We start from the raw sequence: 57,671 nt of genomic DNA, 5'->3' as shown, positions 1-57,671 counted from the left end.
AAAGAATGGTGTAGGGCGGATACAGGGTACGACCCACGGACTCCTGCACCAGAAAGGCCAGCAGGCTGACGGTGCCCACCAGTAGGAAAACCACGGCACACTGTTGCAGCGAGGTGAATACCCGCATGCGCTTGTAGGCAGCTAGCATCACAAAGGCGCCCAGGGCATAGGCCAGCCCCCACTGCCCCAGCGTGGTCCCCACCAACACATCGTGATACAGGCCGACAAAGAAGCCCCACAACACACCGACACGATTGGGCAATTCCAGCACCCAGTAAACCAGCACCAACAGCATCCACTCGGGGCGCACCCAGTTGACGCTCTCGGGAAGGGGCACCACTTCCAGCAATGCGGCGATCAGCAAGGTAACGACTATGACGCCGGTGCCGGCAGGACGATCATGAATCATTGGCGGCCTCCGGGTCGGGCACCGGAATCAGGGGCTTATCAGTGGACTGCACCAAGAGCACGTGACTGGCACGGTCCACTCTGGCAGTAGGCCGGGCAGCGATTTCCGCGAAAGGCGCACCGGACTGATGGCGTACAGCGATTACCGTTGCCACCGGATAGCCCCGCGGGTAACGCTGGCCCAAACCGGTGCTCACCAGCAGATCCCCTTCGTTGATATCCGCCGTGTCCGGCACGTAGAGGAGTTTCAAGCCATCGGACTGACCGGTACCTGCCAGAATCGCACGCACCCCGTTGCGATTCACCTGCACGCTCATGGCATGACTGGCATCAGTGACCAGCAATACCCGGGAACTAAGCGGCCCCGCATCCACCACCTGACCGATCAGACCCTGGGCATCCAGCACGGCTTGCCCGCGCAAGACCTTATCACCCCTGCCCTTGTTGATGACCAGCTCTTGGCGGTTCGGATCCGGATCCACACCAATAATCTCGGCCACCAGCACATTGGCATCCAGATCCGCCGAGGAGTTGAGCAACTCACGCAGACGCACGTTTTCCGCTTCCAGCACTGCCAGCCGCTCAACCTTCTGCTCGAGAATCAACGCCTGACGCTGCAGGCGCCGGTTTTCATCAATCAGGGAACCACGGCTCTGGGTCTGCTCGGACAACCACTCACCGGAATCCACCGGCAGGTGGGCCAGATAATGGATCGGAGCAGTAAGATAGCCAAGCACATGCCGCACGGGCGCAGCCCAGGGCGTGCGCTGGTCCAGCACCATCATGACGATGGCGAGAACCAGCGCAATCAGCAGTCGGTAGGTAGGATTGGCAGGTGCCGTCATGATCTAGCCCGGAAACCCGGCCTAGCCCATGGCCAGCATATCGAAACCCTGGCTGTCCATCAGCTCCAGCGCCTTGCCGCCACCACGGGCCACACAGGTCAGCGGATCATCGGCGACAATCACCGGCAAGCCGGTTTCTTCACTGATCAGCCGGTCGATATCACGCAGCAGGGCGCCACCACCGGTGATCACCAGGCCACGCTCAGCGATATCGGAGGCCAGTTCCGGCGGAGAGGCTTCCAGCGCATTTTTCACCGCATTGACGATGGCCGCCAGCGGCTCTTTCAGCGCTTCCAGGATTTCCTCGGAATTGAGGGTGAAACTGCGCGGCACGCCTTCAGCCAGGTTGCGGCCACGCACGTCGATCTCGCGGATCTCGGAACCGGGATAGGCAGTACCGATTTCATGCTTGATACGCTCGGCAGTGGATTCGCCGATCAGCGAACCGTATTCCTTGCGCACAAAAGCCACAATGGCTTCGTCGAAACGGTCGCCACCGATACGTACGGATTCGGAATAGACCACGCCATTCAGGGAAATCAGGGCAATCTCGGTGGTACCGCCACCGATATCCACCACCATGGAACCGCGAGCTTCTTCCACCGGCAGACCGGCACCGATGGCGGCGGCCATAGGTTCTTCAATCAGATAGACATCGCGGGCACCGGCTCCATAAGCGGAATCCTGGATGGCCCGGCGTTCCACCTGGGTGGATTTGCAAGGCACACAGACCAGCACCCGTGGCGCCGGCGGGAAGAACCCGGTGTCATGGACCTTCTTGATAAAGTACTGGAGCATCTTCTCGGTGACATCGAAGTCAGCGATCACCCCATCCTTCATGGGACGGATGGCGGTAATGTTGCCGGGAGTACGGCCCAGCATGCGCTTGGCGTCGGCCCCCACGGCAGCCACACTCTTCTGGGCGCCATGGTGACGAATAGCCACCACAGACGGCTCGTCCAGGACGATGCCGCGGCCACGTACATATATAAGGGTGTTGGCGGTCCCCAAATCGATGGACAAATCGGTGGAGAACATCCCCCGAATACGCTTGATCATGGACATCTCTGGCGTGTTTCCTGAAATTTTCGCGAAAATACGACACCGGGCGGGAAAAAACCGGGCATCTCACAAGATGGCGCAACTCTAGCAATGGCAGGGGCATTGGGCAAGCTGACACTACCGCTTTTACACTGGCGGGCAGTGGCCCCGGACAGGCGGTCTATGGTACTTTTTGCGGCTTTCCAGACCCGCATTAGCTTATCTCTGCCCGCCGCAGAGAATCCCAACGGAGAGAATCATGGCCATTGATTCCAAGGTGGTAGCCCAGGTGGCCCATCTGGCGCGCCTGAAAGTGGACGAGGCAGACAGCGCCGCCCTGTCTGACCGCCTCAATGACATTCTTGCCATGGTGGACCAACTACAGCAGGCCGATGTGGCTGATGTGGCGCCCATGGCCCACCCGCTGGACGTGACCCAGCCCCTGCGTGAAGACGAAGTCAGCGAGCCCAACGTGCGAGACAAGGCGCTGGACATCGCCCCCGCTGCCGAAGACGGCTGTTTCCTGGTTCCCCGGGTGATTGAGTAAACAGGTGATGAGCAACGCCATGCACAACAAGACACTGACAGAACTCAAGGCCGGTCTGGCTGCCGGGGATTTCTCCTCCCGGGAGCTCACCGAGCACTTCCTGGCCCGCATCCAGCAACACGACGGCGAGCTCAACAGCTTTATTACCGTGACCGCTGAACAGGCATTGGCCCAGGCCGACGCCGCCGATGCGGCCATCGCGGCTGGCAACGGCGGCCTGCTCACCGGCCTGCCCATCGCTCACAAGGACATATTCTGCACCGAGGGCGTACGTACCAGTTGCGGCTCGAAGATGCTGGACTCCTTTATTGCCCCTTACACCGCCACAGTGGTGGAAAAGATGGCCGCCGAAGGTGCGATAATGCTGGGCAAGACCAACATGGACGAGTTCGCCATGGGCTCCTCCAACGAAACCAGCTACTACGGCCCGGTGAAGAACCCCTGGGATCTGGAGCGGGTACCCGGTGGCTCTTCCGGCGGTGCGGCGGCCTGCCTGGGTGCACGCCTGGCCCCCGGCGCCACCGGCACCGACACCGGCGGCTCCATCCGTCAGCCGGCTGCCCTAAATAACATTACCGGGCTCAAGCCCACCTATGGTCGTGTCTCCCGCTGGGGCATGATCGCCTTCGCCTCCAGCCTGGATCAGGCCGGCCCCATGGCCCAGAGCGCGGAAGACTGCGCCCTGATGCTGCAGGCCATGGCCGGTCACGATCATCGTGACTCCACCAGTCTCAACGAAAAGGTGGACGACTATCTGGGCGCCCTGAACAACGATATCAGCGGCCTGACCATCGGCATCCCGGAAGAATTCTTTCCGGACACCCTGGACGGCGCCATCGCCGACAACAGCCGCGCGGCCATTCGCGAACTGGAAAAACTGGGCGCCAAGGTGGTGTCCGTGTCCCTGCCCAGCGTCAAGCTGTCGGTACCGGCTTATTATGTAATCGCCCCGGCGGAAGCCAGCTCCAATTTAAGCCGCTTCGACGGCGTGCGTTTCGGTCATCGCTGCGACGATCCGAAAGACCTGGAAGACCTGTACAAACGCTCCCGCTCTGAAGGTTTCGGTGATGAAGTGAAGCGCCGCATTCTGGTGGGTGCCTACGCCCTGTCCGCCGGTTACTACGACGCCTACTACCGTCGCGCCCAGCAGGTCCGTCGCCTGATCCGCGATGACTTTGTCCGCGCCTTCGAAAAGGTGGACGTGTTGATGGGCCCCACCGCCCCGGAAACTGCCTTCAAACTGGGAGCCAAGAAAGACGACCCGGTAAGCATGTACATGGCCGACGTCTTCACCATCGGGGTTAACCTGGCCGGCCTGCCGGCTCTGTCCATGCCCACTGGCTTTATCAACGGCCTGCCCACGGGCACACAGATCATCGGCAACTATTTCCGGGAAGGGCAAATTCTCAACGTGGCCCACAAGTATCAGCAAGCCACCGACTGGCATAAACAGGCACCCGCATTTGGAGGTGACCAATGAGTTGGGAAGTCGTGATCGGTCTGGAAATTCATGTCCAGCTCAACACCGTCAGCAAACTGTTTTCCGGCAGCAAACTGTCCACCGGTGCCGAGCCGAACACTCAAGCGTCGCTGGTGGATCTGGGCATGCCAGGCACCCTGCCGGTGGTAAACAAGGAAGCGGTGCGCAAAGCCGCGCTTTTTGGTTTGGCCATCAATGCCGACATCTGTCGCCACAGTGTGTTTGAACGAAAAAATTATTTTTATCCGGACCTGCCAAAAGGCTATCAAACCACCCAGCTGGCCGAACCCATCGTGGGTGCCGGCGAAGTCGAAATCCAGCTGGAAAGCGGCGAGAAAAAAACCGTTCGCATTCATCACGCGCATCTTGAAGAAGACGCGGGTAAATCCCTGCACGAAGACTTCCACGGCATGACCGGGATTGATCTTAACCGCGCCGGCACGCCGCTGATTGAAGTGGTCACCGAACCGGACATGGCCAACGCCGAAGAAGCCGTGGCCTTTGCCCGCAAACTGCATGCGATTGTGACTTCCATCGGCATCTGCGATGGCGACATGTCCCAGGGCAACATGCGGTTCGATGTAAACGTGTCCATCCGCAAACCCGGCGAGCCACTGGGTACCCGCACGGAAACCAAGAACCTGAACTCCTTCCGTTTTATGGAACGCGCCATCAAGCTGGAAGTGGAACGGCAAATTGATGTGCTGGAAGACGGCGGCGAGATTGTGCAGGAAACCCGTTTGTACAACGGCGACACCCACACCGCCCGCTCCATGCGCAGCAAGGAAGACGCCAACGACTACCGCTATTTCCCGTGCCCGGATCTGCTGCCGGTGGCCATCACCGATGCGGACCTGGAAGCATTGAAAGCGGCCATGCCGGAACTGCCCAATGCGCGCAAGGCACGGTTCATGGACGACTACCAGCTGTCCGAGTACGACGCGGATCTGCTGTCCGGCTCTATCGCCACCTCGGCGTTTTTTGAAGGCGTCGCCAACGCCGGCGGCGATGCCAAACTGGCAGCCAACTGGGTCATGGGCGAACTGACCGCCAAGCTGAACGCGGAAGAAAAAGACATTAGCGCCAGCCCGGTCAGTGCGGAACAGTTGGGCCAACTGATTGCCCGCCTCAAGGATGGCACCATCAGCTCCAAGATCGCCAAGCAGGTATTCGAAGCCTGCTGGGCCGGTGAAGGCGACCCGGATGGCATCATTGAGGCCAAGGGCCTCAAGCAGATGAGCGACAGCGGCGAACTGGAAAAAATCGTCGATGACATCATCGCCAACAACGCCCCCCAGGTTGAGGATTACCGCAACTCTGATGACGCCAAGAAAAAGAAAAAAATCGGTTTCTTTGTAGGCCAGGCAATGAAGGCAACGCAGGGCAAGGCGAACCCACAGCAACTGAATCAGTTGCTCAAGGAAAAGCTGGGGTAAATGATTAAGGGTCAGACGTCTGAGGTCGGATGTCTGACGCGTAAAAAAACAACCCGCACGGCAGCACCGCTTTCACTGCAAGCCTTGCCGCGCCGGATTTTGACTTTGCGTCCGACGTCAGACTTCTGACGTCCGACCCCTAACAGGACCCGACCATGACCACCACCTTCCAAAATCGCGTCACACTGGAAAAGAAAAACGACATTGCCTATGTCACTCTGAACCGCGCCGACAAGTACAACGGCCTGGATTTCGCCATGATGGAAGGCCTGGTGGAAGCTGCCAAAGCCGTGCGCAAAGACAAGAGCCTGCGCGTGGTGATCATGCAGGGCGAAGGCAAGGCCTTCTGTGCCGGGCTGGATTTCGGCACCGTCATGAAGCAGCCGCTCAAATTACTGAAAGGTTTCACCAAATACGGCGTCAAGAAAACCAACCTGTTCCAGGAAGTCTGCTGGTGCTGGCGTGAACTGCCGATCCCGGTTATCACGGTACTGCACGGTTACTGCTACGGCGGCGGCATGCAGATTGCCCTGGCGGCGGATTTCCGTATCAGCACCCCGGACTGCGAAATGTCGATCATGGAAATCAAATGGGGCCTGATCCCGGACATGACCGGCAGCGTCACCCTGCGCGAACTGGTCCCCATGGATGTAGCCAAGGAACTGACCATGACCGGCCGCCTGTTCAAGGGCGACGAAGCCAAGGCCATGAACCTGGTCACCCGGGTGGCCAGTGATCCGCTGGCGGAGGCGGAGCAACTGGCTGAGGCCATCAAGAGCCGCTCACCAGATGGCATCAGTGCCGCCAAAAGTCTGTTCCAGCAGACCTGGAATGTACCGGAAGCCCAGGCTTTCGATGCCGAAAGTAAATTGCAGTTCAAGCTGCTGCGCGGCAAGAATTATCGCCGTGCCCTGCAAGCCGGCCAGAAAAAGGAAAAGCCGCAATTCGGCCCCCGCGAACGGGATTACTGATCGGACGTCGGACGTCGGACGTCGGACGTCGGACGTCAATGATGAAATCGTAGGGCGGATCCCCGCCGCCCTTTTGACTTTTTTGCGCTCAGCTCCTGACGGCAGCCAGCCATTCCCCCAGACTGCCAACTCACCCCTGTTTCGTAGCCGTATCTTGCTGCATACTCAGGCAAAAATCTGAGTTTGTTGAGGCACTGCATGATTTCCGTGGCCGAAGCCAGCGGCGGTTTCTCCGCCCTGACCCGCATGTACAAACGTCTGGTTGATGAATTTATCAGCCAGCTCCCGCTGCAACCCCAGTCCTTTCCCCTGGCACCCACCGACAATGCCTTTCAGCAGGGCATGTGTGCCGATACCACCTATGTGGTCAAGGGCGGCATGCTGGGCATGCGCTGTCAGGAGCGCAAATTGTTCACCTGGGACGAGGGGGACATGATCCTGCCCGACGCGGGCAGCGACGAGGTCACCTACTACGCGGAAAGCGCCGTGCTGCTGGCTGCCTACCCCACCGTCAGACTGGTGGAAGCGGTCCTTGCCGATGAACAGCTGGCACGCCTGTGGACCCGTATCCTCACTATTCAGCAGGCCATGCTGGTGCGTCTGCTGGCAGCCTATGTACCGGAAGAAAGCCATACCACCCCGGGCTTTGCCTACTTCGAGCCCGGCGATGTGATCATCCGCCAGGGCGAGCCGGCGGATTATGTATTCAGCCTGTTCGAAGGTCAGGCGGATGTGCTGGTGGATGACGTGGTCGTGGGCCACGTCAGTGAAGGCGAGGTGCTCGGCGCCATTGCCCTGCTCACCCACTCCCCGCGCAGCGCCACGGTGAGAGCAAAACAACGCTGCTCCGTGGTCAAGGTGCCCAAGCACCAGTTCAAGGACCTGATCCGCACCAACCCGGGCATGATTCACAGCCTGCTTTCCGACATGGCCCGACAGATCACTGACCTCAACAATCAGGTGGTTCAGTTGTCCGCCTGAGCCCGGGCTTCCCTGACATTGTCCCTCCCGGCAAAGGGGCCTATATTGGAGACACAGAGGTTGACCTTTGCAACTTCTCGCAAGGTTGACCTTCGTCCTCAGCCAGGGAGGTCACGACCATGCGCCATATTCTTTCCATCGCCATCATTATCTGTCTGTTGATTCTGGTGGCCGTCTATTTCCTGTCTGACTCGGAGCCCGAGATCACCGAACCCGGCTTCAATCTGACACCGGAGCAGCAAACCACCACCCCACCGGAAAGTCCGCCCATCCGTCAGGACAATGATGGTGAAACGCAAGCACCCGCAGAGTAACAGCGACAACAGTGATTCCGGCCCCCTGGCCGACACGCTGGGCTGCCCGCCGACCACCCTGGCGGAATTGAGCTCGCTGGACAGGAAACGTCAGCAACAGCTGGCGACCCTGATTGAAGGCTGCCTGCAACGGCAACATCAGGCCCAGGAGCAGGCTCTGCGTGCAGCCCTACCACGCTTGCTGCGCCCGCTACTGGGTTCTGCTCCCGGCCGGGAGAGCTGAGCATGCTGGCCAGCCAGATCGAGGTGCGCAAACTGTCAGCCCTGCTGGACCAGCCAGCATCGTCACTGGCCGACTTGACGGTCTACCCGCCGGAAGCCCTGCGTCAGCTCCGCCACCTTTGTGAGGAAACGTGCTTTGCCGCTGATCGGGACCGGTTCCGCCGCTGGGCGCAATGGACCTCGCTGGTACCGTCACCTCTGATGGCTGCCCTGGCCCGCCGGGCCGGGCCATTGCTCACCGCCCGCATCGCCACGGAAATGCCGTCCCATCGAGGCGCAGCCATTGCCCAACGCCTCCCTGCCTCTTTTCTGGCCCGGGTTTGCCAGCATCTTGATCCCCAGCGCAGCCGCGAACTGATTCGCCAACTGCCTGCGGCCCTGCTGGTGGACACCGCCCTGACCCTGATTGATGAGGGCGCCTTCATGCTGCTCGGCCGGGTAGCCGACGCCCTGGACGACGACGCCACCCGGGCCGTCATGGACGCGGTGGAGGACGATGGCCACCTGTTACGCATTGCCCTGTTCATGGAATCACGTACCCGGCTGGACCACCTGGTGCGGCTACTTCCCCGGGAGCGGCTGCTCCAGGCTGTTTTACTGGCCACAGACCCGCACAATGATCTGATGCTGGAAGTAATCGCCCTGCTCGGCAACCTGGGCTACGAGCTCAAACACCAGCTCGGCGACCTGGCCGCCAGCCAGCCCGCCACCGTACTGGAGCGGATCATTCAGGTGGCTGAAGAGCATCAACTATGGCCGGACCTGATACCGGTGATTGCCGAGCTGTCACCCGCCACCCAGCAACGGCTGCTGGAACTGCCAGCCCTGCAACAGCAACCGGAGATTCTCGGCCATATCATCACCGCCGCCGACCAGTATGGGTTGTGGAGCAGGCTGCTGCCACTGGTGGCGATGATGGGGCCGGCACTGCTTCGGGAAGTGGGTAATCAGGCAGCCATACTGGACCGCAATGCCATCGCCAGGGCCATGGAAGCGGCGTTGACCACGGAGCAATGGCCCGCCCTGGTGCGGGTGGCTAAACACCTGCCCGAACCGCGCCAACAGGACATCGCCCACATCATTAATGACTACGGCAAGGTGGACCCGGCGCTACGACAACGGCTGGTAACGCTGGCTGAAAACAATGACCTGCAGGCACTATTCGCCTGACACCACCAAGACGCTCTATTCTGCGTCGGGTGCACTGAGCGCACCATCTAATTGATAACGGTGCGATCAACGCCGTGACGGTTTCAAGGCTCAAAGACCGCGTCCATAGCCTGGGCGCGATCTCATGCCTTTGACGACTGAGGACCGGATTCCGCGCGTTATCAATTATCAATTGCTTTTCTCAGCTCTCTCCCAGCAACTCGTCCCGCAGCGGCTCCAGTACCTGCAAGGCATGCTGATAGCCCCGCTCCGCCAGCGCATCCAGGGCTTTCCAATCGAACATATTCACATCTGTCACCGGCATATGCAGACACACATCGGAGCGCGCCACCGAGGCAGGATAGACCACGGTGTCGCTGTTGAGCGTAGCGGTACGCAAGAGAATCTCGCCGAAGCCGGGCCAGCTGGCACCACGCTGGCGACGCAGCAGCGCCCCGGGATCCGGCTGGCTGGATTTCATCTCTTCCAGGGCAATATCGCTCTGGGCACTGACACTGGAGGCGATAATGGCACCGCGCTCCATGGCCTGCATCACGTCCGTGGGCAGGTTATCCACCACCCCGCCATCGCACAGCAACTCACCTTCAAAGAGCACCGGCGGCGCCACCCCGGGCACACACATGCTGGTGCCGACCCAGGTGGCCAGACTACCGAACTCATGCACCACCGCTTCACCGCTGGACAGGTTGCTGGAGACACAGAAATAGCTGCGCCACAGGGATTCGATGGTGCGCTCGCCAAACACCGATTGCAGACGCTGATGGAATTTGCGGCCACGGATCAGGGACACCCGAGGCAAGGTATAGTCATTGAGGTAGTTGCGGCTAACGAAGGTATCCCTTGCCACCTGCATCATTTCCACCGCACTGAACCCGCAGGCCAACAGGGCCGAGACAAAGGCCCCCATGCTGGTACCTCCCATCACGTCCACCGGCATTTGCAGCTGCTCCAGCGCCCGGATCAGGCCGATATGGGCAAAGCCGCGGGCGCCACCACCCCCCAGCACCAGCCCCAGACCACGGCCGGTGATCTGCCGGGCAAGAGCGTCCAGATCCGGCCCGTACCAGGGCTGGACGTAATAATGGCTACGCGCTTTCAGTTGCTCCCGCCAGGCACGGGTATACGGAGAACCGTCGCCACGGGCACACAACAACACCAGCTCCAGCGGCGCCAGCAACGGCCCCGGTAACCGGGCAAGGGCCGGTACCGGCCGGGGCTCGGCGCCGGCTTCCACCAGCATCAACACCCGGTCGCCATGGCGCAGGCAACGCTCGGCCCAGATGCCTTGCCCCTGATCGGCCACATAGACCAGATGGGGATGAGCCGCCTCCAGACGATGCAGATAGGTTTCCAGCTTCTGTTCGCTATCATCATCCCCGGCAAGACTGTCCTGCCCCAGCTCCGCCAATACATGGGCCTCGGTGACCATACGCGCCCGAGGCCAGCCGCCTAGCCGCCCCACCAGCTCCTCCCCCAGAGTGGCTGCCGGCACCCCCGGGCTGGCCGGCACCAGAGACAGAGTCCCCTGGCGGGCCACATGGCCGGGTCGGGGTGTTTCCCGCTGACGTAACAGGTAGCGACTCAGTGCCAAAAGCACCGGCGGATGCTCCAGAAGAAAAGGCTCCAGGGCCTCGGCAGGAAAACGCAGCAACTGGCTGTCACGCAGAACCAGAATGTCCTGTGCAAAGGGATGATTTCCGAGCAACTCACCGGCACCGATCAAGGCACCGGGATTGATCGGCACGGTCGAATCAGCCACCGTTTGTTGCAACCGCCCGCTCACCAGCACGAACAGCCAGCGCGGGGTCCGCCCGGCTCGGCACACCACCTCTCCCACAGGCAGGGAGACAGGCTCCGCCAGATCCGCGAGGGCGGCGACAGCGGCATCGGGAAGATCCGAAAACAGGGGCAGGGACGCCAGTCGGGCTCGTGTCTCGCTCACCTCAGCCTCCACAGTAGACTACTTTCAAGCCTACGCCCGGGCAGAGAGGGGAAACAGTGTCGCTGTGTAAGTGGCAGCTTTTAGCTTCGAGGAGGGAGGAGCGAAACCTGGGGCGTCGAGGGAGGGCCTTTTGAGGCTCACTTCTCGCAATTCACCCCTGTTCTGCAACTATCGCCGGGAGCAGACCGGGCAGGCCGGATCCTTGTGGAAACGCATTTCCCGCCAGGACAAGGTGCGGCCGTCGAACAGCCGCAGAGTTTCTGGCAAGGGCTTACCCAGCAGTACCTGTATGGCGGCGAGCGCCTGCAGGGTGCCGACGATACCCACCACCGGGCCGACAATACCTGCCTGACTGCAAGCCAGGTCGCCGTCGGTGCCGTCACCATAGACACAGGCGTAGCAGGCGCTATCCGGCTGGCGCAGATCGAATACCGCCAACTGCCCGTCCATGCGGATGGCGGCGCCGCTGACCAGCGGCACCCGGTGAGTCACACAGGCCTGATTGATACTCTGCCGGGTAGCGAAATTATCGGTGCAGTCCAGCACCACAGTGGCCGACGCCACTTCCCGGTCCAGCCAGTCCGCATCCACCCGCACTGTGTGCGCCTGCACCGACACGTCCGGGTTCAGCGCCTGCAATTGCGCCTTCAGGGCCTCGGCCTTGGACTGGCCCACATCCTTGCCCCGGAAAGCCACCTGCCGATGCAGATTACTCAGCTCCACCGCATCATCATCCGCCAGCAGCAGCTCGCCAACCCCGGCACCGGCCAGGTACAACGCCGCCGGATTGGCCAGCCCGCCACAGCCCACCACCAACACCCGCGCCCCGGCCAGGGCTTCCTGCCCGGCCAGATCAAATTCCTCCACCATCAACTGGCGGCTGTAGCGAAGTAGCTGGTCGTCGTTAAGCATGATTCTCTCGCAGGCCCGCAAGCGCGTTATAAAAAATCATTTACCACAGAGAACACAAAGAACACAGAGAACACAGAGTTCACTGAGGAAATACCCGGTCTCCACCCTACGGTTCGGCTTTTGGGGTTTTCGCTGTTAACTATTCACTATTAACTGTTAACTGCCCCAACGTCACCCGCTCATTCCCCCCCAAATCCCGCTCTGTACGCACCGCGTCAAAACCCTCCGCCTCCATCAGCGCACGCACCTCGCCACCCTGTTGGTAACCATGTTCCAGCAGCAACCAGCCGCCGGCAACCAGCCGGGTGGAGGCCTGAGTGATGATGAAGGCCAGGTCCGCCAGGCCCCGCTGATCTGCCACTAACGCAGAACGCGGCTCGAAGCGCACATCGCCTTCTTCAAGATGGTGATCCGTCGGGTCGATATAGGGCGGGTTGCTGACGATCAGGTCAAAGGGGCCATCGCAACCTTGCAGCCAGCTGCCCTGCTGCAGGGTAACGCGAGCGCCCAGCTGACGGGCATTGCTCTCTGCCACGGACAGGGCGGCTGCACTCAGGTCAGTCAGCGTTACCTGCCACTGGGGACGCTCCAGGGCCAGAGACAGGCCAATGGCACCGGTGCCAGTACCCAGGTCCACCACCCGGGCCGGGCCCGCAGGCCCCAGCTGCAGAGCCAGCTCCACCAGAGTTTCTGTGTCCGGGCGCGGGATCAGGGTATCGGCGGTCACCAGAAAATTGTGCCCGAAGAATTCCCGCTGGCCGGTCAGGTGGGCCACCGGCTCGCCCGCCTCACGACGAGTAAGCAGTGATTCGAAGCGCTGCCGTTGTTCCTCGTTCAGCGCCCGCTCGGGCCAGGTAAACAGGTAGCTACGAGGACGGTCCAGCACATGGCAGAGCAGTATCTGGGCATCCAGATCCGCACTGGGGGAAGCTGCCAGCCGCTCACGGGCCTGACGCAGCGCGGTGTCGATGCGCATCTCAGCTGTCGCCCAGTGTCGCCAGCAGATCCGCCTGGTGTTCGGACATTAGCGCACCCAGCAGCTCATCCAGGTCCCCTTCCATGATTTCACCGAGCCGGTAGAGCGTCAGGTTAATGCGATGATCGCTGACCCGGCCCTGGGGATAGTTATAAGTGCGAATACGCTCGGAACGGTCGCCGGAGCCTACCAGGGATTTACGCTCGGCCGCCTGTTCCGCATGGGCCGCATTCTGCTGGGCATCATACAGTTTGGCGCTGAGCAGACTCATGGCCTTGGCCTTGTTCTTGTGCTGGCTACGCTCGTCCTGGCATTCCACTACCACACCAGTGGGCAAGTGGGTAATGCGCACGGCGGAGTCGGTGGTATTCACGTGCTGGCCACCGGCACCGGAGGAACGGTAGGTATCTATACGCAGGTCCTCGTTGCGAATCTGGATATCGCCGAGATCTTCCGCTTCCGCCATGATCGCAACGGTACAGGCGGAGGTATGAATACGCCCCTGGGATTCCGTAGCGGGAACCCGCTGCACCCGATGGGCGCCGGACTCAAACTTGAAGCGGGAATAGACACCCTCGCCAATAACCCGCGCGATCACTTCCTTGAAGCCGCCATGCTCACCTTCGCTGGCACTGACCAGCTCCACTTTCCAGCCGTTCTGCTCGGCATATTTGCTGTACATGCGAAACAGATCGCCGGCAAAAATGGCGGCTTCATCACCACCGGTACCGGCGCGCACTTCCAGAAACACATTAGCGCCATCGCGGGGATCCTTGGGCAACATCAGCTTCTGCAGTTCGTCGGCCAGGGCGTCCATCTTTGCCGTCGCGTCACGGGCCTCTTCCTGGCCCATTTCGCGCATTTCCGGATCACTGTCATCCTGCATTGCCCTGGCCGCGTCCAGATTGGCAGCCGCTTTCAGATAATCCTGATAGCACTTCACCACCGGGTCGATTTCTGAATATTCCCGGGACAGATCACGAAACTTTTTCTGGTTGCCGATAATGTCCGGGTCCGACAACAGGGCAGACAATTCTTCAAAACGGTCAGCCAGCTTTTCCAGCTTGCCTTGCAAAGACGCTTTCATAGAGTCCTCAGAGCCTCTTCAGGAAACCCGTGGCGGGGATTATTTCGGTTCGGACGAGTTATCCGGGTCGTCAAGCAACAGTTCGCGGGCCAGCAACAATGACTCCGCCCGGCCCTCCGCCGCCATCTTGCGCAGGGTCACACTGGGCGTGTGTAGCCACTTGTTGACCAGGGAGTGTTGAAACTTGCGCAGCACCTGCTCCGGATCACCACCGTTATGCAATTGCTGCAGGGCCTTTTCCAGCTCGCTCTCAGCCAGGGCGGTACGCTGTTGCCGATACTCGCGTAACACGCTCACCGCATCCTGCTCACGGCGCTGGCGACGGTGACGCACGATGGCATCACGGATCAGCTCGGCCGCCTCCTGGGCCGCCTGCTGGCGGGCTCGGACATTTTCCTGAATGGCTTCCTGCAGGTGATCCACCGTATACAGATAGACGTCATCCAGATCTCCCACCTCCGGTTCGATATCCCGGGGCACGGCAATATCCACCATGAACATGGGTTTGTGACGACGTTTCTTCAACGCCCGCTCCACCATGCCCTTGCCCAGGATAGGTAGCGGCGCCGCCGTACAGGAAATCAGGATATCTGCCCGTTCCAGGGCCACCGGTAGCTCTTCCAGGCTGATTCCTCGCCCACCCACACTGGCGGCCAGCTCCGCGGCACGCTGCTGGGTGCGGTTGGCAATGATGATTTCGCTGACCTGCTGCTCACTCAGATGGCGGGCCACCAGTTCGATCATTTCACCGGCCCCGATCAACAGGGCCCGGCTCTTTTTCAGATCGGCAAAGATATGGCGGGCAAAGGACACCGCTGCGTAGGCTACGGATACCGGATTGGCACCGATTCCGGTTTCTGTCCGGATGCGCTTGGCCACTGAAAACACTTCCTGGAACAGCCTCGACAACTCGCCGTCCAACAACCCCGCCTCATGGGCACGGGCGTAGGCTTCGCGCATCTGGCCCAGAATCTGCGGCTCACCCAGCACCAGCGAATCCAGCCCACCAGCCACCCGCATCATGTGTTCGAGAGCCTGCTCACCCTGATGCTGGTAGAGTACGGACACCAGTTTATCTACCGGCAAATGGCGACTTTGCGCCAACCAGGCGGCAAAATCCGGCACCGTCTCGTCAACCAGACAATATAGCTCGGTGCGGTTACAGGTGGAGAGCAGGGCCGCCTCGCGCACCCCGGGCATGTCTCGCAAGCTGGCCAGCGCCACTTCCGCCTGCTGCGTGGAGAACGCCAGACGTTCACGCAACTCCACATCCGCGGTGGTGTGATTTACGCCAACAGCGACTAGATTCATAGATTCTCGTGCCCGCAGCAGACCCGGGCCACTTTCCTCACCGGTTTACACGCGTATTGGCAGCTCATGGAACTCTCTGACTGCCAATCCCGTCAGAAGGCAATAGCCCGGTGAAAACAGGCCACGCAAGGGTCACGCATTTTGCGTGAAAGCGCCCCCCAAAACAATGATGGCCCGCCGAATCAACGGCATAGGAAGGACTTATGACACCCGAGTTTGGGCAATCCCGGATCGCTGTGCCATGATACCCGGACCATAAAACAGGCATACCTCCTTTAATGACGCGATTCCTTTTTTTGCCACTTTGCGGCGCCCTGTTGCTTAACGGCTGCGCCAGCAAGACACCGGCCCCAACAGCCGCTGAGTCCGAGCCCCCTGCAGCCACCCGGGCCGCCCCGAGCTATGACAGCGAGACCCTTTCCGATCTGCTGGTGGCGGAAGTGGCCGCCCAACGTCAATCTCTTGGCGTGACCCTGGCCTATTACAGCCAGGCAGCCCGTAACACTGGTGACCCACAAGTGATCAGCCAGGCGGCCCAGCTGGCCCATTATCTGGAAGACCATCAACAGGCCCTGGCACTGAGCGAGCTATGGCTGGAACAGGAACCCGCTGAGGAAGAGGCCCTGCAACTGGCCATTCTTTCGGAAATCCGGCTGGGCAATATTGACGCCGCAAGCCGTTACCTGGACACCCTGCTTGGCGAACACGGCGGTGAAGCTCTGGGTCGCCTGGTCGGCCAGGCACGCGGACTGGATGCCCAGGGCAACAGGCAACTGGTCCAGGCACTGGCACAACTCTCCGACCGTTATCCGGATCAGGCACCGCTGTGGTACGCCCGCGCGCTTTGGCTTGAACAGGAAGGCGATTATGCCGGCGCCCTGGAGGCAGACGAACGGGCACTGGATCTGATGCCTCGGCACGAAGATGCGCTGCTACTCAAGGCTCAGTTACTGCACAAACTCGGCGAAGAAAAAAAAGCGCTTCGCCACCTGAAAAAACTGGTGCGTAAATACCCGGATGCGCGGCGCCCCCGCATTACCTATATCCGCATGCTGCTGGCCACCGGCGCCACAGGAAACGCAGAAAAGCAGCTGTCCATATTGGCCGAACAGCACCCTCAGGATCTGGATTTGCGTTTCTCCCTGGCCCTGCTGGCGCTGGAAGCCGGCGCCACCAACTCGGCCCGTCAGGAACTCCAGGCCCTGCTTTCTGAAAACTATCGCCCCGATGACATGCACCTTTACCTGGGTCAGGCCGCCGAACAGGCGCAAGATCTGAATGAGGCAGTGGATCACTACCTGAAAGTCCAGGGCGGTCAAGCCGTTCGAGCCAACGTTCAGGCCGCTCGCCTGCTTTACCAGCTGAACAATCAGGATCAAGCCAGCGCCCTGATGGCCAGCCTCGCCGGGAAGCACCCGGAACTGAGCACCAGCCTGACCATTACTGAAGCGGAAATGCGTAGTAACACCGGCAACCCTCAGGGAGCTCTGGCTCTGCTGGACCGGGCGGTCAAGGCAGAACCCGACAATACCGAGCTGCTCTACAGCCGGGCGATGGTCGCGGAATCCATCGGCGATCTGACCAAAATGGAAAGCGACCTTCGGCACGTGTTATCAATCAACCCCGACGATGCCAGCGCCCTCAACGCCCTGGGTTATACCCTGGCCAACCGCACCCAGCGCCTGGATGAAGCCTTCGACTATATCTCCCGGGCTCTGGAGTTGCGCCCGGATGACCCGGCGATCCTGGATTCCATGGGCTGGGTTCTCTACAAGCGCGGCGAGCCGGAAGCCGCCCGCGAGTATTTACGCCGGGCCTATGAAAAATTCCCCGACCCGGAAGTGGCCGCCCATTACGGTGAAGTCCTCTGGGTATTGGGCGCCCAGAACCAGGCCCGCCAGGTATGGCGCGACACCCTGGAAAGCAATCCGGACGCCCCCCATATCCGCGAAGTCATGGAAAAACTCGGAGCCCGCCTGTGACCCTGAGCCCCACCCGTATTATCACCCTGACGTTGCTGGCCCTGGCTCTGAGCGCCTGTCAGTCGCGCCCCACCGCCACTGGCACCTTCGAGCATCCCAACCAGATCGACCGCTGGGCAATGAGCGGCAAGCTCGGCTACCGCACCGCCAATGACGGCGGCAGTGCGTCCTTCGACTGGACCCAGAAACCCAACCGTGGCCAGATCCGCTTTTCCGGTCCCCTGGGATTCGGCAGCGCTGATTTGCGCTGGGACAGTGGCCGGGCGGAACTGATTACCGCCAAAGAGCAGTATCAGGCACGCAGTCCGGGGGAGCTGGCCTGGCACCTGACCGGCTTCTGGCTGCCGGTCTCCGCCCTGCAATACTGGGCCCGGGGGCTGCCCTGGCCCGGCGCCCGTGGCGAGGCTGACTATGACGAAAGCGGCCATCTGCAAACCCTGCAGCAACTGGGCTGGAGCCTGGAATTCGACCGTTATCAGCCCGTGGCCGGGGTCACCCTGCCCTATCGCATCAAGGCACGACAGAACGGCAACCGTTTCACCCTGTTGATCAAGGACTGGCAGCCCGGTGCCGAAAAATGACCATGCTCACCCTTCCGGCCCCCGGCAAACTGAACCTTTTCCTGCATATCACCGGACGTCGTCCGGACGGCTACCATGAGCTGCAGACCCTGTTTGCCCTGCTCGACCAGGGCGACACCCTGCACTTTGCACCGGCCGACACCCTGACCCTGGAGTGCGACCAGGCTGAGGTACCCACAGACGACAGCAACCTGATCCTGCGCGCTGGCCACTTGCTACAAGCCCATACCGGCTGCCGCAAAGGGGCACGCATCCGTCTGGAAAAGCACTTGCCCATGGGCGGCGGTGTAGGAGGCGGCTCCTCGGATGCGGCCACTACCCTGCTGGGGCTCAATGCACTGTGGGAGCTGAATCTCTCCGAGGACACCCTGGCAGAACTGGGGCTATCGCTGGGGGCAGATGTGCCGGTCTTCGTGCGCGGCAAAAGTGCCTGGGCAGAAGGTGTTGGCGAGCAAATTACCCCCGTTTCTCTGCCGAATGCTGATTTTTTGGTCGTTCATCCGGGAATTCATGTATCAACTGCTCGAATTTTCGGCGACCGGCAATTGACAAGGGATACCCCCGTCAGTAAATTACCGGCCTCGCTTGAGGTGGTGCTGACCCGCGACTTTCGCAACGACTGTGAAGCGGCAGCAATCCGGCATTTTCCGGAAATCGGAGAATTGCTCCACTGGCTCAGGCATCATACGGGTAACGCCCGTATGACCGGCACCGGCGCTTGTTGTTTTGCGCGCCTCACCGGAAAGCAACAGGGGCAGCATTTGCTGCAACAGTTGCCACAACACTGGACAGGTTTCGTTGCTCGAAGCTGTAATACTTCTCCTCTCCACCAGATACTGGGAGAGACACTGGCGAAGTTTTGAGCGACACAGAATTCAGGTAAATCTGCACAAATAGGCAAATAGTGCAGACCTGAAACCGAGTGTTGGGGTATAGCCAAGTTGGTAAGGCAACGGGTTTTGATCCCGTCATTCCCAGGTTCGAGTCCTGGTACCCCAGCCATTTTCTTGCCCGGAGCCCTCCCCCCTTTCCTCGGAGGCTCCCGAAATTCACGACTCAAGAGGGACGCCAGTGTCCAAACTCGTCGTTTTCACCGGTAACGCTAATCCCGAACTGGCCCAGGCCATGGTTCAACATCTGAACCTGCCCATTGGCAACGCCGATGTGGGCACCTTCAGCGATGGCGAAGTCGCCGTGGAAATCCAGGAAAACGTGCGCGGCAAAGACGTCTTTATCGTGCAATCCACCTGCAACCCCACCAACAACAACATCATGGAGTTGCTGGTGATGGCCGACGCCCTGCGTCGCTCCTCTGCAGGCCGGATCACCGCCGTGATGCCCTATTTCGGTTACGCCCGCCAGGATCGCCGGGTGCGCTCCGCCCGGGTTCCGATCACCGCCAAGGTGGTTGCCGACATGATCACTGCCGTGGGCATCGACCGTGTTGTTACCGTTGACCTGCACGCCGATCAGATTCAGGGCTTCTTCGACATTCCGGTGGACAACGTCTACGCCACCCCACTGATCGTGGCGGACATCGAGCGTCAGAACCACGATGACCTGATGGTGGTATCCCCGGATGTGGGCGGCGTGGTTCGCGCCCGCGCCCTGGCCAAGCAACTCAACGATGCCGACCTGGCCATCATCGACAAGCGCCGCCCCAAGGCCAATGTATCCCAGGTGATGCACATCATCGGTGAAGTGGAAGGCCGCACCTGTATCCTGGTCGACGACATGGTCGATACCGCCGGCACCCTGTGCAAGGCCGCCCAGGCCCTGAAAGACCACGGCGCCGCCAAGGTCTACGCCTACATTACCCACCCAGTACTGTCCGGCCCGGCCATCGACAACATCGCCAACAGCGCTCTGGACCAGCTGGTAGTCACCGACACCATCCCGCTGTCCGAAGCCGGCCGCGCCTGCGCCAACATCCGCGTACTCAGCCTGGCGCCCATGCTGGCCGAAACGATCCGCCGGGTGAACAACGAAGAATCCCTGAGCGCCATGTTCGACCGGCTGGAGCTGGTGTAAATCAGCGGCAAGCATCAAGCTACAAGCTTCAACACGACATGAATTGTTGCCAGATTGAAGCCCCTGAGGCCGCGCACAGCTCCTGTGCGCGGCCTCTTTCATTCTAGGCCGCCCCAATCCCAAACCGTGTTGCAGCTTGTAGCTTGTGGCTTGAAGCCCTTTCCGCTGGCACGCAGCGCCTTTTTCCTGCATAATCGCGCCCCCGCGGAATCCTCCGTGGTTATATCAACCTCTCTGGCCGACCTGGTCGCGGGAAGCCCGAGAGCTAAATGGAGACATATCATGTCCAATGAATTCCAGCTATTCGCTGAAAGCCGCAGCGACATGGGGAAAGGTGCGAGCCGCCGCCTGCGTCGTCTGCAAGAACGTGTTCCCGGCATCATTTACGGTGGCGACGCCGAACCGCAGATGATCAGCGTGGAACTGCGTGAACTGAAAAAGGCCCTGGAAACCGAAGCCTTCTACAGCCACGTGCTGACCCTGAAACTGGACGGCGCCGAGGTGCAGGCCGTATTGCGTGACATGCAGCGTCACCCGGCCAAAGGTCACCCGATGCACGTAGATTTCCTGCGTGTGGACAAGACCCACAAGATCACCATGAACGTGCCCCTGCACTTCATCAATGAAGAAAGCTCCATTGGTGTGAAGAAACAGGGCGGCGAGATCCAACACAACATCGCCGAGGTGGAAGTCAGCTGTCTACCGCAGGACCTGCCTGAGTTCATCGAAGTGGACATGGCAGCAGCCGAGCTGGACAGCATTGTTCACCTGTCTGACCTGAAACTGCCGAAAGGCGTGGAACTGACCCAGCTCGCACTGGGCGACGACCACGACCAGCCGGTAGCCGCGATTCACGCGCCGAAAGTCCGTGCTTCTGCTGACGACGAAGACGGCGAAGGCGAAGAAGCCGCTGGCGAGGAATAAGACGCACTGTGGCTGTGGCGGAACCGGTTCGACTGATCGTAGGCCTGGGTAACCCGGGTCGCGAATACGAGGACACCCGCCACAATGCCGGCGTCTGGTATGTGGACGCCCTGGCCCGTCGCCAGGGCGTTTTCCTTTCCGAAGACAAGAAATACTTCGGCCTTACCGGCACCTTTACCTTCGAAGGCGAAACCATTCGCCTGTTGGTCCCCACCACCTTCATGAACCGCAGTGGTCAGGCCACCGCCGCTCTGGCGAACTTCTTCAAAATTCCTGTCACGCAGATGCTCGTCGCCCATGACGAACTGGATCTGCCTCCCGGTTGTGCCCGCTTCAAACAAGGCGGCGGCCATGGCGGCCATAACGGTCTGCGCGACATCATCAGCAAGCATGGCAACAGCCGCGATTTCTACCGGCTACGCATCGGCATCGGCCACCCCGGCTCCGCCGACCGCGTCACCCCCCATGTTCTCAACAAGCCCTCCCAAGCCGACCGCGACCTGATCGACCGCGCCATCGACGAAGCGGCCTATCACACCGCCGATATGCTGCGCGGGGATTTGAACGGGGCGATGAATCGGTTGAACGGATTCAAAGCCTGACGGTAGCTTCTAGCTTCTAGCTTTGATCGTCCTGCGGACGATGCCGTGCTTCGCACGGTTCGCCATGCAAGCATGGGCTCCCACAGGGGGCTTCGTAGAAATACCGAGGTCTTGGGAACTTTCCAGACCTCCCCTTTCCGATCGAGCGTAGCTCGTAGCTCGTAGCTCGTAGCTCGTAGCTCGTAGCTCGTAGCTCGTAGCTCGTAGCTCGTAGCTCGTAGCTCGTAGCTAAATTCTTACCTATCTTCTGCGTACCTCGCCAACACCCATTCCCCCGCCGGCCGGGCGCGCCATTTTTCGATCTGTTTGCGTAATGCCGGTGACAGCGTCGTTTCATCGAACAGATCCCAGGGGGACCCCTTCGGGCTGAGCAATGGCGCCAGCATGCTGGCGGCGGTGATGTCTGCCAGGCTGAAACGATCACCCACCAGATACCGCCCCTCGCCTTTCTCCAGCTCGCTTTCCAGCAACACCAGGGCCTCTTCCACCCGCTGCTCGGACCGCATCACCAATTGCGGATTGATGGCGTACCCTCGGCGTATTGCCTCGCGAACCAGCGGCTTCGCCAACCGCTCCAGGGGGCCGGGCAAGCCGCAATCGCCCACCAGGGCCGTCATGACCTCTGGACGATCAAGGATCTGCCCATACACCCAGCGCCGCACATGCACGCCGTAGCGGTCAAACTGCTGTTCCAGTTCGATAACCTTGGCTCGTGCATCACTGTTCTTGGGCAATAACCCCCGCTCGGGATAATATTTTTCCAGATAGTAGGCAATCCGGGTGGAATCGCTCACCCGCCGCTTGTCGTCACGTAGCAACGGCACCGTATTTGCCCGTGCCAGCCACTGGGTCCGCAACCGGTGCGCCACCGGCAGAAGATTGACCGTACGGTACGCCAGGCCTTTGTGGTCCAGCTGCCAGCGGGATTTCTCGCAATAATGGGAGATGGGGAACTGGTAAAGAATGCGCTCGGCCATGATGACTCTTGTTAAGAAAGGATTCCCCAGCAGTCTAGCCCCGGGCCGCTCCGTCTTTATCGGCAACAGCGCCTGACACGTCCGTCCCGCCAGCAACCTGCCCGTTCACCGCGAAATGCCCGGCGGAGGTCGCTTTTTCAACCCGCCTTGAGTAGCATTGCGCCCTCGAAAAACGGAGGTCTGTCATGGGTTTCAAATGCGGTATCGTCGGTCTGCCCAACGTGGGTAAATCCACCCTGTTCAACGCGCTGACCAAGGCGGGGATTGATGCCGAGAACTTCCCGTTCTGCACCATTGAGCCCAATACCGGCGTGGTACCGGTGCCGGACCCGCGCCTGGACAAGCTGTCCGCCATCGTCAGCCCGGAACGGGTAATGCCCGCCACCATGGAATTCGTGGATATCGCCGGCCTGGTGGCCGGAGCATCCAAGGGTGAAGGCCTGGGCAACAAGTTTCTGGCCAACATCCGCGAAACCGATGCCATCGCCCACGTGGTGCGCTGCTTCGATGACGAGAATGTGATCCACGTGTCCGGCAAGGTGTCACCACTGGACGATATCTCGGTAATCAACACCGAGCTGGCCCTGGCCGACCTGGATACGGTGGAGAAAGCCCACCTGCGCGCCACCAAGGCTGCCAAGGGGCAGGACAAGGACGCCAAAGGCCTGCTGCCGGTACTGGACAAGGTACTGCCCGCCCTCAATGAAGGCGAACCGGCGCGATCCGTGGATCTGACCGATGATGAGCGCAAGGCCATCAAGAGCCTGAACCTGCTGACCCTGAAGCCGACCATGTACATCGCCAACGTGGACGAGAGTGGCTTTGAGGACAACGCCCTGCTGGACGCCGTGCGCGAACTGGCCGAGAAGGAAAACTCCTCCGTGGTGCCCATCTGCGCCAAAATCGAATCGGAAATTGCCGAGCTGGACGACGAAGAGAAAGCCGACTTCCTGGCCGACCTGGGCATGGAAGAGCCGGGCCTCAATCGGGTCATCCGCGCCGGTTTTAACCTGCTGGGCCTGCAGACCTATTTCACCGCCGGTAAGAAAGAAGTGCGCGCCTGGACCGTCAAGGTCGGTGCCACCGCCCCCCAGGCCGCCGGTGTCATCCACACGGATTTCGAGAAAGGCTTCATCCGCGCCGAAGTGACCGCCTACGAAGACTACATCGAATTCAACGGCGAAGCCGGCGCCAAGGATGCCGGCAAATGGCGCCTGGAAGGCAAGGAATACATCGTCAAGGACGGGGATGTAGTGCACTTCCGCTTTAACGTTTAAGCGCCCCCGGAATAAAAAAAGCCGCGCCCTCCCAGGCGCGGCTTTTTTGGTTTTCGCTGTTAACTATTCACTGTTAACTGTTAACTGCTTTTCAATCCGTGCCGCCGGCGTTGACCGGTTCGAAATCCTCGTCTTTCAACTCCGGCAACTTCTCGTCGCAACCCTGAATGCCCTGCTTCTTGAGATTATTGCAGACACGGTCCAGCTTGTTGTCCACTGCGTGCATGTGATCCAGCAGAAGATGGATGGCTTCAGCCACCGGATCGGGCATGTCGTTGCTGACACCATAGGCTTGAAAGCCGATCTTTTCTGCCATTTCCTGACGGTTCTTTTCCGTCTCGGTAATCGGCTTACTGACCACCCGCCCGGGGATACCTATCACCGTTGCCCCTTCGGGGACTTCCTTGGTGACCACCGAGTTGGAACCGATCTTGGCGTTCTTGTGCACGGTGAACGGGCCCAGCACCTTGGCACCGGCCCCGACCACCACACCGTCTTCCAGGGTCGGGTGGCGCTTGCCCTTGTTCCAGCTGGTGCCCCCCAGGGTGACGCCGTGATAGAGCGTCACGTCATCACCGATTTCCGCGGTTTCGCCAATCACCACGCCCATGCCATGGTCGATAAAGAAACGTCGACCGATCTTGGCGCCCGGATGAATCTCGATACCGGTCAACCAACGGGCGAAGGTGGAAACGAATCGCGCCAACTGTTTGAAGTTGCGCGTCCACAAACCATGGGCGAGGCGATGAAACAGCACGGCGTGCAGGCCCGGGTAGTTCAACAACACTTCCAGCGTGTTACGCGCCGCCGGGTCCCGGTGGAATACCGACGCGATGTCCTCGCGTACTCGATCAAACATAGATACCTCGTCTCAGGTATAGCCGGTTGGATAACAACGGGGAGCGTTTGCTACTTCCCGTCATTGCGCGGCATTTTTCTTTCCAGCGCCACCAGCACACCACGCAGAATACTCATTTCCATTTTGTCCGGTCGCGCGCGCATAAACAAACGGCGCATGCGCGTCATCACCTGGCCTGGCTGCTGCGGATTCAGAAAACCGCTCTGCGCCATGACCTTTTCCAGGTGATCCAGAAAACCGGCGACGGCCTCGTTACTGGCCAGCGGCTCATCCCAGAACATCTCCGGCAACGGCATGGCCTCGCGGCGGGAGCGCGCTTCCTTCAGATCGAAATCGTCCCCCAGCAGAGCCATACGCAGCTCGTAACTGATTAATTGGACCGCTGACGCCACATTCAAGACCCCGTACTCGGGATTGGTGGGCACACTCACATGCAGATTGCAGCGGCGCAGCTCATCATTGGTAAGCCCGCGATCCTCACGGCCGAACAACACTGCAATACGGGTGTCATCGGGCTCGTGGGACAATTGCGCCGCCAGCTGCCGGGGTGTCAGGCACGGCCAGGGAATACGGCGCTGGCGGGCGCTGGTGCCGATTACCAGGGTGGCGCCTTCCAGGGCCTCGTCCAGGGTCTGGCAGACCTGCGCAGCTTCCAGCACATCCCCGGCCCCGGAGGCCCGGGCAGTGGCTTCCACGGACGGATAATCCCGCGGCTGTATCAGCCTCAGGTCCGACAGCCCCATGGTTTTCATGGCCCGGGCTGCGGCACCGATGTTGCCGGGATGAGTGGTTTCCACCATCACAATACGCACATTTTCTAGCATGTAAGGTACCTGTACACGGGTCTGGCCGGAAAAGGCGGCAATGTTATCATGAGAAACAGCCAATTATCCCTTGCCTGAGTGGCCCTGGTGGCCGGGAAAGGGAATTAAGCGGTTTCCAACGCTGCCCTGAACGCACCGGCTCTGCTACAATCCGCGCCCCGGCAAGGCACCCTGCCCGCCGGCGCTCTTTGACAACTTTTTTGAGGACAGATGCATGCATGCGCCGCAAGTGAATATTGCCCTGCGAGCCGCCCGTCAGGCGGGTAACCTGATTCGTCGTGCCGCCGAAAGCAATGACCCGTTATCTGTCAGCAAGAAAGGGATGAACGACTTCGTCACCGAAGTGGACCGGGCTGCGGAGCAACGCATCATTGAGGTCATCCTCAAGGCCTACCCGGATCACAGCATTCTCGCCGAGGAGTCCGGAGAAATCCGCGGCAAGGGTGACGGGGCAGACTTCCAGTGGGTGATCGACCCACTGGACGGCACTACCAACTTCATCCATGGCTTCCCCCAGTACTGCGTCTCCATCGCCCTGAAACACAAAGGAAAACTGGAACACGCAGTGATCTATGATCCCAACCGGGATGAAGAATTCACCGCCAGCCGCGGCCGTGGCGCCGCCCTCAACGGCCGTCGTATCCGCTGTACCAACCGCCCCGGTCTGGAAGGCTGTCTGATCGGCACCGGTTTCCCGTTCCGCAAGGACCAGGCGCCGCACATGGACGCCTATCTGGGCATGTTTGCCGACATCGCCGCCTCCACCGCCGGCCTGCGCCGTCCAGGCTCTGCTGCGCTGGATCTAGCCTGGCTGGCCGCTGGCCGCCTGGACGGCTTCTTCGAATTCGGCCTGTCCGAGTGGGACCTGGCCGCCGGCGCCCTGCTGATCACCGAAGCTGGTGGGCTGGTAGGCGATCTGAGCGGTGGCCACAAATTCCTGGAAAGCGGCGGCATCGTCGCCGGCAGCCCGAAAGTCTTCAAAGGCCTGCTGCAGAAGATCAAACCGCACCTGAACGAGGGGTTGCGTCGATAAACCCAGCTACGAGCTACAAGCAACTAGCTGCTAGCTACGACGCGGTTCAAGTCCGGTGCCAATCGACATCCCTTGAGCCGCGCCGCAGCATTTAACACGCCTGCTCCTTGTCCGAATCCCGGCGCCATGCCGACTAGTTTCCCGCCAATTCCTTTCCTTCTCGCAGCTAGAAGCTCGTTGCTCGCAGCTGATCTTTTCCTTAGACCCCGAACCGATTTTTCCCTTCTGGCATGGACATCTGCCCTTGCTTTGCTAGCGTAATACGCAACACGGTGCAAAAAGCTCGGGAGATGTACGATGACGGTTACCCTCACTGACAACGCCCTGTTTCGCCAGCAGTGCTATATCAATGGCCGATGGTGCGATGCGGATGATGGCGCCACCTTCACCGTGAGCAACCCGGCCACCGATGACAGCCTGGGCACCGCTCCGCGTATGGGCGAAGCGGAAACCCGCCAGGCCATCGACGCCGCCCACGGGGCTTTTCCCGCCTGGCGGGATCTCCCCGCTGCACAGCGGGCCACACGTCTGGAGGCCTGGCATGATCTGATGATGGAACATCAGGACGACCTGGGCCGGCTGATGACCCTGGAGCAGGGCAAGCCCCTAGCCGAGGCCAAAGGCGAAATCGCCTACGCCGCCTCCTTCCTGAAATGGTTTGCCGAAGAGGCCCGGCGCGCCTATGGCGACACCATCCCGGCCCCCAAACCCGGCCAGCGGATTGTGGTGATCAAGCAGCCCATCGGCGTCACCGCCGCCATCACCCCGTGGAACTTCCCCTCCTCCATGATTACCCGCAAGGCCGGGGCCGCCCTGGCCGCGGGCTGCACCATGGTGGTCAAACCCGCCAGTGCCACCCCCTACTCCGCCCTGGCACTGGCCGAACTGGCCGAGCGCGCAGGGATTCCTGCCGGGGTGTTCAACGTGATTACCGGCAGCGCCGGGGCCATTTCCACAGCCCTGACCGACTCGCCCATTGTCCGCAAGCTTAGCTTCACCGGCTCCACGGAAGTGGGCTCCAAGTTGATGGCCCAGTGCGCCAAGCACATCCAGAAAGTCTCTCTGGAACTGGGTGGCAACGCGCCCTTTATCGTCTTTGACGATGCCAACCTGGACAAGGCAGTGGAAGGCGCCATGGCCAGCAAGTTCCGCAACACCGGCCAGACCTGCGTCTGTGTGAACCGCTTTCTGGTGCAGGACAGCATCCACGATGCCTTCGTGGAAAAACTGAAAACTGCCATCGAGGCCATGAAGGTGGGTGACGGCATGGAAGAGGGTGTCAGCCAGGCGGCCCTGATCAACCGCGATGCCGCCGACAAGGTCATGGAGCATCTGGAAGATGCCCTGGGCAAGGGCGCCAAGGTGGTCACCGGCGGTCAGCGCCACCAACGGGGTGGCAGCTTTGTGCAGCCCACTCTGATCACCGGGGTCACCACCGATGCCCAGCTCTGTCAGGAAGAAACCTTCGGCCCACTGGCGGCAGTGATCCCGTTCCGCACGGAAGAGGATGCCATCCGCATTGCCAACGACACCCCCTACGGCCTGGCCGCCTATTTCTACAGCGACAATATCCACCGCTGCTGGCGCGTGGCCGAAGCGCTGGAAAGTGGCATGGTGGGCGTCAACGAGGGGCTGATTTCCAACGCGGCGGCACCGTTCGGTGGCGTTAAGGAATCCGGCCTCGGCCGTGAAGGCTCCCACCAGGGCATGGATGAGTACCTGGAAGACAAGTATCTGTGTATGGGTAGCTGAAAGCAGCTTCGAGCTTTTAGCTGCGAGCTGCTAGACAGACTTCGGGTTGAATCAGAGGCAAACCCGACCTCCGCACTAAAACCGGAAAAGATCCGGCAGCGCGGTTGAAACATGGGTTCTCAAACTCGTGGCTAGAAGCTCGTAGCTCTAACAGGAGTTATGGATGACGCAAACGCTGAATATTGCCCTGCTCCCCGGTGACGGCATCGGCCCGGAAGTCATGGACGTGGCAGAAGCCGTGCTGGATCAGCTGATCCAGCGCTACCAGTTGCCGCTGAACCATACCCGTTTTGACTGGCCTTCTCACGCCTGGCATCAGGCCCATGGGGAGATGATGCCAGGCGACGGGGTCGCACAGCTGCGGAAATTTGATGCCATGCTGCTTGGTGCTCTGGGGGACCCGGGGCCACTGGATGAACCGTCCCGCTTTGTACTTTCCGACAGCGTCTCCCTGGCTCCCTTGCTGGCCCTGCGCAAGCAACTGGAGCTGTGGGCCTGCGAGCGGCCGGCTCGCTGGCTGCCCGGCGCCCCCCAATATCTGGCCGATCCCCGTGCCCGGGAGGTGGATATGCTGGTGATTCGCGAAAACAGTGAAGGCGAATACAGCGGCCAAGGGGGCCGACTGGCCCCGGGCACCGCCCAGGAAGTGGCCACCCAGGTGGAAGTGTTCACCGCCCGCGCCACCGAACGATTGATCCGTCATGCTTTCCACCGGGCACGCCAACGGGCCACCCAGCGGGAAACACCACGTCAGTTCAAGGACGGTAAAAGCGCGCAGGTGTGTCTGATTACCAAGCGCAATGCCCAGCCCTTCTGGGGCGATCTGTATACCGATACCTTCCACCGAATTGCCGCCGAATTTCCCGAGGTGGACACTCACCACGAGCTGGTGGATGCGGCCTGCATGAAGTTCGTGCAGTGCCCCTGGCGCTTTGACGTGGTGGTCGCCAGCAACCTGCACGGCGACATTCTCACCGATCTGGCGGCGGTATTGTGCGGTGGCCCGGGGCTGGCCCCATCCGCCAACCTGAACCCGGACGAACCCATCTTGCCGGCCCTGTTCGAACCGGTGCACGGCAGTGCCCCGGACATTGCCGGCCAGAACCTGGCCGACCCCCGAGCCACCCTGATGAGCCTGGCCATGCTGCTGGACAACCTGGCCCACCATCACCCGGCCATCGGCAGTGCGGCACAACATCTGCATGACCTGATCAAGGCGGACCTGGCCCGTGAGGCCAACGGCGAGGCTTTTTCGGGGACTCGGGAAACCGGACAGCGACTATGCCAGTGGCTGGCTGCGTAAACCACTAACTGGCAAGCCAACAACAGGAAGGAGGCGTCATGAGTCATTTGTCCCCCCTGCTGGTGCAATCCAGCGGTATTTGTGCGGAGCGCGGCGAAGGAAGCTGGCTCTACGACCAGGACGGCAATCGCTGGCTGGATTTCACCTCCGGCATCGGGGTGACCTCCACCGGCCACTGTCACCCCAAGGTAGTGGCCGCCGCCCAGGCCCAGGTGGCAAAACTGGTCCATGCCCAGTACGCCACCGTCACCCACCCCAATATGCTCACGCTTACCGACCGGCTCTATGAGCACCTGCCCAAAGGCCTGGATGCGGTGGCCTTTTCCAACTCCGGCAGTGAATCCGTGGAAGCCGCCGTGCGCCTGGCCCGCCAGGCCACCGGACGCCCCAATCTGATTGCCTTTCGCGGTGGCTTCCATGGCCGCACCCTGGCGGCGGCCTCGCTGACCACCTCCACCAGCAAGGTGCGTACCGGCTGGCAGCCGTTGATGGCCGGGGTCAGCATCGCCCCCTTCCCCCATGCCTACCGTTACAAGCAGGACATGGACACCTGTGTGGCTGACTGCCTCCACGAGCTGGACCATATCTTTGCCACCGAGTGCAATCCGGCGGACACCGCCGCCATGATCATCGAACCGGTACAGGGCGAATACGGCTACTACCCGGCCGGCCAGGCCTTTATGCAGGGGCTGCGCGAGCGCTGCGACAAGCATGGCATCCTGCTGATCGCCGACGAGATCCAGGCCGGTTACGGGCGCACCGGCAAGTTCTGGAGCCACGAACATTTTGCGGTGAAACCGGACATGATCATCACCGCCAAGGGTCTGGCCAGCGGCTACCCACTGTCCGCCATCGCCGCCAGCAAGGCCCTGATGAACCACGGCTACCCGGGCTCCCAGGGCGGCACCTACGGCGCCAATGCGGTGGCCTGCGCGGCGGCACTGGCAACGCTGGATGTGATCGAGAACGAACAACTGGTAAGCCGCGCCGACACCCTTGGTAGCAAGTTGCGCCAGCAACTGGAAGCCCTGCAAAAGCAGCATGACTGCATTGACGAGATTCGCGGCATGGGCCTGATGCTGGGGCTGGAAATCGTCAGCGCCCCACACACACCGGACGGCGACCGCGCCGCCAGGCTGATCAAGCACTGCGAAACTAACGGCATGCTGATGCTGCGCTGCGGCAGCCAGGGCCAGGTGGTCCGCTGGCTACCACCGCTCACCGTCAGCGAAGCAGAAATCGACAAGGCGGTAGAACTGTTCGCCGCTGCACTGAAAGAAACGTGAAAAAAAGCTTCGAGCTGCTAGCGACAACGCGTTTCGATGCAGTGGCCGCATCAAGGCTTGCGCCGCGCACCATTCTTGCCAGCGCAGGCGCTGTAGCTAGAAGCTAATAGCTAGCCGCTCGTAGCTGAACTTAAGGAGACCCGATGACCGACACCACCATCACTGTACTACTGGCCGAAGACGAGCCGGCGCTGCCGGGGCTGGACACCCTCACCGGCCACGCCCGGGTGCAAGAGGTGCGTACGCCTGATGAACTGCGAGCCGCGCTGCCAGACACCCAGGTGCTGGTGGTAACCGATTTCCGTACCGGCTTGCTGGAAGAGGTGTGGCCGGACAACTGCCCGGTGCGCTGGGTGCATGCCACCAGCGCCGGTGTCGATGCGCTGATGATCGACCCGATCAAGAACAGCGATATCGTGGTCACCAATGCCCGCGGAATTTTCGACCGTGGCATTGCCGAATACGTGCTCGGCGCCCTGTTGCTGTTCGCCAAGGACACCCTCACAAATCTGGCCCTGCAGGCAGAAAATCGCTGGCAGCATCGGGAAACCCGGCTACTGAAAGGCAGCCGGGCACTGATCGTGGGCGCCGGCTCCATCGGTCGGGAAGTGGCCACGGTGCTGCGAGCCATGGGCATGGAGGTGATCGGCACCGCCCGGCGCGCTCGCCAGGACAGCGCCTTTGACCGGGTCCATCGCCAACAGGACCTGCCCGCCCTGCTCGGCGATGCGGACTATGTAGTGATTACCGCACCGCTGACCCCAGACACCGAAGGCCTGTTTGATGCCGCCCAGTTCCGGCGCATGAAACCCGGCGCTGTGTTGGTCAATGTGGGCCGCGGCGCCATCGTCAGCACCGACGCCCTGTTCCAGGCCCTGCAGACCGGTCGCCTGGGCGGCGCCGCCCTGGATGTGTTCGAACAGGAACCCCTGCCCGCCGACCACCCCCTGTGGGACCAGCCCAATGTGATGCTCTCCGCACACATGGCCGGGGATTTCATCGGCTGGCGGGCGGCCCTGGGACAGCAGTTTGTCGACAACTTTCACCGCTGGCGCCGAAACCAGCCGCTGATCAACCCGGTGAACAAGGAATACGGCTATGTAAGCAGTAGCTAAGTCCGACTGTGGAGGAAGAGCTTGATGAGCAAGGAAGTATTGACCATGAGCGCCCTGGCGCTGAAAACCGCCTACCAGACCGGCGCCCTGTCCCCGGTGGAGGTATGCAATACCCTGCTGGATCATGTGGAGCAACATGACCAGGCGCTCAACGCCTGGTGCCTGATTGATCGGGATACCACCCTGCAATGGGCCCGCGAGTCCGAGCAACGCTATCTCGATGGCAATAGCAAAGGCCTGCTGGATGGCGTGCCGGTGGGCGTAAAGGATGTCTTCCTGACCCCCATGTGGCCAACGTTGAAAGGGTCTCGCACCATCGACCCGGCCTCCACCCTGGAAAAGCGCTCTCCCGCCGTGGCGGCGCTGGAACGCAACGGCTATGTGCCTCTGGGCAAGACCACTACCCCGGAATTCGGCTGGAAAGGGGTCACCGACAGCCCCCTGTGCGGTCCCACCAATAATCCCTGGAACCCGGCCAAGACTCCCGGCGGCAGCAGTGGCGGCAGCGCCGCGGCGGTCTCGGCGTGCATGGCACCGATGGCCCTGGGTACCGATGCCGGTGGCTCCATCCGTATTCCTGCGGCGTTTTGCGGCATCGTCGGCCACAAGCCCACCTTCAGCGAAGTCCCCCACTGGCCGGCCAGCCCCTTCGGCACCCTGGCCCACGCCGGCCCCATGACCCGCACCGTGGCCGACGCAGCCTTGATGATGCAGGTGCTTACCGAAGCGGATCCCCGCGACAGCCTTGCAGCCCCGCGCCGCAACACCGACTATCTGGCCGCGCTGCACCAGCCCATGAAAGGGCTGCGCATCGCCCTGAGCACCACCCTGGGTTACGTGGATGTGAATCCGGACATCGAGAAAGCGGTTCTCGAGGCTGGCAAGGTATTCGAGGCCCTGGGCGCCACAGTCACCGAGGCAGACCCGGGCTTCAGCAACCCGCTTGCCGCCTTCAGCCACCTGTTCTACAGCGGCGCCGCCAACGCCATGCGCGATCTTGGAGAGCGCCAGCGCAATCAGATGGACCCGGCCCTGGTGGAAGTGGCCAGGAAGGCGGAGAAACTGTCCATGCTGGATTATCTGGGTGCCATGAACGAACGCATGGCAGTCAGTGAACGCATGGCCCTGTTCCACACCAAGTACGATCTGCTGATCACCCCAACCCTGCCCCTTGATGCTTTTGACACCAACCGGGAGGTGCCGGTGGACTGGCCCAGCACCCGCTGGCCCACCTGGACGCCCTTTACCTATCCATTCAACCTGACCGGCCAGCCGGCCCTGTCTGTGCCCCTGGGGCTCACCGGCAACGGCCTACCCATGGGGCTGCAGATTGTCGGCGCGCGCTTCGATGATGCCCGGGTACTGGCCGCCGGCCACGCCTTTGAACAGGCGCAGCCGTTTACCCAGTTGCCGCCGTTGATGCAGATCTAACCACCCACTGCAGGAGCGTCGCTGGCGGCGCGATAACCATTGCCGGAATCGCGCCGCCAACGACGCTCCTGCAGCGAGGGGGACCGCAAACAAGGAGTACAGAATGGGCAATATCAATCTGGATACGGATTTCTACGAAAGCGAAGACCCGATCTGGAATCCGGCGCTGCTCACCATCCCGGTGCCGGGCATTCGCCGTATGGTGAATCTGGCCTCGGACCTGGAAGACGTGATTCACCTGTCCATCGGCCAGCCGGATTTCAAGCCGCCCGGTCATGTGATCCAGGCCGGCGTGGATGCCCTGAATGCGGGCCAGACCGGTTACACCATGGACGCCGGCCTGCCGGAACTGCTGGAAGCGCTGGCGGACTACTACAGTGAGCGCAGCCAACGGCCTTTGTCGCCGGAAAACATCATGGTCACCACCGGCGCCACCGAAGCCATATATCTGGCCCTCACTGCCACTTCGGCACCGGGCCGGGAATTTATCGTGCCGGATCCTTCCTTCATGCTCTACGGCCCGCTGATCCGCATGAACGGCGGCACCGTCCACGCGATTCCCACCCGCGCGGAAAACAACCACCAGCTGGACCCACAGGAAGTCATCGACGCCATGGGGCCCAACACCTTTGCGGTGATCCTCAACTCCCCCAGCAACCCTACCGGCACGCTCTATCCGCGGGAAACCGTGGAAGCCATTGTCGAGGAAGCCGCCTACCGTGGCATTCATGTGATCAGCGACGAGGTCTACGACCACCTGATCTACGATGGCAAGGAATACCCCAGCGTACTGTCCTGCTGCTCGGACCTGGATCATGTGATGGTGATCAGCAGCTTTTCGAAAACCTTTTCCATGGCCGGCATGCGCATCGGCTGGCTGATCGGCAGTCAGGGCGCCATCAAGAAACTGCGCCGCTACCACATGTTCACCACCACCGTGGCCAACACGCCCTGCCAGTGGGCCGGGGTCGCCGCCCTGCGCGGCAGTCGTAACTTTATCGACACCATGGTGGAGGAATACCAGCATCGCCGGGACCGGCTGGTGGAACTGGTGGGCCAGACCCCACACCTGACCGGCTACCGCCCGGACGGCGCCTTCTACCTGTTCCCATCCCTGCCGGAAGGCGTGGACGGCGCCAACGTGGCCCTGAAACTGCTGCGCGAAACCGGCGTCTGCACCATCCCCGGCGACACCTTCGGCGAAGCCGGCAAGCACGCCCTTCGCATCAGCTATTCCACCTCCCTGGACCAGATCGAGGAGGCGTTCGAGCGCATCATCCCGTGGATGAAAAAACAGAACTTCGGGTAAAGGGCTCGCCTGCGAACATACCTGCAGGGCACAGAAGGCTCCTATTGCGATGTTGAAAGCATCCGCCGACCTAAAACCAAAAAGCCGCGAAAATTCGCGGCTTTTTGGTTTTAGCTATTAACTATTCACTGTTAACTATTCACTGCCTTTATGGTGTTTCATCCAGCTCTTCCGGTTCCGGAATCAGGAAGTCTTCCTTGTCGACCTTCATCATGAACAGGATGTTAGTCACCACGTAGATGGAGGAGTAAGTCCCCACCAGAACACCCACGATCAGCGCTTCAGAAAACGCCTTCATCACTTCACCGCCGAAGAAGAACAGGGCGACCAGCACCAACAGGGTGGTTAAAGAAGTATTGATGGTTCGCGTCATGGTCTGGTTCACCGCACCATTGATAATGGCTTGCGGATCCGTTTCCCGGGTATTGCGAAACTCGTCGCGAATCCGGTCCGCCACCACAATGGAGTCGTTCAGTGAGTAACCGATCAGCGCCAACACCGCCGCCAACACCGTCAGATCAAACTGCCATTGCAGCAGTGAAAACAGGCCCAGCACGATGATCACGTCGTGGAACAGCGCCACCACCGTGGCCACACCGAACTTGTTGGAAAAGCGGAACCAGACGTAGAGCATCATCAGCCCCAGCGCCAGCAACATGGCGGTGCCGGATTCATCGCGCAGCTCATCGCCCACTTGCGGGCCGACAAACTCCACTTTCAGCAATTCCAGATCACTGTTGCCCGCCTTGAGCGCGTCGAACACTACATAGCCGATCTTGTCCGCATCCACGCTGTCCTTGGGCGCCACACGGATATTCACTTCCTTGGGCGAGCCATAATGCTGAACCACCGCATCACCAAAACCCGCTTCGGTCAGGTCAGCCCGGGTCTGGGACAGTGACACATCCACCGGGCTTTTCACCACGATGGTGGTGCCGCCGGTGAAATCCAGGCCCAGGTTCAGGCCACGGGTCACCAACAGAATCACTGAGATGACCACCAGCGCAATGGACAGAATGCCCAGCGGTTTCCGGGCAGCCATGAAATTGATGTTCATTTCTTCCTTACTCATCGCCATCACCGCCTCAGATACTCAGTTTGGCCGGTGCACGGGCACCGCGACCGTAGATCATTTCCACCATGGCACGGGTGCCGATGATAGACGTGAACATGGAAGTGAGAATGCCGATGAACAGGGTTACCGCGAACCCCTGTACCGACCCGGTACCGGCAGCAAACAGGATCACCGCCACGATCAGGGTGGTGATATTGGCATCCAGAATGGTGGTAAAAGCCTTGCCGTAGCCTTCTTCAATGGCTTGCAACGGTTTAAGGCCCCGACGCAGATCTTCTTTCACCCGCTCGAAAATCAGCACGTTGGCATCCACCGCCATCCCCACGGTCAGCACGATACCGGCGATGCCGGGCAGGGTCAGGGTGGCACCGGGAATCAGTGACATGATGCCAACGATGATTACCAGGTTACCCAGCAGAGCCACATTGGCCACCAGCCCGAATACCTTGTACCAGACCGCCATGAAGATCAGCACCAGGGCCAGCCCCAGCGCCATGGATTTGAGACCGGCTTCGATGTTTTCCGCCCCCAGGCTTGGTCCCACGGTACGCTCTTCGACAATACTCACAGGCGCCGCCAGCGAACCGGCTCGCAGCAGCAGAGCCAGCTCTGAGGCTTCCGCAGGATTATCCAGGCCGGTGATGCGGAAGCGACTGCCCAGAGTATCCTGAATGGTCGCCACGTTGATCACGTACTTCTCCGTGGTGCTGACCATCTTGTCCACGGTATTGCCATCGGCATCGATGGATTTCTGCACATCGGTTTTCGTTTCGATGAACAGCACGCCCATGGGATTACCCACATTCTTGCCGGTGATGCGTTGCATACGCTTGGCACCATCGCCATCCAGCGTCACGTTCACCTCCGGTGAACCGTTCTGCTGGTCGAAGCCCATGCGCGCATCAATCACCTGATCACCGGTGGCAATCTTGGACTTGCTCAGTGCGACAATACGGCCTTCCTGCCCCTTGAAGGGGAAGAACTCCAGCCCCGGCGGCGCCACCCCGGTGCGCAGGCGGGCAGACGACACACTGTTATCCACCAACCGGAACTCCAGGGTAGCGGTACGGCCGAGAATCCGGCGAGCCTGGGAGGCATCCTGAATCCCCGGCAGCTGCACGACGATACGATCAGACCCCTGACGCTGCACCACGGCTTCCGCCACACCCAGTTCGTTGACCCGCTTGTTCAGGGCGGTGCGGTTCTGATCCACCGCGTAGTCCTGCATTTCCTTGAGCGCACTGTCATTCAGCGTCAGCACCACTTCCGGGCTGTCACTGGCAGGCTTCATGGCAAAGTTTTCCAGCGCCCGACGCAACGGCGCCCGGGCCGCATCTGCAGCCACCTGGTCGGCAAAGGTGGCAGTAATCGTGGTGCCATCAACCTCCACACTGCGATAGCGAACCCCGGCATCGCGCAGGGTCAGCTTGGCATTCCCGGCCCAGGCTTCCATGCGGCTGGTCACCACTGCGTCCATATCCACCTGCAGCAGGAAGTGCACCCCGCCACGCAGATCCAGGCCCAGGTTCATGGGGCTGGCGCCCACAGCTCGCAGCCATTGAGGAGTGGTGGCTGCCAGGTTCAAGGCCACCACATAGTTATCACCCAGCAGGTTGGAGGCGATCTCCCGGGCACGGAGTTGTGCTTCAGTATCACCCAGACGCACCAGCAGAGAGGTACCGACGACCTCACCAGGGCCGGGGTTCAGATCGGCATCCTCCAGAGCACCCAGTACCCGCTGGCGGGCCACATCGGTAACCTCACCACCAGCTTCGGCGTGGCTGATCTGGATGGCAGGCGCATCGGGATACAGATTGGGGAGCGCATAAAGGCCGCAGACAATCAGTGCGGTCAGTAGCAGGAAAAATTTCCAGCGGGGGTAGCGGGTCATAATTCTTTCCGGTGTTGCCGGTTCTTTGGGCTGGGAATTGAAAGCACGGCGCCTTCAACCCCTTGGCAATACAGGCATTGCGAAGCCTGCAAAGAGCCCCGTACTCGACGGGGCTGACCGTTGTTATTAGATGGACTTGATGGTGCCTTTGGGCAGGGTTGCCTGGACGCTGCCTTTCTGCAGTTTGATTTCCAGGTTATTGCTGATTTCCACCACCACGAAGTCATCGGTGACCTTGCTGATGCGGCCCAGAATGCCGCCGCTGGTGACCACTTCATCACCCTTGCTCAGGCTTTCCACCAGGTTCTTGTGTTCCTTGGCCCGCTTCTGCTGAGGGCGAATCAGGAAGAAGTAAAACACCACCATCATCACTACCAGCATGATCAGCTCCACACCGCCAGGGCCGGCAGGCGCAGCAGCATACGCCGGGGAGATCAGGGCCGTGGCCAACAGGGCCAGGATGGAACGCATTGCGATTTTCATTGATTACTCCAGTTTCAAATAACTACAGCGCAGGGGTTTGTTGGCCACGCGCCGCATAGAAGTTGTCCACAAAGGCGGACAATGTACCCCCTTCAATGGCCCCCCGCAATCCAGCCATCAGGCGCTGATAATAACGCAGGTTATGGATGGTATTGAGTTGAGAGCCCAGCATTTCGTTGCAGCGATCCAGGTGATGCAGATAGCTGCGGGAGAAATGCTGGCAGGTATAGCAGTCACAGTCCGCCTCCAGGGGAGCCAGATCGTGACGATGCCGGGCGTTGCGGATTTTCACCACGCCTTCGGCGGTAAACAGGTGGCCATTGCGGGCATTGCGGGTGGGCATCACGCAATCGAACATGTCCACGCCGCGCCGGACCGCCTCGACGATGTCATCCGGCTTACCCACACCCATCAGGTAGCGTGGTCGGTCTGCAGGCATGTGCGGCGTCAGATTACCCAGGGTGCGCAGCATTTCTTCCTGGGGCTCGCCCACGCTCAGGCCACCCACGGCGTAGCCGTCAAAGCCGATATCCACCAGCCCGGTCAGGGACTCCTGACGCAGGTTGTCGTACATGCCGCCCTGGACAATGCCGAAACAAGCCGCATCATTCCCTTCGTGAGCGTCTTTCGAGCGTTGCGCCCAGCGCAGGGACAGCTCCATGGAATCCCGGGCCTGCTTTTCCGTGGCCGGGAAAGGCGTGCATTCATCAAAGATCATGCAGATATCGCTGCCCAGGGAGCGTTGCACCTGCATGGCCTTTTCCGGGGTCAGTTCTACCCGATCACCATTGATGGGGTTCTTGAACACCACCCCCTGCTCGGAAATCTTGCGCATCTCGCCCAGGCTGAACACCTGAAAGCCGCCGGAATCGGTGAGGATCGGCTTGTCCCACTGCATGAAACCGTGCAGGGAGCCGTGGGCCTCGATCACTTCGGTGCCCGGGCGCAGCATCAGGTGGAAGGTATTGCCCAGGCAGATCTCGGCGCCGGTATCGGCCAGATCCTTCGGCAACATGCCCTTGACGGTGCCATAGGTACCCACCGGCATGAACGCCGGAGTCTGGATAGTACCGCGCGGAAAGGTGATCTGCCCGCGTCGGGCGGCGCCGTCAGTGGCGCTGAGAGAAAACTGCATTCGAGACATTCAACGCCCCTCTGCGGGAGGCATATCCACCCGCTCAATAAACATGGCATCGCCATAACTGAAAAAGCGGTACTGCGCGTCGATGGCCGCCTGATAGGCCTCCATCACCCGGTCTCGCCCGGCAAAAGCACTCATCAGCATCAGCAGGGTGGATTTGGGCAGATGGAAATTGGTCACCAGGCAATCCACCAGCCGGAACCGGTAGCCCGGATAGATAAAGATATCGGTCTCCCCTTGCCCCGCCATCAAGCCACCGGACTGACTGGCCGCTTCCAGGGCACGCAGCGCCGTGGTGCCCACCGCCACAACCCGGCCACCCCGGGCATGGGCCTGTGCCACCTGCTCCACCAGTGAGTCGGGGATCTGGTAACGCTCACTGTGCATGTGGTGGTCTTCCACCTTGTCCACACGCACCGGCTGAAAGGTGCCAGCTCCTACATGGAGGGTGACGAAACCGATATCAACCCCATATTGCTCCAGGGCCGCCAGCATCTCGTCATCGAAATGCAGGCCTGCAGTGGGGGCAGCCACCGCCCCCGGTCTCACGGGCATAGACGGTCTGGTAGCGTTCCATGTCACCGGCTTCATCGGGCCGGTCGATATAGGGTGGCAGCGGCACATGACCGATACGCTCCAGCGCCGCCAACAGGGTATCGCAACCGTGAAACTGAAGAATGAACAGGGCATCGCGGCGGCCGGTTACCTGGGCACGTACGCCTTCTTCAAACTGCAGCCAGGAACCCGGCTTCGGCGACTTGGAGGCACGCACATGGGCCAGGGCCTCATGATCATCCACCACCCGCTCAATCAGCACTTCCACCTTGCCGCCGCTTTCCTTCTGACCAAACAGGCGGGCAGGAATCACCCGGGTATCATTGAAAATCAACAGGTCACCGGGGCGCACATGGGAGAGCAGATCCGGGAATTGTTGGTGCTGAAGGGCGTCCCGGGTCAGTGCCAACAGGCGGGCATCACGACGCTCGGCGGGAGGATGGCGGGCAATCAGCCCATCAGGGAGAACAAAATCAAAATCGTCGACGTTCACGTACTGTACCGGCACGGAAGCTATAAGGGGAGGCAAGGATACCTGCTCTGCCACGAGGAAAAAACCGTAACCCGCCTATCAATCGCCGCAGGGACTTGCCTGCAAGCGAACCGCGACACCGGTTCAGCTGCAAGCAGCCTCCTACAGGCGGGATCCAGTCAGGTGTTTTTCGGTTTCTTGGGCAATTCTACCGTGGCGGTGGCGGACAGGCGGTCATGCAGAGTCTGATGAGGCGCGATCAGCACCACCAGATAACCGGCGCCAAATGCCCCCCAGGAGACGAAGGCCCCCAGGAAGCGAACCAGGGTCTGCCACAGCCTGACTGGACCACCCCGGTAATCCCGAACCTGCAACCGCCAGGCACGCATGCCCAGGGTCTGACCGCCGCGCATCCAGAACCAGGCGTAGAACAGCCAGGTTTCCACCAACAACAGGGGCAACAGAATGCCCTTCAGGTAACCGGGCGCCGCACGGGTAACACCGTTGATGGATTCTTCCGGCAATCCGGTATGGGGATACACCAGCACAAAAATACCCGCCGTCACGAACCACAAGGCCATCACCAGAAAACCGTCATAGACCAACGCCATCAGACGTTTGAGCAAACCGGCAGGTTGCAGCTTTTCCATCAGGTCACTCCCTTTCAGGGGCGGGCGGCTTGCATCTTTGCGCCTGCTGCGCCCATAAAAAAGCCCGCACAAAGCGGGCTTTTTTATTCGTCTGGTACCAGAGGCCGGACTTGAACCGGCACGCCCGCGAAGGCAACGGATTTTGAATCCGTCGTGTCTACCAATTCCACCACTCTGGCAGTGGTGCGCGAGTATACCAGCAGATGACGGCTTTGCCAGCCTTAGACAGATATTTGTCTACTCTTAATGCTCATCGGCGGACACTTTTATCGCTGTCACATTATCCCGGCTACCGGCATCGAGGGCTGCCTTGAGGATGGCCGATTCGCTGGCCCCTTCCGTCAGCAAGCGCGTCAAGTCGCCCACCGTGAGCACTGAATGCACCCCGTCCGTGGTCAGCAAAAACTGTTGGTTCGCTGAAATATCGAAACGCGCCTGCTCCAGTTCGAGCATGTCGCCATTGCCGATAGCCTGGTAGATCACATGGGCACGGGGGTGTGACATGGCCTGGCGCTCATCAATGTCCCCCGCATCCACCAGGGCCTGCACCGGGGTATGGTCCCGGGTCAGCATGACGGCATCCTTGCCGGCATGGCGGTAAAGCCGGGCATCGCCGGACCACAACACTGCAGCTTCATCCCGATAGATCAGCAACACCACCACGGTGGCGCCCATGGGCTTGCTGCCCAAATGCAAGGCGGCATGGTGGCGAATGGCGAGGTTAGCGCTCTGCAGTGCGAACTCCACGGCCATCAGCCGGTGAGCGATACCGCCCCCCAGCGTTACAGCGTCAAGGGATTCTCGAACAATAGTGGCGGCCAGATCACCGGCATCGTGCCCCCCCATGCCATCGATTACCGCCCAGAGCCCTTCGTCGTCCCGGCAAACCAGGGTGTCTTCGTTGGCAGGCCGGCGCCCTTTATGGGTGCGTCCCTGCCCCCTCCAGACTGTCATTATTAGCGGACCCGTTGCAGTAGCCAGACACCCAGGATCAGACACAGTGCCGGGGGCACAACCGCCGCCATCAATGGTTCGGTATGAAATACCAGCGATAATTGGCCAAAGAACTGCTGGCCGTAATGAAAGATCAGCCCAGCCACAATCCCCGCCGTCAGGCGCAGGCCCATGGTCACCTCTCGCAGTGGACCAAACACAAACGAAATGGCAATCAACACCATTCCGATGGTGGCCAGCGGCATGAACAGCTTCTGCCAGAAACTGAGCATGTAGTCGGCGGTTTCCAGCCCCTGACGCTTCAGGTAATCGGTGTATTCAAGCAGCTTGGCCATGGCCAGATGATCCGGCTCCAGTACCACAATGCTGAGCAGTTGCGGGGTCAGTTTGGTTTGCCACTGAGCGTTGTCGCGGTTGAATATTTCAGCGCCCTCATCGGAAAGTCGGGTTCCCTTGATGCCCTCCAATGACCAGTAATCCCCCTGGTAAATCGCCCGCTCCACAAACTGGGTTTCTACCAGTTTGTGATTATCATCAAAACGATAACGGGTCAGCCCGTAGAGCACGCCATTAGGTTGCACCGCATTGATATGGATAAACTCTGCGCCTTCCCGGTGCCAATAACCGTATTTGGAACGTAGCGCCTCGCCACCCCCCTCGGCCATGGAACGGTTACTCTGCGCCACCTGTTCCGAATAAGGGGTCAGATACTCACCGAGAGGGATGGACAGGAGAATCAGCAGGAAAACCGGGCGCAACACCAGCCAACTTACCTTCAGCGTAGAAACACCGGAGGCCCGAATCACCGACAACTCACCACTATTGGCCAGCAAGCCCAGGCCGATCAGCGTGCCCAGCAAAATCGCCATTGGCAGATATTCGTGCACCCGGCGCGGCGTTGTCGTGAGGATAAACTGCAGGGCCTGCATGGCCTGGTAATCACCACGCAGGCCTTCCAGTTCGTAAATAAACCCGAACAGACAATCCAGGCCTACGATAATGCCAAGGATGGCAAGGGTGGGTATCAGCACCGCCCGCCAGAAGTAGCGTTTCAACAGTCTCACGCCCGCCTCCTGCGACGGAAAATCCGCCCACCGAAATACAACAGAAACACCACCACCACGGCTACCAAATGCACCCAGCCGGTATGCAGATACCAGGGCAATGCCCCCTCATGATCCTCAATGGCACTACGTGTCACCAGCAGCATACCCACATACAGCATGTAGCCCAGCACCGCCGGGATCAGCCGGTAAAAGCGCCCCTGGCGCGGATTGACCCGGGCCAGCGGAATCGCCGCCAGTGCCATAATCGGTACGGTAAGAATGAGGGAAATACGCCACTGCAGTTCAGCCATGGCATCGCGACTATTGTCTCGTTCCTCGATCAATTCCGCGGTCGGCCGGCCACGGACCTTGGGAGGGCGACTGTCGGTACGCTCCTTGCCGATCCGTACCCGCGCTTCCTTGAAGCCGATTTCTTTATAGTCGCTCCGGCCCGGCTTGCCCTGATACTGGAAACCTTCTGTCAGCAGCAGATAACTGATGCCATCCTCCTGAACCAGCTTGCCGCTCTTGGCCCATACCGTCAGCAGGCGATCCGCTTCACCCCGGGCCTGGAAACGGGCATCTGCCACAAACACATTCTCCAGCACCCCTTTTTCCCGGTTCATCTGTTCCGCATAGGTGGCACGCTGGGTATTGCTGGAGCCCTTTACATGGAAGCGTCCCGGGGTGAGCAGCTCCAGCACAGAGCGGTCCTTCTGCTCTTCAAAAATGCGATTGACCTCCGCATCCCCGCGAGGTGTCACATAGAGGGAAAACATGGCCACCAGGGTGGTAGCCATGAGAATCGGCAGTATCAGGGAACGAACAATCCGGCTATTGCCTTGGCCACCGGCCTGCAGCACCACCATCTCGTTGTCCATATGCATGCGCCCGAGCACCAGCAGCAGGCCGATATAGAGACTCAGGGGAACGATCATCTGCAGAAATTCCGGCATCCGGAACGCCATTACCAGGAACAGTGCATCAGCGGCGATTTCACCGGCGGCGGCCTCTGCGAGGTATTTGATGAAGCGTCCACTGACCAGCACCATCACCAGAATAAAGGTGACCATGACGGTGGTCATGAAGACTTGCCGGTTAATATAACGGTGAAGAATCAAGGGCTGGCCCACTCATCCTTGTCTGCAAAAAGGCACCGACGCCTGAAACGGCAGGGCTGAGAGCCTGCGGCACCGGCACATACCGCGCGGGCAACCGGACCTTCAGGTACCTGCGGCAGCAGTGAATGGGCCCTAGTGTAACTGACTGGCCGGCCAAGGTGATAATGATGCGAAGCGAAATACCAACGATGGTGGCAGCTTCACCAGCAAAATGATCGGCCTTGCTGCTGCACTCCGATTGCGTTTGACTGCCGAACAGCCCAATATTTCACTGTTTTTTGCACTGGCAACCCGTTTTGCCGCGTGTCATACCTTGATTGATTTGGAGACAGCATGGACTTCGCAGTAAGCAACAGGCCCCTGGACAAATTCAAAGCCGACGCGCTGATTCTGGTGCTGGGCAAGAACGGCGATCTCCCCGAGACGCTGCCGGAGAGCACCCGCGACCAGCTTACCCGTTTCATCAAGGCCGGCGATTTTGACGGCAGCAAGGGCCAGATGAGCTGGCTGCATCAACCGGAAGGCCTGAGCGCCGCACGAGTGCTGCTGGTCGGCAGGGGCGACAAGCCACTTTCCGACATCCAGTGGCAGGACCTGCTTCGCAGCACCGTGAAAACGGTCAGCAAGGCACCGGTCAAACACGCACTCTGGCTGTTCGATGCCGACCTGTCACAGAGCCTGGAATGGCAGGCGCGGGAAGGCACCCGAGTGGCGGAAGAAAGCACCTACCGTTTCGACCAGTACCGCAGCAAACCGGCTCCGGGCAGCAAACTGGCCAAGTGGACCTTCTGGCATGCGGAAAAGGATGCCGCCCTGAGCAAGGCCAGCAAAATCGGCAAGGGCGTGGCCAGCGGCGTCAACCTGGCCCGCGACCTGGGCAACCTGCCCCCCAACGACTGCTACCCGGAATACCTGAGCGGCGTGGCCCGCGACCTGGGCAAGCAATACGACAAACTCACCGTGAAGGTGATCAGCCAGGCCCAGGCTGAAAAGATGGGCATGGGAGCCTTCGTTGCCGTGGCCAAGGGCTCCGAACGCCAAGGCCAGATCATCGTCATGGAATACAAGGGAGCCAAACCCACCAAGCAAGGGCCTGTGGCCCTGGTCGGCAAGGGCATCACCTTTGATACCGGCGGCATTTCCCTGAAGCCCGGCGCCAACATGGACGAGATGAAATACGACATGGGCGGCGCCTCCAGCGTGTTCGGCAGCGTCAAGACGGTATGCGAGCTCGACCTGCCCATCCATCTGGTGGCCGTGATTGCAGCAGCGGAAAACATGCCCGACGGGCGTGCGTCCCGCCCCGGCGATATCGTCAAGACCCTGTCCGGGCAGACCGTGGAAATCCTCAACACCGACGCCGAAGGCCGGCTGGTGCTGTGCGACGCTCTCACCTATGTGCAGCAGAAGCACAAGCCGCACACCGTTATCGACGTGGCCACCCTCACCGGTGCCTGCGTGGTTGCCCTGGGCGCCCACGCCCAGGCGGTATACAGCAACGACGATGACCTCAGTCAGGCTTTGCTGGCCGCCGGCCAGCAAACCGGCGACCGCGGCTGGCCCATGCCTCTGTGGGACGAGTACCAGAGCCAGCTGGACAGCCCCTTCGCCGACATGCAGAACATCGGTGGCCCCAAAGCTGGCTCCATCACTGCGGCCTGCTTCCTGTCCCGCTTTGCCAAAGACGTGAAATGGGCCCATCTGGATATCGCTGGCACCGCCTGGATCAGCGGCGGCATGAGCAAAGGCGCCACCGGCCGGCCGGTACCCATGCTGACCCGCTACCTGATGGACCAGTGCTGATTCGTCTCAAACATTCGCGGCGCGCCCCCGGGCGTGCCGCGCTTTATGTAATGACACGGGCCTCCCATGACTGAAGTCACTTTCTACCTGAGCAACAAGGCCGGCGATGGCGTCCGCCAGGCCCTGGCTTGGCGCATTGCTGACAAGGCCCAGAAACAGGGCCGCCTGGTCTATATTCATTGCCGGGATGCGGACCATGCACGACAACTGGACGACCAGTTCTGGCAAGCTCCTTCCGCTGGCTTCCTTCCCCATGCAATCCAGCAGCAAGGGGACGCGCCAGTCATTCTGGGCCACGGCGGAGACCCCGGCGATCACCACGATGTGTTGATCAACCTGACCGATCAGGTGCCGGATTTTGCCTCCCGTTTCCAGCGGGTTGCAGAGATGATCAGCGGCGCCGAGAATGAAAGACAGGCTGGGCGCGAGCGATTCCGCTTTTACCGTGAGCGGGGCTTCCCGGTCACCACCCACGAACTGGGCTGAACACCCCACGGACACCACCATGAGCGACCGGGAGTCACGCAAAAAAGAGCTTCTCAAAGAGCTTGGCGATGTGCAGTCCCTGCTGGACGATGCCGAGACGGCGCCACCACGCTCCCCATCCGATCGCAGTGCCCTGGATCGGGAACAGATCCGCAAGCTGGCCAGCGAACGAAGCAACCCCTTTCTCGGCACCCCGGCGCCTGCCCCACAGGGCAATCCGGCTCCGGCAACTGTTGCACCAACACCCTCTGCGGCCCGCCCATCGCTGAACAATGCCGATATTGATGCGGTGATTGACGAGCTGGTGGCTGAGGCCCTGCCGAAACTGGAAAAGGCCCTGCGCCTGAAGCTGCGCGCCGCCCTGCGCAAAAAGTCGTAAGTCCTCGCTTTCCCGGATACCCCCTCACCTGGCTCCGGCAACCGGGTTTTCCCGCAACCCGCGACGCCGCCGCCCTGCTCCGCTATAATTCGCCCTCATTTTTTACTGGTTTAGAAGCGGACTCATGGACAAGACTTATCAACCCGATCGCATCGAACAGGCCTGGTACGAAAACTGGGAAAAAGCCGGTTATTTCAAGCCGTCCGGCCAGGGTGATTCCTTTTGCATCATGATTCCGCCCCCCAATGTGACCGGCAGCCTGCACATGGGCCATGCCTTCCAGGACACCATCATGGACACCCTGGTGCGCTACCGTCGCATGCAGGGCCGCAATACCCTGTGGCAGGTAGGCACCGACCATGCCGGTATTGCCACCCAGATGGTGGTGGAGCGCAAGCTGGCCGGGGAAGGCACCAACCGCCACGAACTGGGCCGTGACAAGTTCCTGGAGAAAGTCTGGGAGTGGAAAGGCGAATCCGGCGGCACCATTACCCGCCAGCTGCGCCGCATGGGCGCCAGCGTGGACTGGACCCGCGAGCGCTTCACCATGGACGACGGCCTGTCCAACGCGGTACGTGAAGTCTTTGTGCGCCTGCACAAGGAAGGCCTAATCTACCGCGGCAAGCGGCTGGTGAACTGGGACCCGACCCTGCATACCGCCATTTCCGATCTGGAAGTGGAAAACGTGGAAGAACAGGGCCACATGTGGCACTTCCGCTATCCGCTGTCCGACGGTTCCGGGCACCTGGTGGTGGCCACCACCCGCCCGGAAACCATGCTCGGTGACACCGCCGTGGCGGTGCACCCGGAAGACCCGCGCTACAAGGACATGATCGGCAAGACCATTCGCCTGCCGCTGGCAGATCGTGATATCCCCATCATTGCCGACGATTACGTGGACCCGGACTTCGGCTCCGGCTGCGTGAAGATCACCCCGGCCCACGATTTCAACGACTACGAAGTGGGCAAGCGCCACGACCTGCCGATGATCAATATTCTGACCATTGATGCAGCGCTGAATGACGAAGTACCGGAACCCTACCGCGGCATGGACCGGGTCGACGCCCGCAAGAAGGTAGTGGATGATCTGGATGCTCTGGGTCTGCTGGAAAAAGTGGCCGACCACACCCTGCAGGTGCCCCGCGGCGACCGCTCCGGCGTGGTGATCGAACCCTACCTGACCGACCAGTGGTTCGTGGCCGTGGAAGAGCTGGCCAAGCCGGCCATCGCCGCCGTGGAAAACGGCGATATCCAGTTCGTGCCGAAGAACTACGAGAACATGTATTTCTCCTGGATGCGTGATCTTCAGGACTGGTGCATCTCACGCCAGCTGTGGTGGGGCCACCGCATCCCGGCCTGGTATGACAACGACGGCAACGTCTATGTGGGCCGCAATGAAGAAGAAGTACGCGCCAATAACAACCTAGGCGATATTCCCCTGACCCAGGACGAAGACGTGCTCGACACCTGGTTCAGCTCCGCCCTATGGACCTTCTCCACCCTGGGTTGGCCGGAAGATACCGACGCCCTGCGCACCTTCCACCCCACCGATGTGCTGGTCACCGGCTTCGACATCATCTTCTTCTGGGTGGCGAGGATGATCATGATGACCCTTAAGTTCACCGATCAGGTGCCCTTCAAGAAGGTCTATGTGCATGGCTTGGTGCGTGATAACGACGGCCAGAAAATGTCCAAGTCCAAGGGCAATGTGCTCGATCCGCTGGACATGATTGACGGCATCACCCTGGATGCACTGGTGGAAAAGCGCACCAAGGGGCTGATGCAGCCGCAGAAAGAAAAGCAGATCACCAAGCGCACCCACAAGGATTTCCCGGACGGCATCAACCCCTACGGCACCGATGCCCTGCGCTTCACCTTCCTGTCGCTGGCCTCCACCGGCCGCGATATCAAATGGGACATGGGCCGTATCGAGGGCTACCGGAACTTCTGCAACAAAATCTGGAATGCCGCCCGCTACGTGATGATGAACACCGAGGGTGAAGACTGCGGTCTGAGCGGAGAGGTGGAACTGTCTCTGGCAGACCGCTGGATTATTTCGGCTCTTCAGCGCGCCGAGCGGGAAGTCAGCGAGGCCCTGGACAGCTTCCGTTTCGACGTGGCCAGCCATGCCGCCTACGAGTTCATCTGGAACGAGTATTGCGACTGGTACCTGGAACTCTCCAAGCCGGTGCTGTGGGGCGACGACTACTCCGAGGCCCAGAAGCGCGGCACCCGCCGCACCCTGGTGACCGTGCTGGAAGCCATACTGCGTCTGGCTCACCCCTTCATGCCTTTCATCACCGAAGAAATCTGGCAGAAGATCGGCCCCATGGCCGGCAAAAGCGGTCACACCATCATGCTGCAAGCCTTCCCGGCCAGCGACGCCAGCAAGATTGATGAAGAAGCGGAAACCGGCGCGGAATGGGTCAAGGCTGTCATCACTGCGGTGCGCAATATCCGTGGCGAAATGGGTATCCCCATGGGCAAGGCCCTGCCTCTGTTCCTGCATAACGGCAAGGACAGTGACAAGGCCCTGCTGGATGCCAACCGCACCTTCCTCAGCAAACTGGCCAAGCTGGAATCCATCACCTGGCTGAGCGCGGATGATTCCGCCCCGGCCTCCGCCACTGCCCTGGTCGGGGATATGGAAATTCTGGTGCCCATGGCCGGGCTAATCGACAAGGACGCAGAAATCGAACGACTGTCTAAAGAAATCGACAAACTGCGCAAGGAAGTGGGCCGCGCCGAGGTCAAACTGAAGAACCCCAAGTTTGTGGACAAGGCGCCCCAGGCAGTGGTTGACAAGGAAAAGGCCAAACTGGACGACTACCGTTCCCAGCAGGCCAAGCTCGAAGAGCAGCTGGAAAAAATCAAATATCTGTAACCGGTAACGGAAGGCCATCATGGATGATCCCCGCCGCGCCCGCATACTTGCCTGCGCCCAGGAAGTCTTCGCCAACGAAGGCTTCCGCAGCGCCGAGGTGAAAACCATTGCCGTGCAGGCTGGCGTGGGCAAGGCCACCATCTACAAGTTTTTTCCCTCCAAAGACGCCCTGCTGCTGACCATCGTGGAGGAAAACCTCAACACCATCCGCGACATCATTTTTGCCGACCTGATGAGCACGATTCCGCCCCTGCAACGGCTGGAAAACCTGTGCCGCAACGTGGCCCACTACCTGGAACAGAACCAGAATTTCTCCCGGGTGCTGATTCAGGAAGCCTCGGGATTTCATGGGCGATATCCAGCGCCAGTATCTGACCCTGATGGAACAGAACCTGCCGGTGGCAGATGCCTTCTTCAAGGAACTGCGAAAGGATGGCTACTTTGTAGCCTTGCCAACCCGCGATACCATCCTGATGATGGTGAATTTGGTGGTGGGCACCACCTACACTTGGGCGCTCACCGGCGAAGGCAGCCTGGAACAACAAGCCGCAGACTATATGAAGGTGTTGATCCGCGGCCTACGATAAACACGAGAACAGGACGAGATCATGCGCATTCTGATAGCCCTGACAGCACTGCTGTCCTTTTCCCTGTCGCAAGCCGCCTCCTCGACGATATCCTTTCCGCCCCACACCGCAGCGCAGAAGAGAAAGCCCGCGACGACTACCGGCATCCGGTGCAGACCCTGGATTTTTTCGGAGTGAAAAAGGACATGACCGTGGTGGAAGTCTGGCCCGGCGCCAAGGGCTGGTACACCGCCATTCTCGCACCCTACCTGCGCGAGGATGGCACCTTTTACGCCGCCCAGTTTCCGCCGGACAGTGACATCAGCTATTACACCCGCTCACTGACCCTGTTCAAGGCGCACCTGACGAAACACCCGGCTCTCTACGATCAGGTCCGCATCACCCATCTATATCCGCCAGCCTACAGCGACATTGCCCCCGCAGGCACCGCCGATCGGGTGCTCACGTTCCGCAATGTGCATAACTGGGCCAAGGCAGGCAAGACGGAAGCGGTCTTTGCCAGCTTCTTCAAGGCTCTGAAACCCGGTGGCATTCTTGGCGTAGTAGAACATCGTGCGCCGGAGGGACGCTCACTGGAAGAGCAGATTGAAAGCGGCTACATGACCGAAAGCTATGTGATCGCACAGGCAGAGAAAGCCGGCTTCCATCTGGCAAAACAGTCGGAAATCAACGCCAACCCGCAGGACAGCGCCGACCACCCCGCCGGGGTATGGACGCTGCCACCGTCATTGCGGCTGGGTGATCAGGACAGGGAGAAATATCTGGCGATCGGGGAGAGTGATCGCATGACGCTGAAATTCGTGAAGCCAGAATAAAACCGGCAACACCATTACAGACTCAGGATGCCGGGCGTTCCAGCATGCCCGGCGTTACCTCTCCGAGCACCAGGGATTCGGCAATGCCGATGGCGACCTTCTCGCACAGGTCCAGTCGCTCCTGGGAAAAGCCGCCATCCTCGAAGATATACAGGGAATAGTTTTCCAGCATCCACAGCATGGTTCGGAACACCAGGGGCTCATAGCTCTTGCCGGTGTAACGGCTAATCTGGGCAGTGAGCACCTCGGAGGCAATATCCTGGGCCCGGATCCGGTGAGGCGCCAGTGCAGAGGCCGAGGAGCGCGCCTCTTCCATCATCAGCTTGATGATCGGCCCCATACTTACGTGGTAGTCAAAGTAAACCTTGGTGGTATTACGGATGATGTCACGGGCCGAAGAAGCCTGCTTCACCTCCTTGTGGAAGTGCAGCAGCATATTGTCCACAAAGATGCGATAGATGCTTTCCAGCACGTCCATCTTGTTACGGAAATACTTGTAGAAGGTACGTCGGGACACATCGGAAGCATCCAGCAGATGCTGCACAGTGGTGCGCTGCAGACCCCGCTGGGCAAACACCTGCATGGAGTGGATCAGAATTTCCGACCGGGCCTGGGAGCGCTGCCCCCCCTCTTCCCGGGCGTGCACCTCCAGCACCTGATTCACCACCTGGCGGATCGCATCGATGTCACTGCTTGAATTCTGCACCTGACAAATACCCCTCAGAATGTATACTTGTGCGCTAGCTTAACTAACGGCCATGGCAGAGTAAACACTGAGTTTATCCTACGCCATGACCGTTCCGCTCACGGCCCCACCACGGGCCCCTCGTTTCCAGATCTTCTCGTGAAAGTGGTAGGCCACCGTATTCACACAGGGTTCCACAAGGGCTGTCGCCCCACCAATCCGCCAGTCACCAGTCATTGCCCAGACGACCAGAAACGCCACCGTAATGTGCATTGCACCGAAACTGAATGTCTTGAGCATTGGCCACCTCCTTTCGATCAATCATCTGCAGTTAGCCAACAATAGAAAAATACTATTATTTAATTTTACCGATAGATTACGGCAATTAACCCTGCAACAGCCACCAATCGTTAAGAGTTGTAAAGTCCCGCGCCCCATCACATCCCTTCTCCGCTATGCCACGTACATTAAATGAAACAGCAAACAGGGAGGAAACAACATGCAGCGCACACTCTTTATCCTGGCTACCGGCACCCTCCTAGCTGCCTGCGGCGGCTCCAGCAGCGACAACCCCTCACAGCCGCAAACTGGTGATGTTCAGCTATCAATGACGGACGCGCCCGCAGACGATCTCACCCGGGTGCAGCTCACCCTGAATGCGGTTGCACTCAAGCCAGCAGAAGGAGGCATGATTCGCCGAGACCTGGATGAGCCTCTGGTCATTGAAGATCTGCTGGCGCTGCAAGGCGCCGAGTCCACCGTGATTATGCCCACCACCACGGTTCCCGCCGGACGCTACAACTGGATTCGGCTGTATGTGCAAAGCGGAGACGGCAACACGTATGTGATCGATGATAATGGTGGCGAATTCCCCCTGTATGTTCCCGGCCAGCAGAATAACCAGGACCGCGAACGGCATGTCCAGTTGGTCAGCGGCTTTGTCGTTCCTGTCGACGGTGAAGTGAACTTCACTCTGGATGTCGATCTCCGCCGGGCTATCACCAAACCGGCTAACAAAGACTATTATCTGCTTCGGCCGGCAATTCGTATCGTTGATAACAGTACGGTTGGCATCATTGAAGGCACAGTCAGTGATGCGCTGATTAATGACGAAGCATGCACCTCTGTGATGGAAGGTGACACCCTTGAAGGCAACGCAGTGTATCTTTTCACCGGCAATGATGCGGTCACGGGTGATGTTTTTGTGGATGATCAGGGGAATCCAGCTGACAGCGACAATCCTGTCACAACTGCTACGGTAACCTACAACCCTGATAGTGATAGCTACGAATACCAGATAGGGTTTGTACCGGAAGGCGATTACACCGTGGCCTTTACCTGTCAGGCACTGGACGACATGCCTGATAGCGATGACGACCTGACATTTTCCGCACAACGCAATGTCAACGTGACGGCTGAACAGACAGAGGTCGCCGACTTGCCGGAAGAAGAAGTCATTACCACTCCATAAAGGCAGGAATGCCGTGACGACAAGAAGTCTGCTCGTTCTGCATGGCAAACAGGCTGCCAATGAAGAAGTTCGCCATGCAGTGATGGACTGGCGAGACAAAGGTCACGAACTTGAAGTGCGCGTCACCTGGGAAGCCGGCGATGCGGAACGTTGTGTACGTGAAGCCCTCGACCTCGGCTTTGACACCTTGATTGCCGGTGGTGGCGATGGCTCGGTGAGGGATATTGTCCATGCCATGATGGCCAGTGACAGGGATAACCTGTCACTGGCTATTCTGCCTCTGGGTACCGCTAACGATTTTGCGACCGCAGCCGGCATCCCTGACACGACCCCTGAGGCACTCAGTCTGCTGGAATCCCCCGCCAAACCCAGCGATGTGATTAGAGTTAATGATCACTACTTCCTGAATATGGCCACCGGCGGCTTCGGAACAGAAGTGACCACACAGACATCCGAAGACTTGAAAAGCATGTTGGGTGGCGCAGCTTACCTTCTCACCGGATTGACCCGCTTTTCTGAAATTCAGGCGGCCGAAGGCTTTTTCAGTAACGGAGAATTCGAATGGCAAGGCGAGTTCCTTGCCCTTGGTCTGGGCAATGGCCGCCAGGCAGGGGGCGGGCAGCGTCTTTGCCCGGATGCTTTGGTCAATGATGGCTTGCTGGATGTGGCCATCCTGCCAGCCCAGATGGATCTGCTAGCGGGCGTCAAGGAGCTGTTTGACAGTGAGGCGCGCCAGGCCCCTGATCAGGAAGGCCTGTTCGTGCGCTCACGCGTTTCTTCCCTCAGCATCAAAACCCCTAGCCCCATGAATCTGAACCTGGACGGGGAACCCATACAGAGCACCAAGTTCGACATTGCCGTGGTCCCCGACCGCCTCAGGCTCCACCTTCCCAGTGACAGCCCTTTACTGGGTTGAAGGCTCTGTCAGGCCGGCACAGCGCATAATAAAAGCCTTCACGGGCTGACGGCGCCCATCCAGTTTGTGACCGAATAACGGAAAGTGCTTCCATACCGCGTTGGCACGAACCCCATATCGACGTGTGGCCACGGCAACCACCATCATCCCGGTTCGTATTACTCCCATCTCGCAATGCACAAGGCAACGGCTGTCATCACGGTCCAGTTCTACAAGGAATGTCCGGATTTGTTCTTCGGAGGGCGGAGTATCCTGCGCCATAGGAATATTCACCAGCCTGATTCCCTGGTGACGGCAATAGCGGATCTGACGCTCATACCAAGCCCCCTTGCCGTATTCCGATTCGAGACGCAGGTTGATGATCGTGTTCACACCCAGGATACGGTGCACCACTCTCAAACCGATCGGCCCCAGTGTGCCGCTACGATAGAGTTTGCCCGCTTCTACTGTACGGAAGTGATACATGAGTTTTCGGTAACGGTAGATCAGTAACGCGATAGCCATGGTGATCAGGATGATATTCAACAGCATGGTCTGGACTCATTGCTTGTAGTGGAGCTATGAGCGTGGAGGATTGGCGGGTAGTGGGGATGACGGCCGGGTGGCGGTTTGGTTACAGGGGCCGAGGTTCGGGGCGGCACCGATTCGTTGGAGCCATGCTTGCATGGCGAAGGGGTGGTTTTAGCTTCTGGCTTCTAGCTTCTAGCTTCTGGCTTGTGGCTTGGGAGATGACCTACTTAGATAGCAAGCAAGCTTGCTATCCCTGCGGGACGCCTGCGGCGCCTCAAGCTGGCCCCTGCGGGGCATCGCTTGTCACACCTCGGCCCCCCTTGAGGGGATGGCGGCGTTGCCGCGAGGTAGGGAGTGTTGATCACCGTGATCCTGTATAAAACAAAAAACCCCCGACACTTTCGTGGCGGGGGTCTTTTGTTTATTTAAGAGCCTGACGATGACCTACTCTCACATGGGGAGACCCCACACTACCATCGGCGATATGTCGTTTCACTTCTGAGTTCGGCATGGGATCAGGTGGTTCCAACACTCTATGGTCGTCAGGCAAACTGGTTTGGTTTTCCTGATTGTCTCAGGGTCACCAAATTAGGTTGCCTTACCGGTGTACTACACTGCTCACCGGCAAAGCCAAATGGGAACGAGAAGTTTGCTATTCAATGGTGCAAGCGTCTATCTCTGACACCGTCTCTTTGCTGTCCTGGCTCTCGGAGCCGAGACTGCTTTGGTGTTATATAGTCAAGCCTCACGGGCAATTAGTACTGGTTAGCTTCACGCCTTACAACGCTTCCACACCCAGCCTATCAACGTTGTGGTCTTCAACGGCCCTTCAGGGGGGTCAAGCCCCCAGGGAGATCTCATCTTGAGGGAGGCTTCCCGCTTAGATGCTTTCAGCGGTTATCCCGTCCGAACGTAGCTACCCGGCAATGCCACTGGCGTGACAACCGGAACACCAGAGGTTCGTCCACTCCGGTCCTCTCGTACTAGGAGCAGCTCCTCTCAAATCTCCAACGCCCACGGCAGATAGGGACCGAACTGTCTCACGACGTTCTAAACCCAGCTCGCGTACCTCTTTAAATGGCGAACAGCCATACCCTTGGGACCGGCTTCAGCCCCAGGATGAGATGAGCCGACATCGAGGTGCCAAACACCGCCGTCGATATGAACTCTTGGGCGGTATCAGCCTGTTATCCCCGGAGTACCTTTTATCCGTTGAGCGATGGCCCTTCCATACAGAACCACCGGATCACTAAGACCTGCTTTCGCACCTGCTCGACTTGTAGGTCTCGCAGTCAAGCACCCTTCTACCTTTACGCTCGTTGCACGATGTCCGACCGTGCTGAGGGTACCTTTGTGCTCCTCCGTTACTCTTTGGGAGGAGACCGCCCCAGTCAAACTACCCACCACACAATGTCCCCGACCCGGATAACGGGCCTAGGTTAGAACCTCAAACATGCCAGGCTGGTATTTCAAGGACGACTCCACGATGACTAGCGTCACCGCTTCAAAGTCTCCCAGCTATCCTACACAAGCAGGTTCAAAGTCCACTGTGAAGCTATAGTAAAGGTTCACGGGGTCTTTCCGTCTAGCCGCGGGTACACAGCATCTTCACTGCGATTTCGATTTCACTGAGTCTCGGGTGGAGACAGCGCCCCCATCATTACGCCATTCGTGCAGGTCGGAACTTACCCGACAAGGAATTTCGCTACCTTAGGACCGTTATAGTTACGGCCGCCGTTTACCGGGGCTTCGATCAAGAGCTTCGCCGAAGCTAACCCCATCAATTAACCTTCCGGCACCGGGCAGGCGTCACACCCTATACGTCCGCTTACGCGTTTGCAGAGTGCTGTGTTTTTAATAAACAGTTGCAGGGGCCTTTTCACTGCGACCGCCAATAGCTCAGAGAGCAAGTCTCGTCACCGTCAGCGGCGTACCTTCTCCCGAAGTTACGGTACAATTTTGCCTAGTTCCTTCACCCGAGTTCTCTCAAGCGCCTTAGAATACTCATCCCAACCACCTGTGTCGGTTTGGGGTACGGTTCCTTATAACCTGAAGCTTAGAAGATTTTCCTGGAAGCATGGCATCAACCACTTCCCGGTCACAAAGGACCAGTGGTCTCGGTTCTCAGCCTTAAGGTGCCGGATTTGCCTAACACCTCAGCCTACGACCTTTCCCCGGGACAACCAACGCCCGGTAGGTATAGCCTTCTCCGTCTCTCCATCGCAGTTATAAGAAGTACGGGAATATTAACCCGTTTCCCATCAGCTACGCATTTCTGCCTCGCCTTAGGGGCCGACTCACCCTGCGCCGATTAGCGTTGCGCAGGAAACCTTGGTCTTTCGGCGTGGGGGTTTTTCACCCCCATTATCGTTACTCACGTCAGCATTCGCACTTGTGATACCTCCAGCATGCTTCTCAACACACCTTCACAGGCTTACACAACGCTCCCCTACCCAGCAGAACAAGTCTGCTGCCGCAGCTTCGGTATCCAGTTTGAGCCCCGTTACATCTTCCGCGCAGGCCGACTCGACTAGTGAGCTATTACGCTTTCTTTAAAGGGTGGCTGCTTCTAAGCCAACCTCCTAGCTGTCTGAGCCTTCCCACATCGTTTCCCACTTAACTGGAATTTGGGGACCTTAGCTGGCGGTCTGGGTTGTTTCCCTCTTCACGACGGACGTTAGCACCCGCCGTGTGTCTCCCGGATAGTACTCACTGGTATTCGGAGTTTGCATCGGTTTGGTAAGTCGGGATGACCCCCTAGCCGAAACAGTGCTCTACCCCCAGTGGTATTCGTCCGAGGCGCTACCTAAATAGCTTT

The 57,671-nt window shown here is 59.9% G+C and carries 52 protein-coding genes, 2 tRNA genes, 2 rRNA genes and 2 pseudogenes (2 of these 58 only partly in view); 32 read left to right on the top strand and 26 right to left on the bottom strand.

All coding sequences use genetic code 11. The annotated features are described in order from the left end of the window. The 3 genes in view from mreD to KZ772_RS16865 are tightly spaced (at most 21 nt apart) and all read right to left on the bottom strand, a layout consistent with a single transcriptional unit that may run on beyond the window. Nucleotides 1–409, bottom strand: partial view of a rod shape-determining protein MreD gene (gene mreD, locus KZ772_RS16875; RefSeq protein ID WP_290537605.1) — the 5' portion only. The gene continues 83 nt to the left of window position 1, outside the view; only the first 409 of its 492 coding nucleotides appear in the window; its start codon is at nt 407–409; its stop codon lies beyond the left edge, outside the window. Further along, nucleotides 399–1,253: a rod shape-determining protein MreC gene (gene mreC, locus KZ772_RS16870; protein WP_290537604.1), complete on the bottom strand. Its 855-nt coding sequence runs from the start codon at nt 1,251–1,253 to the stop codon at nt 399–401. The genes mreD and mreC overlap by 11 nt, the downstream gene beginning before the upstream one ends. 21 nt (nt 1,254–1,274) lie before the next feature. Next, nucleotides 1,275–2,312, bottom strand: a complete 1,038-nt coding sequence (locus KZ772_RS16865; protein ID WP_035248243.1) for a rod shape-determining protein — start codon at nt 2,310–2,312, stop codon at nt 1,275–1,277. 241 nt (nt 2,313–2,553) lie between these two features. Between KZ772_RS16865 and gatC the strand changes: the two genes are divergently transcribed. The 8 genes from gatC to KZ772_RS16825 all read left to right on the top strand — a co-directional run bounded on the left by gatC (nt 2,554) and on the right by KZ772_RS16825 (nt 9,415). Next, nucleotides 2,554–2,841, top strand: coding sequence for an Asp-tRNA(Asn)/Glu-tRNA(Gln) amidotransferase subunit GatC (gene gatC / locus KZ772_RS16860; protein WP_290537603.1), 288 nt, complete (start codon nt 2,554–2,556; stop codon nt 2,839–2,841). A gap of 19 nt (nt 2,842–2,860) precedes the next feature. Then, a complete protein-coding gene (gatA, locus tag KZ772_RS16855) occupies nt 2,861–4,321 on the top strand; it encodes an Asp-tRNA(Asn)/Glu-tRNA(Gln) amidotransferase subunit GatA (protein ID WP_290537602.1) in 1,461 nt (486 codons plus the stop codon). Beyond that, nucleotides 4,318–5,757: an Asp-tRNA(Asn)/Glu-tRNA(Gln) amidotransferase subunit GatB gene (gene gatB, locus KZ772_RS16850; RefSeq protein ID WP_290537601.1), complete on the top strand. Its 1,440-nt coding sequence runs from the start codon at nt 4,318–4,320 to the stop codon at nt 5,755–5,757. Before gatA ends, gatB begins: the two co-directional genes overlap by 4 nt. 155 nt (nt 5,758–5,912) lie before the next feature. Further along, nucleotides 5,913–6,728, top strand: a complete 816-nt coding sequence (locus tag KZ772_RS16845; protein ID WP_290537600.1) for a crotonase/enoyl-CoA hydratase family protein — start codon at nt 5,913–5,915, stop codon at nt 6,726–6,728. A gap of 198 nt (nt 6,729–6,926) precedes the next feature. Continuing rightward, the gene (locus KZ772_RS16840; RefSeq protein WP_290537599.1) at nt 6,927–7,709 is read left to right on the top strand and encodes a cyclic nucleotide-binding domain-containing protein; all 783 of its coding nucleotides are present in this window, start codon (nt 6,927–6,929) and stop codon (nt 7,707–7,709) included. 119 nt (nt 7,710–7,828) lie between these two features. Then, entirely contained in the window at nt 7,829–8,023 is a 195-nt protein-coding gene (locus KZ772_RS16835) for a hypothetical protein (RefSeq protein ID WP_290537598.1), read from the top strand. Next, nucleotides 7,992–8,246 (top strand): hypothetical protein, encoded by a 255-nt coding sequence (locus tag KZ772_RS16830; protein ID WP_290537597.1) that lies wholly within the window; start codon nt 7,992–7,994, stop codon nt 8,244–8,246. The genes KZ772_RS16835 and KZ772_RS16830 overlap by 32 nt, the downstream gene beginning before the upstream one ends. 2 nt (nt 8,247–8,248) lie before the next feature. Further along, nucleotides 8,249–9,415, top strand: coding sequence for a hypothetical protein (locus tag KZ772_RS16825; protein ID WP_290537596.1), 1,167 nt, complete (start codon nt 8,249–8,251; stop codon nt 9,413–9,415). A 181-nt stretch (nt 9,416–9,596) separates the two neighbouring features. Here KZ772_RS16825 and KZ772_RS16820 read toward each other — a convergent pair whose 3' ends face one another. The 5 genes from KZ772_RS16820 to hemA form a co-directional block, all read right to left on the bottom strand. Continuing rightward, entirely contained in the window at nt 9,597–11,357 is a 1,761-nt protein-coding gene (locus KZ772_RS16820) for a patatin-like phospholipase family protein (RefSeq protein ID WP_290537595.1), read from the bottom strand. A gap of 168 nt (nt 11,358–11,525) precedes the next feature. Next, nucleotides 11,526–12,269 (bottom strand): molybdopterin-synthase adenylyltransferase MoeB, encoded by a 744-nt coding sequence (gene moeB / locus KZ772_RS16815; protein WP_290537594.1) that lies wholly within the window; start codon nt 12,267–12,269, stop codon nt 11,526–11,528. 139 nt (nt 12,270–12,408) lie between these two features. After that, nucleotides 12,409–13,245 (bottom strand): peptide chain release factor N(5)-glutamine methyltransferase, encoded by an 837-nt coding sequence (gene prmC / locus KZ772_RS16810; RefSeq protein WP_290537593.1) that lies wholly within the window; start codon nt 13,243–13,245, stop codon nt 12,409–12,411. 1 nt (nt 13,246) lies between these two features. Next, on the bottom strand, nt 13,247–14,332 hold the full coding sequence (gene prfA / locus KZ772_RS16805; RefSeq protein ID WP_290537592.1) for a peptide chain release factor 1: 1,086 nt from the start codon (nt 14,330–14,332) through the stop codon (nt 13,247–13,249). Nucleotides 14,333–14,371: 39 nt separating this feature from the next. Then, on the bottom strand, nt 14,372–15,643 hold the full coding sequence (gene hemA / locus KZ772_RS16800; RefSeq protein WP_290537591.1) for a glutamyl-tRNA reductase: 1,272 nt from the start codon (nt 15,641–15,643) through the stop codon (nt 14,372–14,374). Between the two features lie 278 nt (nt 15,644–15,921). On the opposite strand from hemA, the gene KZ772_RS16795 reads away from it, so the two are divergent. The 7 genes from KZ772_RS16795 (at nt 15,922) to pth (ending at nt 21,763) form a co-directional block, all read left to right on the top strand. Further along, nucleotides 15,922–17,625 (top strand): tetratricopeptide repeat protein, encoded by a 1,704-nt coding sequence (locus tag KZ772_RS16795; protein ID WP_290537590.1) that lies wholly within the window; start codon nt 15,922–15,924, stop codon nt 17,623–17,625. Then, on the top strand, nt 17,622–18,206 hold the full coding sequence (gene lolB / locus KZ772_RS16790) for a lipoprotein insertase outer membrane protein LolB (RefSeq protein ID WP_290537589.1): 585 nt from the start codon (nt 17,622–17,624) through the stop codon (nt 18,204–18,206). Before KZ772_RS16795 ends, lolB begins: the two co-directional genes overlap by 4 nt. Continuing rightward, nucleotides 18,203–19,069: a 4-(cytidine 5'-diphospho)-2-C-methyl-D-erythritol kinase gene (gene ispE / locus KZ772_RS16785; RefSeq protein WP_290537588.1), complete on the top strand. Its 867-nt coding sequence runs from the start codon at nt 18,203–18,205 to the stop codon at nt 19,067–19,069. The genes lolB and ispE overlap by 4 nt, the downstream gene beginning before the upstream one ends. A gap of 63 nt (nt 19,070–19,132) precedes the next feature. Next, nucleotides 19,133–19,208, top strand: a tRNA-Gln gene (locus KZ772_RS16780). A gap of 69 nt (nt 19,209–19,277) precedes the next feature. Continuing rightward, nucleotides 19,278–20,237 (top strand): ribose-phosphate diphosphokinase, encoded by a 960-nt coding sequence (locus KZ772_RS16775; RefSeq protein ID WP_290510618.1) that lies wholly within the window; start codon nt 19,278–19,280, stop codon nt 20,235–20,237. Nucleotides 20,238–20,519: 282 nt separating this feature from the next. Then, the gene (locus KZ772_RS16770) at nt 20,520–21,161 is read left to right on the top strand and encodes a 50S ribosomal protein L25/general stress protein Ctc (protein WP_290537587.1); all 642 of its coding nucleotides are present in this window, start codon (nt 20,520–20,522) and stop codon (nt 21,159–21,161) included. Between the two features lie 14 nt (nt 21,162–21,175). After that, nucleotides 21,176–21,763: an aminoacyl-tRNA hydrolase gene (pth, locus tag KZ772_RS16765; protein ID WP_290511452.1), complete on the top strand. Its 588-nt coding sequence runs from the start codon at nt 21,176–21,178 to the stop codon at nt 21,761–21,763. 236 nt (nt 21,764–21,999) lie between these two features. Here the strand turns inward: pth and KZ772_RS16760 are convergent, their stop codons facing one another. Further along, complete coding sequence (locus KZ772_RS16760; RefSeq protein ID WP_290537586.1) at nt 22,000–22,740, bottom strand: glutathione S-transferase family protein; 741 nt, start codon at nt 22,738–22,740, stop codon at nt 22,000–22,002. A 185-nt stretch (nt 22,741–22,925) separates the two neighbouring features. On the opposite strand from KZ772_RS16760, the gene ychF reads away from it, so the two are divergent. After that, nucleotides 22,926–24,017 carry a redox-regulated ATPase YchF gene (ychF, locus tag KZ772_RS16755; RefSeq protein ID WP_290537585.1) on the top strand — a complete coding sequence of 364 codons (1,092 nt, stop codon included), beginning with the start codon at nt 22,926–22,928 and terminating at the stop codon, nt 24,015–24,017. Nucleotides 24,018–24,108: 91 nt separating this feature from the next. Here ychF and cysE read toward each other — a convergent pair whose 3' ends face one another. Beyond that, nucleotides 24,109–24,876: a serine O-acetyltransferase gene (cysE, locus tag KZ772_RS16750; RefSeq protein ID WP_290537584.1), complete on the bottom strand. Its 768-nt coding sequence runs from the start codon at nt 24,874–24,876 to the stop codon at nt 24,109–24,111. A 50-nt stretch (nt 24,877–24,926) separates the two neighbouring features. After that, a complete protein-coding gene (locus KZ772_RS16745) occupies nt 24,927–25,700 on the bottom strand; it encodes an RNA methyltransferase (RefSeq protein WP_290537583.1) in 774 nt (257 codons plus the stop codon). 214 nt (nt 25,701–25,914) lie between these two features. On the opposite strand from KZ772_RS16745, the gene suhB reads away from it, so the two are divergent. The 7 genes from suhB to KZ772_RS16710 all read left to right on the top strand — a co-directional run bounded on the left by suhB (nt 25,915) and on the right by KZ772_RS16710 (nt 34,929). Beyond that, a complete protein-coding gene (gene suhB / locus KZ772_RS16740; RefSeq protein ID WP_290537582.1) occupies nt 25,915–26,733 on the top strand; it encodes an inositol-1-monophosphatase in 819 nt (272 codons plus the stop codon). 297 nt (nt 26,734–27,030) lie between these two features. Continuing rightward, entirely contained in the window at nt 27,031–28,485 is a 1,455-nt protein-coding gene (locus tag KZ772_RS16735) for an NAD-dependent succinate-semialdehyde dehydrogenase (RefSeq protein WP_290537581.1), read from the top strand. A gap of 163 nt (nt 28,486–28,648) precedes the next feature. Then, nucleotides 28,649–29,788: an isocitrate/isopropylmalate family dehydrogenase gene (locus KZ772_RS16730; protein ID WP_290537580.1), complete on the top strand. Its 1,140-nt coding sequence runs from the start codon at nt 28,649–28,651 to the stop codon at nt 29,786–29,788. A gap of 38 nt (nt 29,789–29,826) precedes the next feature. Then, on the top strand, nt 29,827–31,074 hold the full coding sequence (locus KZ772_RS16725; RefSeq protein ID WP_290537579.1) for an aspartate aminotransferase family protein: 1,248 nt from the start codon (nt 29,827–29,829) through the stop codon (nt 31,072–31,074). Nucleotides 31,075–31,217: 143 nt separating this feature from the next. Beyond that, nucleotides 31,218–32,189: a D-2-hydroxyacid dehydrogenase gene (locus tag KZ772_RS16720; RefSeq protein ID WP_290537578.1), complete on the top strand. Its 972-nt coding sequence runs from the start codon at nt 31,218–31,220 to the stop codon at nt 32,187–32,189. A gap of 24 nt (nt 32,190–32,213) precedes the next feature. Beyond that, nucleotides 32,214–33,620, top strand: a complete 1,407-nt coding sequence (locus KZ772_RS16715; protein ID WP_290537577.1) for an amidase — start codon at nt 32,214–32,216, stop codon at nt 33,618–33,620. Nucleotides 33,621–33,723: 103 nt separating this feature from the next. Then, entirely contained in the window at nt 33,724–34,929 is a 1,206-nt protein-coding gene (locus tag KZ772_RS16710) for a pyridoxal phosphate-dependent aminotransferase (protein WP_290537576.1), read from the top strand. A 148-nt stretch (nt 34,930–35,077) separates the two neighbouring features. Here KZ772_RS16710 and secF read toward each other — a convergent pair whose 3' ends face one another. From secF to lptF, 10 genes and pseudogenes are all read right to left on the bottom strand, one after another. Then, nucleotides 35,078–36,001 carry a protein translocase subunit SecF gene (secF, locus tag KZ772_RS16705; RefSeq protein WP_290537575.1) on the bottom strand — a complete coding sequence of 308 codons (924 nt, stop codon included), beginning with the start codon at nt 35,999–36,001 and terminating at the stop codon, nt 35,078–35,080. A 13-nt stretch (nt 36,002–36,014) separates the two neighbouring features. Then, nucleotides 36,015–37,895, bottom strand: coding sequence for a protein translocase subunit SecD (secD, locus tag KZ772_RS16700; RefSeq protein ID WP_290537574.1), 1,881 nt, complete (start codon nt 37,893–37,895; stop codon nt 36,015–36,017). Between the two features lie 126 nt (nt 37,896–38,021). After that, nucleotides 38,022–38,366, bottom strand: coding sequence for a preprotein translocase subunit YajC (yajC, locus tag KZ772_RS16695; RefSeq protein WP_300147644.1), 345 nt, complete (start codon nt 38,364–38,366; stop codon nt 38,022–38,024). Between the two features lie 34 nt (nt 38,367–38,400). Continuing rightward, a complete protein-coding gene (gene tgt, locus KZ772_RS16690) occupies nt 38,401–39,513 on the bottom strand; it encodes a tRNA guanosine(34) transglycosylase Tgt (RefSeq protein WP_290539494.1) in 1,113 nt (370 codons plus the stop codon). 9 nt (nt 39,514–39,522) lie between these two features. Then, a pseudogene (gene queA / locus KZ772_RS16685) lies at nt 39,523–40,567 on the bottom strand (tRNA preQ1(34) S-adenosylmethionine ribosyltransferase-isomerase QueA). A 158-nt stretch (nt 40,568–40,725) separates the two neighbouring features. Beyond that, the gene (locus tag KZ772_RS16680) at nt 40,726–41,196 is read right to left on the bottom strand and encodes an RDD family protein (RefSeq protein WP_290537573.1); all 471 of its coding nucleotides are present in this window, start codon (nt 41,194–41,196) and stop codon (nt 40,726–40,728) included. A 92-nt stretch (nt 41,197–41,288) separates the two neighbouring features. Continuing rightward, a tRNA-Leu gene (locus KZ772_RS16675) sits at nt 41,289–41,375 on the bottom strand. Nucleotides 41,376–41,439: 64 nt separating this feature from the next. Continuing rightward, on the bottom strand, nt 41,440–42,150 hold the full coding sequence (locus KZ772_RS16670) for a PP2C family serine/threonine-protein phosphatase (RefSeq protein ID WP_290537572.1): 711 nt from the start codon (nt 42,148–42,150) through the stop codon (nt 41,440–41,442). 2 nt (nt 42,151–42,152) lie between these two features. Beyond that, entirely contained in the window at nt 42,153–43,214 is a 1,062-nt protein-coding gene (gene lptG, locus KZ772_RS16665) for an LPS export ABC transporter permease LptG (protein WP_290537571.1), read from the bottom strand. Next, entirely contained in the window at nt 43,211–44,329 is a 1,119-nt protein-coding gene (gene lptF, locus KZ772_RS16660) for an LPS export ABC transporter permease LptF (RefSeq protein WP_290537570.1), read from the bottom strand. The genes lptG and lptF overlap by 4 nt, the downstream gene beginning before the upstream one ends. A 321-nt stretch (nt 44,330–44,650) precedes the next feature. Between lptF and KZ772_RS16655 the strand changes: the two genes are divergently transcribed. The 7 genes and pseudogenes from KZ772_RS16655 to KZ772_RS16625 all read left to right on the top strand — a co-directional run bounded on the left by KZ772_RS16655 (nt 44,651) and on the right by KZ772_RS16625 (nt 51,271). Then, entirely contained in the window at nt 44,651–46,120 is a 1,470-nt protein-coding gene (locus KZ772_RS16655; protein WP_290537569.1) for a leucyl aminopeptidase, read from the top strand. 66 nt (nt 46,121–46,186) lie between these two features. After that, a complete protein-coding gene (locus KZ772_RS16650; protein WP_290537568.1) occupies nt 46,187–46,606 on the top strand; it encodes a DNA polymerase III subunit chi in 420 nt (139 codons plus the stop codon). Nucleotides 46,607–46,625: 19 nt separating this feature from the next. After that, a complete protein-coding gene (locus KZ772_RS16645; protein WP_290537567.1) occupies nt 46,626–46,985 on the top strand; it encodes a hypothetical protein in 360 nt (119 codons plus the stop codon). 124 nt (nt 46,986–47,109) lie between these two features. After that, complete coding sequence (locus KZ772_RS16640; RefSeq protein WP_290537566.1) at nt 47,110–49,869, top strand: valine--tRNA ligase; 2,760 nt, start codon at nt 47,110–47,112, stop codon at nt 49,867–49,869. Between the two features lie 19 nt (nt 49,870–49,888). Further along, nucleotides 49,889–49,987: pseudogene (locus KZ772_RS16635) on the top strand (TetR/AcrR family transcriptional regulator); the annotation flags it as partial. A gap of 229 nt (nt 49,988–50,216) precedes the next feature. After that, nucleotides 50,217–50,456 carry a hypothetical protein gene (locus tag KZ772_RS16630; RefSeq protein WP_290539526.1) on the top strand — a complete coding sequence of 80 codons (240 nt, stop codon included), beginning with the start codon at nt 50,217–50,219 and terminating at the stop codon, nt 50,454–50,456. A 173-nt stretch (nt 50,457–50,629) separates the two neighbouring features. Next, the gene (locus KZ772_RS16625) at nt 50,630–51,271 is read left to right on the top strand and encodes a methyltransferase (protein ID WP_290539525.1); all 642 of its coding nucleotides are present in this window, start codon (nt 50,630–50,632) and stop codon (nt 51,269–51,271) included. Nucleotides 51,272–51,293: 22 nt separating this feature from the next. On the opposite strand, the gene KZ772_RS16620 is transcribed toward KZ772_RS16625, so the two are convergent. Together KZ772_RS16620 and KZ772_RS16615 are read right to left on the bottom strand one after the other, a co-directional pair. Continuing rightward, the gene (locus KZ772_RS16620; protein WP_290537565.1) at nt 51,294–51,977 is read right to left on the bottom strand and encodes a TetR/AcrR family transcriptional regulator; all 684 of its coding nucleotides are present in this window, start codon (nt 51,975–51,977) and stop codon (nt 51,294–51,296) included. Between the two features lie 78 nt (nt 51,978–52,055). Continuing rightward, entirely contained in the window at nt 52,056–52,256 is a 201-nt protein-coding gene (locus KZ772_RS16615; protein ID WP_290537564.1) for a DUF2061 domain-containing protein, read from the bottom strand. 199 nt (nt 52,257–52,455) lie between these two features. On the opposite strand from KZ772_RS16615, the gene KZ772_RS16610 reads away from it, so the two are divergent. Both KZ772_RS16610 and yegS read left to right on the top strand, forming a co-directional pair. Further along, nucleotides 52,456–53,427: a DUF4382 domain-containing protein gene (locus tag KZ772_RS16610; RefSeq protein WP_290537563.1), complete on the top strand. Its 972-nt coding sequence runs from the start codon at nt 52,456–52,458 to the stop codon at nt 53,425–53,427. Nucleotides 53,428–53,440: 13 nt separating this feature from the next. After that, entirely contained in the window at nt 53,441–54,343 is a 903-nt protein-coding gene (gene yegS, locus KZ772_RS16605) for a lipid kinase YegS (protein WP_290537562.1), read from the top strand. Here yegS and KZ772_RS16600 read toward each other — a convergent pair. From KZ772_RS16600 to KZ772_RS16590, 3 genes are all read right to left on the bottom strand, one after another. Next, complete coding sequence (locus KZ772_RS16600) at nt 54,332–54,874, bottom strand: tyrosine-protein phosphatase (protein WP_290537561.1); 543 nt, start codon at nt 54,872–54,874, stop codon at nt 54,332–54,334. The two genes, yegS and KZ772_RS16600, sit on opposite strands and share 12 nt — an antisense overlap. Before the next feature lie 410 nt (nt 54,875–55,284). Beyond that, nucleotides 55,285–55,400 (bottom strand): 5S ribosomal RNA (gene rrf, locus KZ772_RS16595). 187 nt (nt 55,401–55,587) lie between these two features. Then, nucleotides 55,588–57,671: ribosomal RNA gene (locus tag KZ772_RS16590) — 23S ribosomal RNA — on the bottom strand; it runs 808 nt beyond the window's last position.

The sequence above is a fragment of the Alcanivorax sp. genome, from assembly GCF_019431375.1.
Lineage (GTDB): Bacteria > Pseudomonadota > Gammaproteobacteria > Pseudomonadales > Alcanivoracaceae > Alcanivorax > Alcanivorax jadensis_A.
The sequence above is the reverse complement of the archived record's forward strand: the minus strand, read 5'-3'. Positions and strand labels throughout refer to the sequence as shown.

Bases quoted from the DNA above. Each gene is read 5' to 3' on its own strand.
- KZ772_RS16650 (WP_290537568.1), top strand. From the start codon at position 46,187: ATGACTGAAGTCACTTTCTACCTGAGCAACAAGGCCGGCGATGGCGTC.
- KZ772_RS16770 (WP_290537587.1), top strand. From the start codon at position 20,520: ATGTCCAATGAATTCCAGCTATTCGCTGAAAGCCGCAGCGACATGGGG.
- suhB (WP_290537582.1), top strand. From the start codon at position 25,915: ATGCATGCGCCGCAAGTGAATATTGCCCTGCGAGCCGCCCGTCAGGCG.
- KZ772_RS16865 (WP_035248243.1), bottom strand. From the start codon at position 2,312: ATGATCAAGCGTATTCGGGGGATGTTCTCCACCGATTTGTCCATCGAT.
- secD (WP_290537574.1), bottom strand. From the start codon at position 37,895: ATGACCCGCTACCCCCGCTGGAAATTTTTCCTGCTACTGACCGCACTG.
- KZ772_RS16600 (WP_290537561.1), bottom strand. From the start codon at position 54,874: ATGCTGTTGAATATCATCCTGATCACCATGGCTATCGCGTTACTGATC.
- moeB (WP_290537594.1), bottom strand. From the start codon at position 12,269: ATGCTTAACGACGACCAGCTACTTCGCTACAGCCGCCAGTTGATGGTG.
- KZ772_RS16615 (WP_290537564.1), bottom strand. From the start codon at position 52,256: ATGCTCAAGACATTCAGTTTCGGTGCAATGCACATTACGGTGGCGTTT.
- yajC (WP_300147644.1), bottom strand. From the start codon at position 38,366: ATGCGTTCCATCCTGGCCCTGTTGGCCACGGCCCTGATCTCCCCGGCG.
- KZ772_RS16830 (WP_290537597.1), top strand. From the start codon at position 7,992: ATGATGGTGAAACGCAAGCACCCGCAGAGTAACAGCGACAACAGTGAT.
- KZ772_RS16715 (WP_290537577.1), top strand. From the start codon at position 32,214: ATGAGCAAGGAAGTATTGACCATGAGCGCCCTGGCGCTGAAAACCGCC.
- KZ772_RS16735 (WP_290537581.1), top strand. From the start codon at position 27,031: ATGACGGTTACCCTCACTGACAACGCCCTGTTTCGCCAGCAGTGCTAT.
- tgt (WP_290539494.1), bottom strand. From the start codon at position 39,513: ATGCAGTTTTCTCTCAGCGCCACTGACGGCGCCGCCCGACGCGGGCAG.
- KZ772_RS16745 (WP_290537583.1), bottom strand. From the start codon at position 25,700: ATGCTAGAAAATGTGCGTATTGTGATGGTGGAAACCACTCATCCCGGC.
- gatA (WP_290537602.1), top strand. From the start codon at position 2,861: ATGCACAACAAGACACTGACAGAACTCAAGGCCGGTCTGGCTGCCGGG.
- KZ772_RS16655 (WP_290537569.1), top strand. From the start codon at position 44,651: ATGGACTTCGCAGTAAGCAACAGGCCCCTGGACAAATTCAAAGCCGAC.
- KZ772_RS16840 (WP_290537599.1), top strand. From the start codon at position 6,927: ATGATTTCCGTGGCCGAAGCCAGCGGCGGTTTCTCCGCCCTGACCCGC.
- KZ772_RS16835 (WP_290537598.1), top strand. From the start codon at position 7,829: ATGCGCCATATTCTTTCCATCGCCATCATTATCTGTCTGTTGATTCTG.
- cysE (WP_290537584.1), bottom strand. From the start codon at position 24,876: ATGTTTGATCGAGTACGCGAGGACATCGCGTCGGTATTCCACCGGGAC.
- gatC (WP_290537603.1), top strand. From the start codon at position 2,554: ATGGCCATTGATTCCAAGGTGGTAGCCCAGGTGGCCCATCTGGCGCGC.
- KZ772_RS16730 (WP_290537580.1), top strand. From the start codon at position 28,649: ATGACGCAAACGCTGAATATTGCCCTGCTCCCCGGTGACGGCATCGGC.
- KZ772_RS16645 (WP_290537567.1), top strand. From the start codon at position 46,626: ATGAGCGACCGGGAGTCACGCAAAAAAGAGCTTCTCAAAGAGCTTGGC.
- KZ772_RS16610 (WP_290537563.1), top strand. From the start codon at position 52,456: ATGCAGCGCACACTCTTTATCCTGGCTACCGGCACCCTCCTAGCTGCC.
- ispE (WP_290537588.1), top strand. From the start codon at position 18,203: ATGACCATGCTCACCCTTCCGGCCCCCGGCAAACTGAACCTTTTCCTG.
- KZ772_RS16725 (WP_290537579.1), top strand. From the start codon at position 29,827: ATGAGTCATTTGTCCCCCCTGCTGGTGCAATCCAGCGGTATTTGTGCG.
- gatB (WP_290537601.1), top strand. From the start codon at position 4,318: ATGAGTTGGGAAGTCGTGATCGGTCTGGAAATTCATGTCCAGCTCAAC.
- KZ772_RS16720 (WP_290537578.1), top strand. From the start codon at position 31,218: ATGACCGACACCACCATCACTGTACTACTGGCCGAAGACGAGCCGGCG.
- KZ772_RS16630 (WP_290539526.1), top strand. From the start codon at position 50,217: ATGGGCGATATCCAGCGCCAGTATCTGACCCTGATGGAACAGAACCTG.
- KZ772_RS16640 (WP_290537566.1), top strand. From the start codon at position 47,110: ATGGACAAGACTTATCAACCCGATCGCATCGAACAGGCCTGGTACGAA.
- secF (WP_290537575.1), bottom strand. From the start codon at position 36,001: ATGAGTAAGGAAGAAATGAACATCAATTTCATGGCTGCCCGGAAACCG.
- KZ772_RS16825 (WP_290537596.1), top strand. From the start codon at position 8,249: ATGCTGGCCAGCCAGATCGAGGTGCGCAAACTGTCAGCCCTGCTGGAC.
- KZ772_RS16710 (WP_290537576.1), top strand. From the start codon at position 33,724: ATGGGCAATATCAATCTGGATACGGATTTCTACGAAAGCGAAGACCCG.
- prfA (WP_290537592.1), bottom strand. From the start codon at position 14,332: ATGAAAGCGTCTTTGCAAGGCAAGCTGGAAAAGCTGGCTGACCGTTTT.
- hemA (WP_290537591.1), bottom strand. From the start codon at position 15,643: ATGAATCTAGTCGCTGTTGGCGTAAATCACACCACCGCGGATGTGGAG.
- prmC (WP_290537593.1), bottom strand. From the start codon at position 13,245: ATGCGCATCGACACCGCGCTGCGTCAGGCCCGTGAGCGGCTGGCAGCT.
- KZ772_RS16760 (WP_290537586.1), bottom strand. From the start codon at position 22,740: ATGGCCGAGCGCATTCTTTACCAGTTCCCCATCTCCCATTATTGCGAG.
- mreC (WP_290537604.1), bottom strand. From the start codon at position 1,253: ATGACGGCACCTGCCAATCCTACCTACCGACTGCTGATTGCGCTGGTT.
- KZ772_RS16795 (WP_290537590.1), top strand. From the start codon at position 15,922: ATGACGCGATTCCTTTTTTTGCCACTTTGCGGCGCCCTGTTGCTTAAC.
- ychF (WP_290537585.1), top strand. From the start codon at position 22,926: ATGGGTTTCAAATGCGGTATCGTCGGTCTGCCCAACGTGGGTAAATCC.
- KZ772_RS16680 (WP_290537573.1), bottom strand. From the start codon at position 41,196: ATGGAAAAGCTGCAACCTGCCGGTTTGCTCAAACGTCTGATGGCGTTG.
- KZ772_RS16670 (WP_290537572.1), bottom strand. From the start codon at position 42,150: ATGACAGTCTGGAGGGGGCAGGGACGCACCCATAAAGGGCGCCGGCCT.
- KZ772_RS16845 (WP_290537600.1), top strand. From the start codon at position 5,913: ATGACCACCACCTTCCAAAATCGCGTCACACTGGAAAAGAAAAACGAC.